Origin of the sequence: Serratia sp. CY29653 (assembly GCF_052169255.1) — a bacterium.
Taxonomy (GTDB): Bacteria; Pseudomonadota; Gammaproteobacteria; order Enterobacterales; family Enterobacteriaceae; genus Serratia; species Serratia sarumanii.
Genome location: NZ_JBJNLC010000007.1, coordinates 114,150 through 171,820 on the forward strand (window position 1 = coordinate 114,150; position 57,671 = coordinate 171,820).

Here is a 57,671-nt window from a genome sequence, read left to right on the forward strand (position 1 = left end):
CAGTTTCCCGGTGCTTCGGTCATCGCTGCGGATTAAAATGGTAGCTTCCGTCGCCAGCACGACGCGTTGATCCCCTTCCAGGGGCACGGCCTCCAGCCCGTAGCGGGCCAACACCTGGCGGTTCTCGACGTTCCAGACGACGGCATCGATGGTGCCGTTTTCGAGCCGGCTCAGGCAGTCGTGGTAAGGAATTTCCACCCGTGCGACCGCCGCCGGGTCATAAATCATATCCGTCAGCAGCTTTTGGTCCATCGAACGGCAGTCCACGCCGACTCTGCGCACCGCGCCGTGATCCCCGCGGCGGCGAATGATTTGATGCGATACCCAAGAATGCTCTCCAAGCGTCGCCGCGATCTTCACCCCGTTTTCCGGCCGGCTTACATACTCTTCGGCGGCCAGACGCGAGACGACCGCCAGGTCATAAATGCCATTGCGCAAACATTCCACGCGAATATCCGCTCCCCGCATATGTGCAAAGTAGAACGGTACGTCGGAAAACTCGCGCTTCAATCCGCTGGCGAGCCCCTCGTACTCGCGGGTATAGGGTAACGGCATGGCGCAAACAACGCGGGAAATGTTGGCGTAATCCAGCAGCGACCTATAGTCCACATGGGTTAAGAAGCTGCCGTTGCGCCCGCTGCGTTGTACGGTTATGCAGCCTGCGTTTTCCAGTGTCTTGAGTGCCGCCTGCATCAAACCGATAGACAGGCCGTTGTCGCGGGCCAGTTCGCCAATCGTTTTTAATCGCTCCCCCGGTTGGCATCCCAGCAAGTACATCGCCAGACAGCTCAGCGATAACCCTTCTTTTTTTATAAATTGACTGCGGCTCATTTAAATATTCATTTAAGTGAAGATTTATGTCAGGGATACACCAAAAGCGTGGAGAGATCCAAAAATTACGGCGAATGTGTGATGAAGTGCACGTAGCGGTTATCGGTTTCCGCTTGGCGCGGAGAATCTGTGAGTTCTGCTGGCCGTCGCATAACCGACAATATCGGCCCGCCGTTTTTTTTGCTAAAATGACTGCCCATTCACGGTTAGTCAGTTCATTGATAATGAAGAAAAAACGGCCGGTACTCCAGGATGTGGCGGACAAGGTGGGCGTGACCAAGATGACGGTGAGCCGTTATCTGCGCAATCCCGACCAGGTTTCTGCCGCCCTGCAGCAAAAAATCGCCGTCGCGCTGGATGAGCTGGGTTACATCCCCAACCGCGCGCCGGACATCCTCTCCAACGCCACCAGCCGGGCGATTGGCGTGCTGTTGCCGTCGCTGACCAACCAGGTGTTCGCCGAAGTGCTGCGCGGCATCGAAAGCGTCACCGACGCGCACAACTACCAGACCATGCTGGCGCACTATGGCTACCTGCCGGAGCGTGAAGAAGAGCGTCTGACTTCGCTGCTTTCTTACAATATCGACGGCCTGATCCTGTCTGAGCGCCATCACACGCCACGCACCCTGAAAATGATCGAGGTGGCGGGCATTCCGGTGGTGGAGCTGATGGACTGCGTCTCGCCGTGCATCGATCTGGCGGTGGGCTTCAACAACTTCGAGGCGGCGCGCCAGATGACCCAGCAGATTATCGCGCACGGCCACCGTCACGTGGTCTATTTCGGCGCCCGACAGGATGAACGTACCATCATCAAACAGCAGGGGTATGAGCAGGCGATGCGCGAATCCGGCCTGGAGCCGTACAGCATCATGACCGCACGCTCTTCCTCCTATTCCGCCGGCGGTGAGCTGCTGCGCCAGGCGCAGCGCGACTACCCGCAGATCGACAGTATCTTCTGCACCAACGACGACCTGGCGATCGGCGCGGCCTTCGAGTGCCAGCGTCAGGGGCTGTCGATCCCGCAGGACATGGCGATCGCCGGTTTCCACGGCCATGATATCGGCCAGGTGATGGTGCCGAAGTTGGCCAGCGTGCTGACGCCGCGCGAACGCATGGGGCAGATCGGCGCCGAGCGCTTGCTGGCCCGGCTGCGCGGCGAAACGGTGTGCCCGCGCATGGTGGACGTCGGTTTCACCGTGATCCCCGGCGGCAGTATCTGAGCCATTTTAACGTTCTGTTTTAACACCCTTTCTTTTTGCAGCGCGCCCTGAGGCGCGCGGGTTATCCCGCCTGTAAGCCCGCCGCTCGTTGCCGGCATAAGTTTGATCTCTGTCCCAGAACGCGAATTTTAGCCGCTTACCCGGTTCCGGCGCTCATGTTGTTACCGGTATCATGATACCGGTAACAAAGAGTGTGCGGTCATCTTGCTGCAAGACTGAACCTCTGACTCAACAACACCTACAGCTCTTCTTAAACACCGGGAAAGAGCCTAAAAATAAAACAACCGCACGCTTTACGCCTATCGTAAAGAGAGTCGCGATAAAAGGTTGGAGAAAAATTATGCCATTAGTGATTGTTGCAGGCGGCGTAGCGCTGCTGCTGCTGCTGATGATCCGCTTCAAGCTGAACGGCTTTATCTCTCTGGTGCTGGTTGCCCTGGCGGTCGGGATCGCACAGGGCATGCCGGTCGATAAAGTCATCGGCTCCATCAAGGCCGGCGTGGGCGGCACGTTGGGCAGCCTGGCGCTGATCATGGGCTTCGGCGCCATGCTCGGCAAGCTGCTGGCGGACTGTGGCGGCGCGCAGCGCATCGCCACCACGCTGATCGACAAGTTCGGCAGAAAACACATTCAATGGGCGGTGGTGCTGACCGGCTTCACCGTCGGCTTCGCGCTGTTCTACGAAGTGGGCTTCGTGCTGCTGCTGCCGCTGGTGTTCACCATCGCCGCTTCCGCGCGCATCCCGCTGCTGTACGTCGGCGTGCCGATGGCCGCCGCGCTGTCGGTGACCCACGGCTTCCTGCCGCCGCACCCGGGCCCGACCGCCATCGCCACCATCTTCCATGCCGATATGGGTAAAACCCTGCTGTACGGCACGCTGCTGGCGATCCCGACGGTGATCCTGGCCGGCCCGGTTTATGCCCGCTTCCTGAAAGGCATCGACAAGCCGGTGCCGGAAGGCCTGTACAACCCGAAAACCTTTACCGAAGCGGAGATGCCGAGCTTTGGCGTCAGCGTCGCCACGTCGCTGGTGCCGGTGATCCTGATGGCGCTGCGCGCGGTCGCTGAAATGGTGTTGCCGAAGGGCCACAGCCTGCTGCGTTTCGCCGAGTTCTTCGGCGACCCGGTGATGGCGACCCTGATCGCCGTGCTGATCGCTATCTTCACCTTCGGCCTGAACCGCGGCCGCACCATGGATGAAGTGATGGGCACCATCACCGATTCGATTAAAATCATCGCCATGATGCTGTTGATCATCGGCGGCGGCGGCGCCTTCAAGCAGGTGCTGGTGGACAGCGGCGTCGAGCAGTACATCGCCGGCCTGATGGAAGGCAGCAACGTTTCGCCGATTCTGATGGCCTGGTCGATCGCCGCCGCGCTGCGTCTGGCGCTGGGTTCCGCCACCGTAGCGGCGATCACCGCCGGCGGCATCGTCGCCCCGCTGATCGCCACCACCGGCGTCAGCCCTGAGCTGATGGTGATTGCGGTCGGTTCCGGCAGCGTTATCTTCTCGCACGTTAACGATCCGGGCTTCTGGCTGTTCAAGGAGTACTTCAACCTGAGCATCATGGAAACCATCAAATCCTGGTCGGTGCTGGAAACCATCATCTCGGTGTGCGGCCTGGTGGGCTGCCTGCTGCTGGCGACGGTCGTATAATCTTTATCCGACGCCCTGCGGGGCGTCGGCGTTCCAGAGTATCTTTATCAGTCGGGACGCATTTGGCGCGCTCGCGCCAGTTCCCATAAGGGCATGACACAATGAGTAATCCACAGAATCACGTATTTATCCTGATGGGGGTCTCCGGCAGCGGCAAATCCGCCGTGGCCAGCGCCGTCGCCCGCGAGGCCGATGCCGCCATGCTGGACGGCGATTACCTGCACCCGCGCGCCAACATCAACAAAATGGCCGCCGGGCACGCGCTGGACGACAACGATCGCGCCCCGTGGCTGGCGGCCTTGAACGACGCCATCTTCGCCATGCAACGCACCAATCCGGTGTCGCTGCTGGTGTGTTCGGCGCTGAAAAAAAGCTATCGCGACCGCCTGCGCGAAGGCAATCGCAACCTGCATTTTCTCTACCTGAAAGGGGACAAGACGGTGATTGAGGAGCGCCTGAAACAGCGCAAGGGCCACTTCTTCAAACCGCAGATGCTGGTTTCGCAGTTCGCCACGCTGGAAGAGCCGGGCGAGCAGGAGCCGGATGTGCAGGCGATCGACATCAACCAGCCGCTGGACGGCGTGGTCGCCGACACGCTCGCCTGCATCAACCGCATCACCGCCCGCTGAGCGCGGGCCGTCGTCGGCGCCGCCAGGCGCCTACAGCTTCATGTAAGCCCGTATGCCGTCCAGGAACATCTGGGTCGACAGCATCACCAGAATCAGCCCCATCAACCGTTCCAGCGCGCTGACGCCTTTGCTGCCCAGCAGGCGCAGGAACAGGTTCGACATCAGCAAAATGGCCGCAGAGAGGCCCCAGGCGATCAACAGCGCCGCCACCAGATGGGGCAGCTGATGCGGATACTGGTGCGACAGCAGCATCAGCGCCGCCAGAATCGACGGCCCGGCCACCAGCGGGATCGCCAGCGGCACCAGGAAGGGTTCTTCGCCGGCGGACAGCCCGGAGCTGTTCCCCTCCTGCGTGGGGAAAATCATCTTGATGGCGATCAGAAACAGAATGATGCCGCCGGAAATGGAGACGGTTTCGGTGCGCAGGTTGAGGAACGCCAGAATTTTCTCGCCGGCGAACAGGAAGATCAGCATCAGCAGCAGGGCGATCAGCAGCTCGCGGATCAGCACTACCCGGCGGCGGCGCGGTTCCAGATGCTTGAGCACCGACATGAAAATCGGCAGGTTGCCCAGCGGATCCATAATTAAAAACAGCAATACCGTAGCGGAAATCATCTCTGTCATGGTGACCTCGTGATCGGGAAAACGCCTCGGCCTTTCCGGCCGCGTCCTTGCCTATAAGAAGGATTGCTGAGAAATCCCCAGCCATCGAATAAATTCACTTTGCGCCCGCGCCGACATTTTGTAAGGTGAGGAGATATTGCACACAACTCGTTATCACCTACATAAGCCCTTATCCGGGCGGGACACAGATATTATGAAAAACGTTGGTTTCATCGGTTGGCGCGGAATGGTCGGCTCGGTTCTCATGCAACGCATGACGGAAGAGCGCGATTTCGACGCCATTCGCCCGGTCTTCTTCTCCACCTCGCAGCACGGTTCCGCCGCGCCGGCCTTCGGCGGCCAGCAGGGCACGCTGCAGGATGCGTATGACATCGACGCGCTGAGCGCGCTCGATATCATTATTACCTGTCAGGGCGGCGATTATACCAACGAAGTTTATCCTAAGCTGCGCGCCAGCGGTTGGCAGGGGTATTGGATCGACGCGGCCTCTTCGCTGCGCATGCAGGACGACGCCATCATCATCCTGGATCCGGTCAACCACGCGGTGATTCAGCAGGGCCTGGACAACGGCATCAAAACCTTCGTCGGCGGCAACTGCACCGTCAGCCTGATGCTGATGTCGCTCGGCGGCCTGTTCGCCAACGATCTGGTGGAGTGGGCGTCGGTCGCCACTTATCAGGCGGCCTCCGGCGGCGGCGCGCGCCACATGCGCGAACTGCTGACCCAGATGGGCATGCTGCATGCCGACGTGGCGAAAGAGCTGCAGGATCCGGCTTCCGCCATTCTGGATATCGAGCGTAAGGTGACCGAGGCCACCCGCAGCGGCAAACTGCCGACCGATAACTTCGGCGTGCCGCTGGCCGGCAGTCTGATCCCGTGGATCGACAAGCAGCTCGACAACGGCCAGAGCCGCGAAGAGTGGAAAGGCCAGGCGGAAACCAACAAGATTCTGAACACCGGCAGCGTGATCCCGGTCGATGGCCTGTGCGTGCGCGTCGGCGCGCTGCGCTGCCACAGCCAGGCGTTCACCCTGAAGCTGAAAAAAGACGTGTCGCTGCCGGAAATCGAGCAGATGCTGGCGACGCACAACGACTGGGTGCGCGTGATCCCGAACGACCGTGAGCTGACCATGCGCGAACTGACGCCGGCGGCGGTGACCGGCACGCTGAATACGCCGGTCGGCCGTCTGCGCAAGCTGAATATGGGGCCGGAGTACCTGTCGGCGTTCACCGTGGGCGACCAACTGCTGTGGGGCGCGGCCGAGCCGCTGCGCCGCATGCTGCGTATTCTGCTGTAAACCCTCACTTCCTGGGGGCTGGCTACTTTCAGCCCCCTAAAGCCTTATTTTCCACTTTTTTGTTCGCCGCGTCCGCGTCGGGCAACGTCATCGCAAGCCCTGCTTCAATGAGCTGTACCCCGCATATCTCCTCGTCGGCCGCCGCATGCCGGCGCCGCCAGGCTGGCAGTTTTCTTAATGAAGAATTTTCCTGAGCAATGCTGAGCAGTTTTTAACAGACATTGGCTATGCTTAACGCATGGGCGAACAATTTTTCACCATGACTGAAATATTTCTAAAAATAAGCATAAAGAGCGAAATTCAGGTCGGCAGAGTAAAGATTGGTCAATAACCGACCGCAATCACGCTTTGGATACCGAATGCATTGCATGATGACCAAAACGGCCAAGGAATAACCAACAAGCCGTGCTTAGATCATGCTGTTAATCTAAGGAAGAAGACTATGCCTGTACTTCCCGATCGTGACGTGATTGATCAGATCATCTCCGGCCATTACGCCGACCCCTTTGCTCTGCTTGGCATGCATGCGACCGATAACGGTCTGCAGGTGCGCGCGCTGCTGCCGGACGCCACCGAAGTTTGGCTGATTGAGCAGCAAACCGGCCGGCGGCTGGTGCAGTTGAACTGCGACGATCCGCGCGGCTTCTTCAGCGCCGTGGTGCCGCGGCGCAAAAATCCTTTCCGCTATCAGCTGCAGGTCAGCTGGCGCGATCACCAACAGACCATCGACGATCCCTATCGGTTCGGCCCGCTGCTGCAGGACATCGACAGCTGGCTATTGGCCGAGGGCACGCACCTGCGCCCCTATGAACGCCTGGGAGCTCACCTCGCCACGCTGGATAACGTCGACGGCGTCAGCTTTGCCGTTTGGGCGCCCAACGCCCAGCGCGTCTCGGTGGTGGGGGAGTTCAACTTCTGGGACGGCCGCCGCCATCCGATGCGTCTGCGGCGTGAAAACGGCATCTGGGAGCTGTTCCTGCCCGGCGTGCGGGCCGGCCAGCTGTACAAATATGAAATCGTCGATTGCTACGGCAATACCCAGTTGAAAGCCGATCCTTACGCCTTCGAGGCGCAGATGCGCCCGGACACCGCCTCGCTGGTGGCGCCGCTGCCGGAGGTGGTGCCGTCGACGCAGGCGCGCCGCCGCGCCAACGATTTTGACCAGCCGATCGCCATCTACGAGGTGCATCTCGGCTCATGGCGCCGCCACACCGACAACCATTTCTGGCTCAGCTACGGCGAGCTGGCGGTGCAGCTTATCGACTATGTGAAGGACATGGGATTCACCCATATCGAGCTGCTGCCGATCAACGAGCACCCGTTCGACGGCAGCTGGGGCTACCAGCCGCTGGGGCTGTATGCGCCGACCCGGCGCTTCGGCACGCCGGCCGATTTCCGGGCGTTCGTGGCGGCGGCGCATGAGGCGGGCATCAACGTGATCCTCGACTGGGTGCCGGGGCATTTCCCGAGCGACGCCTACGGCCTGGCGAATTTTGACGGCACCGCGCTGTATGAATACGCCGATCCGCGCGAAGGCTACCACCAGGACTGGAATACGCTGATCTACAACTACGGCCGCCACGAGGTGCGCAACTACCTGGCGGGCAACGCGCTGTATTGGCTGGAGCGTTTCGGTATCGATGCGCTGCGGGTCGATGCGGTGGCGTCGATGATCTATCGCGACTACAGCCGCGCCGACGGCGAGTGGGTGCCGAATTACTACGGCGGCAACGAGAACCTGGAGGCGATCGCCTTCCTGCGTTATACCAACCAGACTATCGGCCAGGCGCAGCCGGGCGCGGTGACATTGGCGGAGGAGTCCACCGACTATCCCGGCGTCACCCTGCCGCCGGACGCCAACGGCCTGGGATTCCACTACAAGTGGAACCTCGGCTGGATGCACGACACGCTCAATTACATGAAGTGCGATCCGGTGCACCGCAAGTATCACCACAACCAGATGACCTTCGGGATGCTGTATGCCTATACCGAGAACTTCGTGTTGCCTATCTCGCACGATGAAGTGGTGCACGGCAAAAAATCGATCCTCGACCGCATGCCGGGCGACGCCTGGCAAAAGTTCGCCAACCTGCGCGCCTACTATGGGTTTATGTGGGCGCATCCGGGCAAAAAGCTGCTGTTTATGGGCTGCGAGTTCGCGCAGGGGCGCGAGTGGAATTTCGATACCAGCCTCGATTGGCATTTGCTGGAGGGGCTGGATAACTGGCACAACGGCGTGCAGCGGCTGGTGCGCGATCTGAACCACTGCTACCGGCAGCAGGCGCCGCTGTATGAGCGCGACTACCGCCCGGACGGCTTCGAATGGCTGGTGGTCGACGATCACGACAACTCGGTATTCGCCTTCGCGCGCTACGATTCGCAGGGCAATGAGCTGATCGCCATCAGCAACTTTACCCCGGTGCCGCGCTACCGCTACCGCATCGGCCTCTCACGCGCCGGCGACTATCGCGAGATCCTCAATACCGATTCGCACCACTATCACGGCAGCAACGCCGGCAATCAGGGGCGGGTCTCTTCCGAAGCGGTCGGTAGCCACGGCCGCGACTTTTCCATCTGCGTGACGCTGCCGCCGCTGGCGACCATTTATCTGCTGCGGGAGGCGCCATGACGGAGCTGACGGCCGGCCTCGCCGCGCCGCTGGGCGCCCATTACGACGGCGAAGGCATCAACTTTACCCTGTACTCGGCGCACGCCGAGCGGGTGGAGCTGTGCCTGTTCGACGGCCAGCAGCGCGAAGTGCGCCTGCCGCTGCCGGCGCGCAGCGGCGATATCTGGCATGGCTATTTGCCGGGCGGCAGACCGGGGCAACGTTACGGTTACCGGGTCTACGGCCCGTTCGACCCGGCGAACGGGCAGCGTTTCAACCCCAACAAGCTGGCGCTCGATCCGGCCGCGCGCGCGGTGGAGGGGCCGGTGGCGGATCACCCGCACCTGCACGGCGGTTACGAACAGCCTGATCCGCACGACAGCGCCGAGCTGATGCCGAAATGCGTGGTGGTGGACGAACAGTACGACTGGCAGGACGATCGCCCGCCCGCCACGCCCTGGGGGCAGACGGTGATTTACGAAGCGCACGTGCGCGGCCTGACGCTGCTGCACCCGAAGATCCCGCCGGCGCTGCGCGGCAGCTTTGCCGCGCTGGGGCACCCGGTGATGATCGCCCACTTCAAACGCCTTGGCATCACCGCGCTGGAACTGCTGCCGGTGCAGCAACATACCTCCGAACCGCGGCTGCAGCGGCTGGGGCTGATCAACTACTGGGGCTATAACGTGCTGGCGCCCTATGCGCCGGACAACCGCTACGCCAGCCTGAGCACCGACGGCACGCCGTTGAACGAATTTCGCGATGCGGTCAAGGCGCTGCACCAAGCCGGCATCGAGGTGATCCTCGACGTGGTGTTCAACCACAGCGCCGAGCTGGACAGGGACGGGCCGATGCTGTCGCTGAGCGGCATCGACAACCAGAGCTACTACTGGCTGACGCCGGAAGGGGACTACGTTAACGACACCGGCTGCGGCAATACCCTGCGGCTCGATCAGCCGCAGGGCGTGGCCTGGGTGATGGATTGCCTGCGTTTTTGGGTGCGGGAGTGCCACGTCGACGGCTTCCGCTTCGATCTGGGCAGCGTGCTCGGCCGCACGCCGGGGTTCGATCGCGATGCGCCGCTGTTCCAGGCGATGCTGGCGGACGATGTGCTGTCGCGCTGCAAGCTGATCGCCGAACCCTGGGACGTTGGCCCCGGCGGCTATCAGGTGGGGGCGTTCCCCGGCCGCTTTGCCGAATGGAACGACCATTACCGCGACGACATGCGCCGTTTCTGGCTGCAGAGCGGCGTGTCGCTCGGCCAGTTCGCCCGGCGTTTCGCCGCCTCCAGCGATCTGTACAACCAGCGCGGGCGGGCGCCTTACGCCACCGTCAACATGCTGACCGCCCATGACGGTTTTACCTTGCAGGACGTGGTCAGCTTCAACGAGAAACACAACCAGCCGAACGGCGAAGGCAACCGTGACGGCAGCGATCGCAATTTCAGCAACAACCACGGCGTGGAAGGCCTGGTCGCCGACGACGCCATTGTGCAACGCCGCAGGGCCAGCCAGCGGGCGATGCTCGCCACGCTGTTGCTGTCCCAGGGAACGCCGATGCTGCTGGCCGGCGATGAACAGGGACACAGCCAGCAGGGGAACAACAACGCCTATTGTCAGGACAACGCTACTACCTGGCTCGATTGGGCCACGGCGGATGACGCGTTGACCGATTACGTCGCGGCGCTGATCGCGCTGCGCCGCCAGATCCCCGCGTTGCAACAGGACCGCTGGTGGCAGCAGGACGACGGCAGCGTGCAGTGGCTGAACGCGCAAGGGCAGCCGCTCGACGCGCAGCAGTGGGAGCAGGGCGATCTGCTCATGCAGATCCTGCTGTCGCAGCGCTGGCTGCTGCTGGTCAACGCCACGCCGCAAACGGTGGAGATGAGGTTGCCGGAAGGCGATTGGCAGGTTGTCGCCCCGTTCACTCAGGAAGACTCACGGGCGGTGTTACCCGCCTGGCACCAGGCCGCGCGCTCGCTTTGCGTTCTGGTACGGAAATAATAAAAGGAGTCCGCTATGGTTAGGTTTGAAAATAAAGACCCCCTGATGTTGGCGCGCCAGCTGCCGATTAAATCCGTAGCGCTGATCCTGGCCGGCGGCCGCGGCTCGCGCCTGAAAGATTTGACCTCCACCCGCGCCAAGCCCGCCGTCCACTTTGGCGGCAAGTTCCGCATCATCGATTTCGCCCTGTCGAACTGCCTGAACTCCGGCATTCGCCGCATCGGCGTGATCACCCAATACCAGTCGCACACGCTGGTGCAGCACATTCAGCGCGGCTGGTCGTTTCTCAACGAGGAGATGAACGAGTTCGTCGATCTGCTGCCGGCCCAGCAGCGCCTCAGCACCGAGCATTGGTACAAAGGCACCGCCGACGCGGTGTACCAGAACCTGGACATCATCCGCCGCTATGAGGCCGAATACGTGGTGATCCTGGCGGGCGACCATATCTACAAGATGGATTACTCGCGCATGCTGATAGACCACGTCGAGAAGGGCGCCCAGTGCACCGTGGCCTGCCTGCCGGTGCCGCGCAGCGAAGCCGGCGAATTCGGCGTGATGAAGGTGGATGAAAGCGACCGCATCATCGAGTTCCTGGAGAAACCCGCCGATCCGCCGGCGATGCCGGGCAACCCGGATATGTCGCTGGCCAGCATGGGCATCTATATTTTTAATGCCGCCTACCTGTTTCAACTGCTGGAAGAGGATATGTCGACCCCCGGCTCCAGCCACGATTTCGGCAAGGATCTGATCCCGAAAATCACCGCGCAGCAGGCGGCGTGGGCGCATCCGTTTACCTTGTCCTGCGTGACCTCCAACCCCGATCTGCCGCCGTACTGGCGCGACGTGGGCACGCTGGACGCCTACTGGCGCGCCAACCTCGATCTGGCGTCGGTGACGCCGGAGCTGGACATGTACGACCGCGCCTGGCCGATCCGCACCCACATGGAGCCGCTGCCGCCGGCCAAGTTCGTGCAGGATCGCTCCGGCAGCCACGGCATGACCATGAACTCGCTGGTGTCCGGCGGCTGTATCGTCTCGGGCTCGGTGGTGGTGCATTCGGTGCTGTTCCCGCGCGTGCGAGTGAACTCGTTCTGCACCATCGACTCTACCGTATTGTTGCCGGACGTGAACGTCGGCCGTTCCTGCCGCCTGCGGCGCTGCATCATCGACCGCGCCTGCCACATTCCGGAAGGCATGGTGATCGGGGAAAACGCCGATGAGGACAGCAAGCGTTTTTATCGCTCGGAAGGCGGCATCGTGCTGGTGACGCGCGAAATGTTGTCAAAATTGTGAGTTAACGTGGGCGGCAGAACGATAGCCTGCCGCCTGATGAACGGTTCGATGGCTTGCGCAACGCGGCACGCATAACAGCGGCAAGCCTGCTTTATTTCTTATCCAGAGGCCTTCGGCCGACTTTCAGGAGTGATAATGCAGGTCTTACACGTATGTTCTGAAATGTTCCCCCTGCTGAAAACGGGCGGACTCGCAGACGTGGTTGGCGCGCTGCCGGCGGCGCAAATCGCCGAAGGCGCCGATGTTCGGGTGCTATTGCCCGCTTTCCCTGACGTACGCAACGGCATCCCCGACACCTCGCTGGTGGCGGAAATCGACTCGTTCGCCGGCCGGGTCGGCCTGCGTTACGGCACTTACCATGGCGTGGGCATCTATCTCATCGATGCGCCCTGGCTGTATGACCGGCCGGGCAGCCCGTACCACGATCAGTCCATGTACGCCTACCCCGACAACCACCGCCGCTTTGCGCTGCTGGGCTGGATGGCCTGCGAGCTGGCCAAGGGGCTGGATCGCTACTGGCGGCCGCAGCTGGTGCATGCCCACGACTGGCACGCCGGCCTGAGCTGCGCCTATCTGGCCGCCAACGGCCACCCGGCGCGCTCGGTGTTTACGGTGCACAACCTGGCCTATCAAGGGCTGTTCTCTGCCCATCACGTGACCGAGCTGTGGCTGCCGGCGTCGTTTTACGATGTTTATGGCCTGGAGTTCTACGGCCAGATGTCGTTCCTCAAGGCCGGGCTGTTTTATGCCGACCACGTGACCGCCGTCAGCCCGACCTATGCGCGCGAGATCACCCGGCCGGAGTTCGGCTACGGCATGGAGGGGCTGCTGCAGGAGCGGCAGCGGCAGGGCAGGCTGAGCGGCATCCTCAACGGGGTGGACGACAACATTTGGGATCCGGCCCGCGACCCGCGGCTGAGCGCCCGCTACGACGCTGACGATCTGAAAAGCAAGGTCAAAAACAAGCTGCATCTGCAAAAGGCCATGGGGCTGAAGGTGGATGAATCGCTGCCGGTGTTCGCGGTGGTGAGCCGATTGACCAGCCAAAAAGGCCTGGATCTGGTGCTGCAGGCACTGCCTGAACTGCTGGCGCAGGGCGGGCAGCTGGCGCTGCTGGGCGCCGGCGATGCGGTGCTGCAACAGGCGTTTCTGGCCGCCGCTGCCGATTATCCCGAGCAGGTTGGGGTGCAGATCGGCTATCACGAATCCTTCTCCCACCGCATCATCGGCGGCGCCGACGTGATTCTGGTGCCGAGCCGCTTCGAGCCCTGCGGCCTGACGCAGCTCTACGGCCTGAAATACGGCACGCTGCCGCTGGTGCGCCGCACCGGCGGGCTGGCGGACACGGTGGTGGACTGCGCGCTGGAGAACCTGGCCGACGGCACCGCCAGCGGCTTCGTGTTCGACGATTGCGATGCCGTCGCGCTGGGCAACGCCATCCGCCGCGCCATGGTGCTGTGGAGCCGGCCGAAACACTGGCGCCACGTTCAGCGCCACGCCATGAGCGTGGACTTCGGCTGGCCGGTGGCGGCGAAAGAGTATTTATCGCTTTATCAACGTTTGTAGCCCGCGTTTCGCGTCTCGGGTTGACGCGCGGCGGGCAGCCGTTTGGGTTGATTGTCGGGGCGCGGCGTACCGCGTCCATGTTCAGCGGGGCCAGCTATTCCGCGGCGAATGGCCGGGCTCCCTAAAAGGGATCAAAAAGCCATGACTTCACCGTTTAGTTACACCTCACCTACGGTCAGTGTGGAAGCGCTGAAACACTCCATCGCCTATAAGCTGATGTTTATCGTCGGCAAAGATCCGGCTATCGCCAACCGGCACGACTGGCTGAACGCCGTGCTGTTCGCGGTGCGCGATCGCATGGTGGAGCGCTGGCTGCGCTCCAACCGCGCCCAGCTGTCGCAGGACGTGCGGCAGGTGTATTACCTGTCGATGGAGTTCCTGATCGGCCGCACCCTGTCGAACGCGCTGCTGTCGATGGGCATCTATCAGGACATCGACAACGCGCTGAACGAAATGGGGTTGAGCCTGGGTGAACTGCTGGAAGAAGAGAACGACCCCGGCCTCGGCAACGGCGGTCTGGGGCGGCTGGCTGCCTGCTTCCTCGATTCGCTGGCGACGCTGGCGCTGCCGGGGCGCGGCTACGGCATTCGCTACGAGTACGGCATGTTCAAGCAAAACATCGTCAACGGCCAGCAGATGGAATCGCCGGACTATTGGCTGGAGTACGGCAATCCGTGGGAGTTTCCGCGCCACAACACCCGCTACAAGGTGCGCTTCGGTGGCCGCGTGCAGCAGGAGGGCGCCAAGGCGCGCTGGCTGGAAACCGAAGAGGTCGTGGCCATCGCCTACGATCAGGTGATCCCCGGTTTCGACACCGATGCCACCAACACCCTGCGGCTGTGGGGCGCGCAGGCCAGTAACGAGATCAACCTCGGCAAGTTCAACCAGGGCGATTATTTCGCTGCGGTGGAGGATAAAAACCACTCGGAGAACGTGTCGCGCGTGCTGTATCCGGACGACTCGACCTCCTCCGGGCGCGAGCTGCGGCTGCGGCAGGAGTATTTCCTGGTGTCGGCGACGGTGCAGGACATCCTCAATCGCCATTGGCTGATGCACAAAACCTTCGACAACCTGGCGGACAAGATCGCCATTCACCTCAACGACACTCACCCTGTATTGTCGATTCCCGAGCTGATGCACCGGCTGATCGACGAGCACAAATTCAAGTGGCTCGACGCCTGGGAAGTGGTGGAGCAGGTGTTTTCTTACACCAACCACACGCTGATGAGCGAAGCGCTGGAGACCTGGCCGCTGGACATGATTGGCCGCATCTTGCCGCGCCATCTGCAGCTGATTTTCGAAATCAACGATCACTTCCTCAAGATGGTGCAGGAAGTGGCGCCGGGCGACAACGACCTGCTGGCGCGGGTCTCGATCATCGACGAAACCAACGGCCGCCGGGTGCGCATGGCGTGGCTGGCGGTGGTGGCCAGCCACAAGGTCAACGGCGTTTCCGCTCTGCATTCCGAGCTGATGGTGCAGTCGCTGTTCGCCGACTTCGCCCGGCTGTTCCCTAATCGTTTCTGCAACAAAACCAACGGGGTGACGCCGCGCCGTTGGCTGGCGCTGGCCAACCCGCCGCTGGCGGCGGTGTTGGACGACTGCATCGGCCAAACCTGGCGCACCGATCTCAGCCAGCTGAGCGAGATCAAAGCCAACGTCGATTACCCGAGTTTCCTGCAGGCGGTGCAGCGCGCCAAGCGGCAGAACAAGGAGCGGCTGGCGCTGTACATCGCCAAAACGCTCAACGTGGTGGTCAACCCGGATGCGCTGTTCGACGTGCAGATCAAGCGCATCCACGAGTACAAACGGCAGCTGCTCAACGTGTTGCACGTCATCACGCTGTATAACCGTCTGCTGGACGATCCGGAGATCGAGCGCGTGCCGCGGGTGGTGATCTTCGCCGGCAAGGCGGCGTCGGCCTACTATGCCGCCAAGCAGATCATCCGCTTGATCAACGACGTGGCCAAAGTGATCAACAACGATCCGCGCGTGCATACCCAGCTGAAGGTGGTGTTCATTCCAAACTACGGCGTCAGCCTGGCGCAGATCATTATCCCGGCGGCGGATCTGTCCGAACAGATCTCGCTGGCGGGCACCGAGGCCTCGGGCACCAGCAACATGAAGTTCGCGCTGAACGGCGCGCTGACCATCGGTACGCTGGACGGCGCCAACGTCGAGATGCGCGAGCACGTGGGGGAGGAGAATATCTTTATCTTCGGCAATACCGCCGAGCAGGTCGAGGAACTGCGCCGCAACGGTTACAACCCGCGCCAGTACTATGAGCAAGACCCGGAGCTGCATCAGGCGCTGACGCAGATCGCCACCGGCGTGTTCAGCCCGGAAGAGCCGAAGCGCTATGGCAATTTGTTCGACTCGCTGGTCAACCTGGGCGATCACTACCAGCTGCTGGCGGATTACCGCAGCTACGTGGACACGCAGGACAAGGTGGACGAGGTGTATCTCAATCAGGACGAGTGGACGCGGCGCGCGGTGCTGAATATCGCCAACATGGGCTACTTCTCCTCCGATCGCACCATTCAGGAATATGCGGATGAAATCTGGCACATTCAGCCGGTGAAGCTGTAAAGCGTGCGAGGAAGAGCAAAGAAAAGGGCCGGATAACCGGCCCTTTCTTCGTTACGCTGCGGCTCAGGAAGCCAGAGACAGCGTTTTCGTTTTCGCGTGTTCCGCCAGCCAGGCTTTCACTCGCGCCTGCTGCGCTTCGTCCAGCCACATGCCCAGCTTGGTGCGGCGCCAGATGGCGTCGTCCAGCTCTACGACCCACTCTTTCTCGGTCAGGTAGCGCAGTTCGGCTTCATACAGACCGTGGCCGAAATCTTCGCCCAGATCGGCGAGGCCGTTGGCGCCGGCCAGGATCAGCTCGCTCTGGCTACCGTAGGTGCGGGCATAGCGGCGCGCCAGCGCTTCCGGCAACCAGCCGTGGGCGCGGCGCAATTTGGCTGCGTAGCCGTCGCGATCGCCGCCGATGTCACCGCCCGGCAGCGTGGCGTTTTTGGTCCACGCCGGGCCGCAGCCTGGGTAGTAGTGGGCCAGTTTTTCCATCGCGTGCTCGGCCAGCTTGCGGTAGGTGGTCAGCTTGCCGCCGAAGACCGACAGCAGCGGCGCCTTGCCTTGTTCGTCGTGCACGTCCAGCGTGTAATCGCGGGTGATCGCCTGCGGCGAATCGGATTCGTCGTCGCACAGCGGACGCACGCCGGAGTAAGTCCAGACGATGTCGTCGCGGCCCAGCTGCTTCTTGAAGTGATCGTTGTACACTTTCAGCAGATAAGCGATTTCGTTCTCGTCGATCTTCACGTCCTTCGGATCGCCTTTGTACTCCACGTCGGTGGTGCCGATGATGGAGAACTCGTCATTCCACGGGATCACGAACACGATGCGGTGGTCTTCGTTCTGTAGAATGTAAGACTGCGGCTGATCGTGTACGCGCGGCACCACGATGTGGCTGCCTTTGATCAGGCGGATGCCGTAAGGCGATTTCAGCTTCAGGCCGTCGTCGAAGAAGTTTTTCACCCACGGGCCGGTGGCGTTCACCAGGCCTTTGGCGCGCCAGGTGAAGGTTTTGCCGCTGTCGATATCGACCGCTTCCACCATCCACATGCCGTTTTCACGCCATGCGCGGGTCACTTTGGTGCGGGTGCGCACTTCGCCGCCGCGTTTTTCCACTTCCTGCGCGTTCAGCACCACCAGGCGAGCATCGTCGACCCAGCAGTCGGAATATTCGAAACCGCGCTTCAATTCAGGCTTCAGCACCGACTCTGGTCCAAAGCGCAAGCCCTTGCTGCCCGGCAGGCTGGTGCGTTTGCCCAGGTGATCGTACAGGAACAGGCCGATACGGATCATCCAGGCCGGGCGCAGGTGCGGCTGGTGCGGCAGGCGGAAACGCATTGGGAACGCGATGTGCGGCGCCAGCTTCAGCAGCACTTCACGTTCGGCCAGCGCTTCGCTCACCAAACGGAATTCGTAGTGTTCCAGGTAGCGCAGGCCACCGTGGATCAGTTTGGAACTGGCGGAAGACGTAGCACAGGCCAAGTCTTGCGCTTCCAGTAGCAGTACCGACAGCCCGCGCCCGGCAGCATCCGCCGCGATGCCGGCACCGTTGATGCCGCCACCGATAACGATCAAGTCTTTGGTTTCCACGTCATCTTCCTCCAGATGTTCGAAATAGCTCTTTCATGTTCGTTTTCGCTCATGATTGTAATCAAAAACCAACAAGCAAGCCAAGACTTAACCAAACAAAAACATTTAGGCGTGATAAAGGTAACAGTTTGGTGATGATAGGCACATAAATGATAAGGATAAGGATATGGATCGGGCGGGCAAACGGCTGTCGAAAAGGGGGCGTCGGGGGGGGGGAAATGGGGCGGCGGCGCGCCCCGCGGGTTAACGGCGGATCAGCACAGCTCCAGCTGCACGTCGTACTGCTCGATGATTTTCATCACGCTCGGCGGCGGCAGCTGGTCGGTAAACAGGTAGTCGATCAGATTCATGTTGCCCAGGTTGACCATGGCGTTGCGGCCGAATTTGGAGTGGTCGGTGACCAGCATCACGCAGCGGGAATTTTCGATAATCGCGCGTTTGGTGCGCACTTCGTGATAGTCGAATTCGAGCAGCGAACCGTCCATATCGATGCCGCTGATGCCGAGAATGCCGTAATCGAGGCGGAATTGGGAGATAAAGTCCAGGGTGGCTTCGCCCATGATGCCGCCGTCGCGGGTGCGCACTTCGCCGCCGGCCAGGATCAGACGGAAGTCTTCCTTGGCGGTCAGCAGGGTGGCGACGTTGAGGTTGTTGGTGACCACGCGCAGGTTCTTGTGGTTCATCAGCGCATGGGCCACCGCTTCCGGCGTGGTGCCGATATCGATGAACAGCGTGGCGCCGTCCGGGATCTGGCTGGCGACGCGCTGCGCGATGCGGGCCTTCTCTTCCGACCACATCACCTTGCGATCGTTATAGGCAGCGTTGACCGAGCTGGAAGGCAGCGCCGCGCCGCCGTGGTGACGCTGGATCTTGTTCTGGTCGGCCAGGTCATTCAAATCGCGGCGAATCGTTTGCGGGCTGACGTCAAAATGTTCGACCAGCTCTTCCGTGCTGACGTAACCCTGCAGGCGCACCAGCTCGATAATTGCGTCATGACGCTGTGTTTGCTTCACGATAATCCCCTAAAACGCCCGCTATGCCCGCTGGGCACAGCTCCCGGCTGTTATTGTTCGTTGTGTGCGCGATGGCGCGTATCCCAAAATGCCATCAATAACCCTAACACTAAACCGGCTACGTGTGCCGCGTTGGCGATCGACATTCCTAAAATATCGAAATATCCGGCCACCAGCCACAGCACCGAGAACGCCATCAGGCCGCGCGGCAGCATCAGGCCGCGCTCCGGCGCCCGTTCGCCCGACAGCCAGACATAGCCCATCAGCGCATAAACCACGCCCGACAGCCCGCCGAACAGCGCGCCGCTGAACAGCGATTGCGCCCAGCCGCTGAAGAAGGCCGACACCACCGCCAGCACGAAAAGCTTGCCGGCGCCGAGGCGTTTTTCCATCTGGCCGCCGAGATACCACCACCACATCAGGTTAAACAGAATATGCAGCAGGGAGAAGTGCAGGAACGCATGGCTGACCCAGCGCCACAGCTGCGTGTATTGGCTGCTGTTTTGCGGCCAGGAGAGCCAGTACATCACGGTGTCGTCGCCCAGCGCCTGCATCAGAATATAGACCGCGATGCACAGCACCATCACGCCGAGCGTCAGCGGCCCGGCCTTGCTGCGCAGGGTGTGCAGATAGGATTCGCTCTGATAGTGCAGGCCGGCGTCGGTATGGCCGGTCTGCCAACTGGCGGCCTGATAACGGCGGTTGAGCGGATCGGTCAGAAACTGCTGCAGCTCGTGTTGCACCTGCTCGAGGTGAACGTCGTCGGCCAGCCAGATTTCCGCCGCCTCGCCGCTGTTGCGCAGCTCAAGCCGGATGCCCTGGGTCGCCATATAGTCGACAAAGGCCAGCGCCAGGCGCGGGTTGGATACGGCGATTACTCTAACCATTGCTCTTCCGTCGTAAGTGAATGATTTTGGCCGCGGCTTGCCCGCCGGCGACCCTGACGGCCGATTATAACGTCGAAATCCTGAGCGCTGGCAAACGGATCTGCGAAAAACCCGCGAAAACGCGCACAAAATCGAAGGGGAAGCCCGCCGATGCACGGCGGGCGGAGGGAATCAGGCAGAGGTTTCCACGTCTTGCGGATACTGGCGGGCCCAGGCCTCGAAGCCGCCGTCGATGCTGTAGACCGCGTCGAACCCCTGGTGCAGCAGGTACTGCGCCGCGCTGCGGCTGCTGTTGCCGTGGTAGCACATCACCATTACCGGCCGCTCGAAGTCGTTTTGCTGCATAAAGGCCGACAGGGTGGCGTTGGTGAGGTGAAAGGCGCCCGGCGTATGCCCGGCTTCAAAACTTTGCGGATCGCGGATGTCGACCAGGGCGGCGCTGCCCTCTTTCCAGCGGGTGTACGCCTGCTCAACGTTGATCGCTTCGAACTGTTCCATACTGCTGACTGCCTCGTAATTGGGGGACGCCGCTATTGTAACCAACTCGGCGGCGTTTAAGACCAGAGCAAGGGTGTGGTTTTGTCACACCAGCAGCACTTCAACGCCCTGTTGACGCAGTTGCTCAACGATCGCCGGATTGGCAGCGCGGCCGGTGATCACCATGGCGATTTGCTCGGTGCGGCTGAACAGCATGCCGGCGCGTTGGCCGACTTTGCTGCTGTCGACCAGCACCACCAGTTTACCGACGTAGTTGAGCATCTTTTGCTCCGCCATGGCGGTCAGCATATCCGTTTTATACAAACCCTCGGCGGTAAGGCCGATACCGCTGGTGAACATCCAGTGCCCGGCGTACAGCGTCGCGTCGCCGTCCTGAGGCGCCAGGGTAATCGACTGAGTCTTGTTGTACTGGCCACCCATGATCACCACGCTGTCATGGTCCTGTTCGATCAGGTAGTTGGCCAGCGGCAGGTAGTTGGTGATCACCTGAACCGGCTTGCCGCAAATTTCACGCCCCAGCAGAAATGCGGTGGAACCGCAGTTGATCACCACGCTTTCGCCCGGCTGACAGAGTTGCGCCGCCGCTGCCGCGATGCGCATTTTTTCATCGAGATGCTGGGTTTGATGGATGTTGAGCGGCGTCCAGGCCGGGCGCGGGGTTTGCGTGGCTTCGGCGCCGTTGCGCACTTTGCGCAATTTGCCAATTTCATTCAGTTTGTTGATGTCCCGGCGCGCGGTGGCCGGAGAGATGTCAAACGCCGCGATCACGTCCGCCACGGAGATTTGCCCCTTGTGATGCAAGAGATCGAGAATGGCATTGTGGCGTTGGGACTCTGTCATGCGGGCTCCATCAGGGTGAGAAGAACGTCGTTGCCTTCGATTATATGCGCGCCGTTTGACGATTTGAATCATTGCCGTTCAAAAGCGCGCATCAGTATGCAACACCGGTTGATTACAAGAAAGACTTGAAGGGCAGGTCGGGTTCCTGGGTGAAACAATCATCGAACCCGCGCGGATAGTGATATTCCAAATTGTCTTTGTCCTGCGGCCAGATGAACTTGCCGCCAACCTGCCAGATAAAGGGTTTGAAACCGTACTTGAGCCGATCCTTTTTCATGTCCCACAACACGCGGATCTCCTGCGGGTCTGCCTGGAAATTCGACCAAATATCGTGGTGGAAGGGGATCACGACCTTGGCGTTCAACGATTCCGCCATGCGCAAGATGTCGGCGCTGGTCATCTTGTCGGTAATGCCGCGTGGGTTCTCGCCGTAGGAGCCGAGGGCGACATCAATGTGGTGATCGTTGCCGTGCTTGGCGTAATAGTTGGAGTAGTGAGAATCGCCGCTGTGATAAAGGTTGCCGCCCGGCGTTTTGAACAGGTAGTTGACCGCACGCAGATCCATGCCGTCCGGCAGTACGCCCGCGGCCTTTTGTTCCACCGGTAATGTGATCAGCGCCGTGCGATCGAAAGCATCCAGCGCATGAATTTCGACGTCTTTGATTTTTATCACGTCGCCAGGTTTGACGGTGATGCAGCGCGCCGGCGGCACGCCCCAGCCGATCCAGATATCCACGCAGCTTTTCGGCCCGATAAACGGGACGGATTCGGGACAGTTCTGCAACACGGCCGCCGCGACGTTCACATCGATATGGTCGTTGTGATCGTGCGTGGCCAGCACGGCGTCGAGCTGGGTGATGGCGAACGGGTCGAGTACGAATGGGGTGGTGCGCAGGTTCGGCTGCAGTTTCCGCACCCCGGCCATGCGCTGCATTTGGTGGCCGGTTTTCATCAGCGGGTTGCCGTGGCTCTGCTTGCCGGTGCCGCACCAAAAATCGACGCACAGGTTGGCGCCTTCTTCAGACTTGAGCCAGATGCCGGTGCAGCCCAGCCACCACATGGCGAAGGTGCCGGGCGCGACTTTCTCCTGCTCTATCTCTTCGTTCAGCCAAGTGCCCCATTCGGGAAAGGTGTTCAATATCCAGGACTCGCGGGTGATGTCGTTGACTTTACTCATGGGTTTTCCTCATTGTCGGTGATGATAAAATCATAAATAATCACATTAAGATTTTATGTGACTTGTTTTGATTGAATCTAGCATCGTTTTTTTCAGCTGACAACGATCTTAGCTCCCGTCAACGCCGCCTTATTCGCGTGCGACACTGCCCATGACGCTTATGCTTCTCCTGGTTACTGTTATTAAATTCAATGGCTAATAAAATGAATGTTGCCTAATTCATTGAATGTTAGTGGAATTGATTTTTATCTTGCGAGGTTGTTCACAAATAATCATTTATGATCTTTTTGTGATTGTTGGTGATTGATATGGTGAAAGCGTTACCTGCACGCCAACCTTTCCGGGAGAGCCGTATGGAAACCCTTTACACCATCTTCACCGTCTTTTTTAACCAGGTGATGACCAATGCGCCGCTGCTGCTGGGGCTGGTTACACTGCTGGGTTACACGTTGCTGCGCAAAAGCGCGGCGGTCATCATCAAAGGCACCATCAAGACCATTATCGGTTTCATGTTATTGCAGGCCGGCTCCGGCATCCTGACCGGCACGTTCAAACCCGTTGTGGCGAAGTTGTCTGAGGTATACGGCATCAACGGGGCGATTTCGGACACCTATGCTTCGATGATGGCCACCATCGAACGTATGGGGGACGCCTACAGCTGGGTCGGCTACGCGGTATTGCTGGCATTGGCGCTGAACATTCTCTACGTACTGCTGCGGCGTATTACCGGGATTCGTACCATCATGCTCACCGGCCACATCATGTTTCAGCAGGTCGGGCTGATCGCGGTATTTTTCTACATTCTGGGTTACGGCATGTGGACGACGGTATTGTGCAGCGCGCTATTGGCTTCACTGTACTGGGGCATCACCTCCAACATGATGTTCAAGCCGACGCAGGCGGTAACGGAAAACAGCGGCTTCTCGATCGGGCATCAACAGCAGTTCGCTTCGTGGCTGGCATACAAGGCCGCACCGTATCTCGGTAAAAAAGAGGACAGCGTGGAAGATCTGAAGCTGCCCGGGTGGCTGAACATTTTCCATGACAACATCGTGTCCACCGCCATCGTGATGACGCTGTTTTTCGGCATCATTCTGTGCTCGTTCGGCTTGGACACTCTGCAGGCGATGGCCGGTAAAACCCACTGGAGCATCTATATCCTGCAAACCGGGCTGATGTTCGCGGTGGCGATTTTCATCATCGTGCAGGGCGTGCGCATGTTCGTCGCCGAATTGACCGAGGCCTTTAACGGCATATCCCAACGTCTGATCCCCGGCGCGGTACTGGCCATCGACTGCGCCGCCATTTATAGCTTCGCGCCCAACGCCGTGGTGTGGGGTTTTATGTGGGGCACCATCGGCCAACTGATCGCCGTCGGCATACTGTTGGCGCTCGGCTCTTCCATCATGATCATTCCCGGTTTCATTCCCATGTTCTTTTCTAACGCCACCATCGGCGTATTCGCTAACCACTTCGGCGGCTGGCGCGCGGCGATGAAGATCTGTCTGGTGATGGGAATGATAGAGATCTTCGGCTGCGTGTGGGCCATCAAACTGACCGGGCTAAGCGCCTGGATGGGCATGGCGGACTGGTCGATTCTGGCGCCGCCGCTGATGCAGGGGCTGAGTCTGGGCCTGTGGTTTATGGGGGTGGTGATCGTTATCGCCCTGCTGTACATGTTCTTCGCCGGACGCACCCTGCGTGCGGAAGAAGATGCTGAAAAACAATCGGTTGAACCAGCGTCACGTTAATAGGAGTGCAGATTATGACGGTACGAATCCTGGCGGTATGCGGTTGCGGGCAAGGCAGTTCCATGATCATGAAAATGAAAGTCGACCAATTTTTAACGCAGCAAGGTGTGAATCATTCGGTCAACAGCTGTGCGGTGGGGGAATACAAATCCGAGTTGAACGGGGCCGACATCATCATTGCTTCCACCCATGTCGCCGACGAAATCGTCGTGAGCGGCAACAAATATGTGGTTGGGGTGCGCAATATGCTCTCGGCGGCGGACTTCGGCCCGAAGCTGATGGAAGTTATCGGCACGCATTTTCCGCAAGATTTGAAGCAGTAAGGAGCGAGTGATGAAGCTGAGCGATTCGTTGGCGCAAAACAACGCCATCCAGCTGCAGGCGGAGGCTGCTGACTGGCGGCAGGCGGTGCGGTTGGGCGTCGATTTGCTGGTGGCTGCCGGGGTGGTGGAACCGCGCTATTTCGACGCCATTTTGGCCGGCGTCGAACGGCACGGCCCTTACTTCGTGCTGGCGCCGGGCCTGGCGATGCCGCACGGCCGGCCGGAGGAAGGGGTGCTGAAAACCGGCTTCGCCTTGGTCACCTTGAAAACGCCGGTGTGTTTCGGCGATGAGGACAACGATCCGATAGACATCTTGATCACCCTGGCGGCGGTGGACGCCAAAACGCATCAGGAGGTGGGGATCATGCAAGTGGTGAACCTGTTTGAAGATGAGGCGAACTTCGATCGCTTGCGGGCCTGTCGCCACGCGAGCGAGGTATTGGCGTTGATCGACAAAACGTCTACGGCGGCGAATTGATTGAAGGAGACAAACAATGAACACGCATTTACCGATGTTGCAGGTGGCGCTGGATAACCTGTCCATGGCCGCGGCTTACGACACGACTCGCCTGATCGCGGCCGAAGTCGACATCATCGAAGTCGGCACTATTTTGTGCGTGGCGGAAGGCGTGCGCGCCGTGCGCGATCTGAAAGCGCTGTATCCGGATCGCATCGTGTTGGCGGACGCAAAAATCGCCGATGCGGGTCAGATTTTGGCGCGAATGTGCTTCGAGGCGCATGCCGATTGGATCACGGTGATCTGCTGTGCCGACATCAATACGGTCAAGGGCGCCCTGCAGGTAGCGCATGAGTTCGGTGGCGACGTGCAGATCGAACTGACGGGGTTCTGGACCTGGGAACAGGCGCAGGCGTGGCGTGAAGCGGGAATGGGTCAGGTGGTGTACCACCGCAGCCGCGATGCGCAGGCCGCAGGGGTCGCATGGAGCGAAGACGATATCCGCGCGGTGCGTCGCCTGAGCGAGATGGGTTTTAAGGTGACGGTCACCGGCGGACTGGCGCTGGAGGATTTGCCTCTGTTCCAGGGCATTCCCATCCACGTCTTTATCGCCGGACGCAGCATTCGCGATGCCGCCGATCCGGTCGCGGCGGCGCGGGAATTTAAATCCGTCATTGCCCAGCTGTGGGGCTGAGGAGCGGTTATGTTGCACAAATCCGTGCCGTTGGGCATCTATGAGAAAGCGTTGCCGCCGGGCGAGGACTGGCTGACGCGCCTGCAACTGGCGGGTGAGTTGGGATTCGACTTCGTTGAAATGTCGATCGATGAAAGCGACGGCCGCCTGGCGCGATTGGACTGGAGCGCTGAACAGCGGCTCGCCTTGGTTAGCGCCGTTGCGGCGAGCGGTGTGCGCGTCCCTTCTTTATGCCTCAGCGCCCACCGGCGTTTTCCGTTGGGCAGTGCAGACGACACCACGCGCGACCGAGGACTGGAGATCGTGCGAAAAGCTATTCGGCTGGCGCAGGATACCGGCATCCGGGTGATCCAACTGGCCGGGTATGACGTTTATTACCAGCAGTCAACTGCGCAGACCCGCGCCCGGTTCCGCGCCGGATTGGCGCAGGCGGTGGAGATGGCCAGCCGTGCGCAGGTCATGCTGGCGATGGAAATCATGGACTATCCGCTGATGAACTCGATCAGCAAGGCGCTGGGCTATGCCCACTACCTGAATAACCCGTGGTTTCAGCTGTACCCGGACATCGGCAACTTGTCTGCCTGGGACAACGATGTGCCGATGGAGCTCATGGCCGGGCGCGGACATATCGTGGCGGTACACGTTAAGGATACGCGGCCGGGGGAGTTTAAGAATGTGCCGTTCGGCGAGGGCGTGGTCGATTTCGTGCGCTGTTTCGAAACGCTGTTGCAGAGCGGCTATCGCGGCCCCTATCTGCTCGAGATGTGGAGCGAGAAAGCGGACGATCCGCTGCGGGCGGTGCGGGAGGCGCAAGCCTGGGTGGTTGAACGCATGGTCGAGGCCGGGTTGGAAATAAGGGGGGAGCATGCTGGAGCAACTGAAAAGTCAGGTGTACCGAGCCAATATGGCGTTGCCTGAGCACGGGCTGGTGACCTATACCTGGGGCAATGTCAGCGGCATCGATCGGGCCAGTGGGCTGGTGGTGATCAAACCCAGCGGCGTACCTTATGAAACGATGCGGGCTGAGGATATGGTGGTGGTGAATGCGCGAGGTGAGGTTGTCGAGGGGCAACTGCGGCCTTCGTCCGATACGCCGACACATTTGGCGCTGTATCGGGCGTTCCCCCAACTCGGCGGTGTGGTGCATACGCACTCTACCCATGCCACCGCCTGGGCGCAGGCGGGTGAAGCGATACCGGCGCTCGGCACCACCCACGCCGACTATTTTTCCGGCGACATTCCTTGTACACGCGGGCTGACTGCGGAAGAGGTGGCGCGGGAATATGAGCTGAACACCGGTCGGGTGATTATCGAAACCCTGAAAGGGCGTGAACCGCTGCACATTCCCGGCATCCTGGCGTATCAGCATGGCCCGTTCAGTTGGGGAAGGACGCCGGATGAGGCGGTGCATAACGCCGTGGTGTTGGAGGAGGTGGCGAAAATGGCGTGGATCAGCCGGGATATTAACCCCGGCCTGAAACGGATCGATGACTATCTGCTGGAAAAGCATTTCAGCCGCAAACATGGCGCCGGCGCCTATTACGGCCAGCGCTGACTCTCAGGCGCCGTACCCCATCATCTTCAACAGCTGCTGCGCTTGCTGCACCGCTTCCTGGCGATGGGCCACGCCCAGTTTCTGATACAGGTTGCGGATGTGCGTCTTGATGGTGGTGGCCGCCACGTCCAACTCGCCGGCGATCTGGTCGTTGCTGTAGCCGGAATAGATCAGCCCCAGCACCTGCCATTCGCGCTGGGTGAGCGGGCTGGTGCGGATCAGCTCCGGCACCTGCGGATGGGTCAGCAGCTTATCGACGAAATTCTCGTCAAAATGCGCGAACTTGTGCCGATGATGCTGGTTGATGTCGCGCAGGATGCGCTGGGCGCGATGCTGTTCCAGCTCCGGCAGCGTGTTGAGCTGGATCAGCTGTCGCAGCTGCTGCGCCATCGCTTCGCCCTCGATGACGAAGTGGCTGATAAAGCCGGTGCGGTTGGCCAGCGACAGCGCTTCGATCAGCGCCTGCTGCGCTTCGCCCTTGCGCTCTTGCAGCCAGTAGAGCTGGTTGCTGAGCAGCAGGTTGCGGTTGAGATCGCTCACCAGCCGCAGGCGGCGGGCGTTTTCGTTCAGCTCATCCAGCACCACGCCGGCCTCTTCATACTGGCCGAGCAGGATCTGCACCCGCGCGATGTTGCGCCACTGGCCCTGCGTGAAGTGGTTGTCCGCCATGCCGGGCTTTTCGGTGTGGCGCAGCCATTGGGCGGCGGCGGCGGTGTCGCCGGTCATCTGCCAGTGGATCACCCGCGACTTGTCGGTGTTGGTCAGCCAGTCGCGATGGTAGTGGGCGCCGTGCAGCAGGGTTTCGCAGCGCTGCAGATGGGTATTGGCGTTGTCCAGATCGCCGCGCGCCAGCGAGCATTTGGCCAGCATGGCGATGCACTGCAGCTGCTGTTGCGGCTGGTAGTTCGCCAGGATTTTCAGCCCGGTGCGCGCCGCGTCTTCCGCCTCGTCCAGCCGCGACCACGACCACAGGATCTGCGCGCGAATACGCAGCAGGAACTCGTGCATCGGCAGCTGTTCCAGGTGTTGCTCGCGGATCAGTTCGAACGCCTTGTCCTGGGTTTCGTAAGCGGCCTGCAGGAAGCCCTGGGCGATGAGGATTTCGCTCTGCTGCAGCAGCGCCCAGAGCGCGTAATGGTTGGCCTGATGACGACGCGCCATCTGCTCGGTTTGCTGCATCATCGGCAGCGCGCGCGCCAGTTCGCCCTTGCAGTGGTGCACTTCGCCGGTCACCGAGGTGGCGACGATGCGGCTGTAATAGCTGGACAGCGGCAGGAATTTCAACGCTTCGGTCGCCAGCCGCTCGGCCTCTTCCGGTTTACCGGCGTTGATTGCCACCTGGGCGCGCAAGGCGTCGAACTCGGCGTGCAGCGTTTGGTCTATCTCGATTTTCTGCTCGCGCATGGTGCGCTCGGCGCGCTCCAGCAGGGTGTTGACCTCGCCGTAGCGGTGCTGGCTCTGCGCCAGCCAGGCCTGCAGCAGCGCCAGCTTGGGATTTTGGATCAGGCGCTCATAAGGCAGCGCGTTGAGGCACTCCTCCAGCAAGGCCAGTTCGCTGTGGTGGAACAGCGACCAGGCGTGTTGCAGCAGGATATCGCGCAGCATGCTGACGTCGCTGGCCGCCAGCGCATGGTGAATGGCCTCCGCCGGATACCCCAGCGCCAGCCAGCCCTCGGCGGCGGCGCGGTGCAACCCCGGCAGCTCCAGCGCCAGCTCCCACTGGCAACGCTGGCGCAGGAAAGAAGCGAACAGCGGATGGAAGTTGAACCATTCGCCGGTGTCGTCCATGCGGTGGATAAACAGCCCCTGGCGCTCCAGCTCCTCCAGCCGCTGCTGGCCGTTGTCTTCGCCGGTCAGCCGCACGATCAGCGCGTCGTTCATCGAGCGCAGCACCGAACAGCGCAGCAGGAAGGCGCGCGCCTCGGCATCGACGTGATCCAGCACTTCGTCCACCAGATAGTCGGACAGGTGGCTGGCGTTCAGCCCCGCCAGCCGCTTGGCCGACAGCTGAGCCGACGAGGCAGACTGGCGGGCCGACAGCGCGATCAGCTGCAGCGCGGTGGCCCAGCCTTCGACTTCGTCGCACAGGCGGCTGCTGTCCTGCTGTTCCATCGGCGCCGCCAGGCGGCAGTCGAAGAATTGTTTGGCTTCCTGATGGGTAAACGCCAACTGCTGCGTGCCCATTTCCAGCAGCTGATCGCGCACCCGCAGATTGGCGATGCCGAGCGGCGGCAGGGTGCGCGAGAGCAGGATCAGCGTCAGGTTTTCCGGCTGATGGCGCAGGAAGAAGCGCATGGCTTCGTGAATGGCGTCGTTGGTGATCAGATGGTAGTCGTCGATCACCAGGTACAGCGGCTGGTGCCAGTCGGCCAGCTCGATAAACAGCTGGGCGAACAGCGCCGACAGGCTGGCGTACTGGTGTTTCTGGCTCAGCGCCTCGCTCTTGACGCAGCGGCCGCCGCTGGCCTGCTGCAGCGCGGCGATCAGGTAGCTGGCGAAGCGCTCCGGTTGGTTGTCGCTCTCGTCCAGCGAATACCAGCCCAGATCGGCCTTGCCGGCCGCCCATTGGGCGATCAGCGTGGTTTTTCCGTATCCCGCCGGGCAATTGACCAGTGTCAGGCGATAGTTGCCCGCGCTGGCCAGTTTGGCCAGCAGGCGATCGCGGATCACGGTATTTTGTAGCCGTACCGGGCGGCTCAGTTTTGATGGGATCAGCATAGTATTCCAGGGTATAAATCGCGGTTCCCGCCGGGATTGGAGTGGCGCTAATTATTTTATGGTTCGTAATTAATAGCTCCCCCTAACTTCTGCCAACCCTAAACGTATTGCAACAAGCTTCCGCATCGGCTTGGAGTTAAGTTGCTATCGATCACACTTTTTTACGTTTGGCGTCGGCGCGCGGCGATGCGGTTGCAGATCGCATTTCCGGCCATGCACAAAACTTCAGCAGTGCGAATACTTGTGCTAACGTCATGGCTAACGTTCTCAGTGCTCGCCGCACGCGTTGGCGGGCTTTTTTGCATCGTCGCAAGGGAGTCAAACAGTGCCTGAGATCACAATTCCAGCTACGCCCCAATCCTCCTCCCCAGCTAATCCCCAGGCGGGATGATGCCGTCAGGCTTTCTCACCGGCACGATAGCGGCAATTTGACCCACTTACTGGATAGAGAGTTTTCCTTATGTCACAGCCTACGCTCAAGAAGGATGCTTTTCTGGCGGCGCTTGCCCGTCAGTGGCAACGGTTCGGCCTCAGTTCCGCACAGCAGATGACGCAACATCAATGGTGGGAAGCCGTCAGTGCGGCGCTGGCCGAGCAGTTGGCCGCACAGCCGGCGCCGCGCAAAAGCGCCAAACCGCTGCGCCACGTGAACTACATCTCGATGGAGTTTCTGATCGGCCGGCTGACGGCGAACAACCTGATCAACCTGGGCTGGTACGACACCGTCGAGCAGGCGCTGGCGGAGCAGAACGTCAAGCTGGCGGATCTGCTGGAGCAGGAAACCGATCCGGCGCTGGGCAACGGCGGGCTGGGGCGGCTGGCGGCCTGTTTCCTTGACTCGATGGCGACGGTGGAGCAACCGGCCACCGGGTATGGGCTGAACTATCAGTACGGGCTGTTCCGCCAGTCGTTCCTGGGGGGGCAGCAGCAAGAGGCGCCGGATAACTGGCAGCGCGAGAGCTACCCGTGGTTCCGCCACAACGCCGCGCTGGCGGTGGACGTAGGCATCGGCGGCAAGCTGGAAAAGCAGGCCGACGGCCGCGAACTATGGCGCCCGGCCTTCACCCTGCGCGGCGAAGCCTGGGATCTGCCGGTGCTGGGGTATCGCAACGGCGTGGCGCAGCCGCTGCGCCTGTGGCAGGCGACCCATCAGCATCCGTTCAACCTGAGCGATTTCAACGACGGCAAATTCCTGCAGGCGGAGAAGCAGGGCGTAGAAGCCGACAAGCTGACCAAGGTGCTCTACCCGAACGACAACCATCAGGCCGGCAAGCGCCTGCGCCTGATGCAGCAGTATTTCCAGTGCGCCTGCTCGGTGGCGGACATTTTGCGCAAGCACCATCAGGCCGGCCGCAAGATTGAAGAGCTGCCGAAGTACGAAGTGATCCAACTGAACGACACCCACCCGACCATCGCCATTCCGGAAATGCTGCGCATTCTGCTGGACGAACACCAGCTGGAGTGGGAGGCGGCCTGGGCGATCACCAGCAACACTTTCGCCTATACCAACCACACCCTGATGCCGGAAGCGCTGGAGTGCTGGGATGAAAAACTGGTGCGCAGCCTGCTGCCGCGCCATTTCTCCATCATCAAACAGATCAACGCCAGGTTCAAAAAACTGGTGGATAAGCACTGGCCGGGCGACGAGGCGGTGTGGGCCAAACTGGCGGTTCACCACAACAAGCAGGTGCGCATGGCCAACCTGTGCGTGGTCAGCGGCTTTGCGGTCAACGGCGTGGCGCAGCTGCACTCGGATCTGGTGGTGAAGGATCTGTTCCCGGAATATCACCAGCTGTGGCCGAACAAATTCCATAACGTCACCAACGGCATCACGCCGCGCCGCTGGCTGAAACAGTGCAACCCGGCGCTGTCGGGCCTGATCGACGAGACGCTGAAGGTGGAATGGGCGAACGATCTCGACGCGTTGCGCGGGCTGGAAAAATTCGCCGACGACGCGGCGTTCCGCCAGCGTTATCAGCAGATCAAACGCGACAACAAGGTGGCGCTGGCTCATTACGTGCACGGCGTGATGGGGTTGACGCTCGACCCGGACGCGATTTTCGACGTGCAGATCAAGCGTCTGCACGAGTACAAACGCCAGCACCTGAACCTGCTGCACATCCTGTCGCTGTATCGCCAGCTGCGCGACAACCCGAATCTGGACATCGTGCCGCGCGTCTTCCTGTTCGGCGCCAAGGCGGCGCCGGGCTACTACCTGGCGAAGAACATCATTTACGCGATCAACCAGGCGGCCGAGAAGATCAATAACGATCCGCTGGTGAAAGACCGCCTGAAAGTGGCGTTCATTCCCGACTACCGCGTGTCGGTGGCCGAACTGATGATCCCGGCGGCGGATATCTCCGAGCAGATCTCCACCGCCGGCAAAGAGGCCTCCGGCACCGGCAATATGAAGCTGGCGCTGAACGGCGCGCTGACGGTCGGCACGCTGGACGGCGCCAACGTCGAAATCGCCGAGCAGGTGGGCGAAGACAATATCTTTATCTTCGGCAATACCGTGGAGCAGGTGAAGGCGATACTGGCGAAGGGCTACGATCCGCTCAGCTACCGCAAGAAAGACAAGCACCTGAAGGCGATTTTGGATGAGCTGGCGAGCGGCGCGTTCAGCCACGGCGACAAGCACGCGTTCGACATGATGCTGCACAGCCTGCTGGAGGGCGGCGATCCCTATCTGGTGTTGGCGGACTTCGCCTCGTATTGCCAGGCGCAAAGCCGGGTCGATGAACTGTACCGCGATCGGGACGAATGGACGCGGCGGACTATCCTTAACACCGCGCGCGTCGGCATGTTCAGCTCGGATCGTTCGATCCGCGATTACCAGCAGCGCATCTGGCAAGCCAAACGTTAAGGAGAACGAATGGATCGCAAGCGTATCGATCAGTCGGCGGCACAGGCGGGGATCGCCGCCGATTTCATCAATGCCCACGGCAAGCGGCAGGCGATTGAACCGGAGACCAAGCGCAAGCTGCTGGCGGCCATGAATCGGGCCGAAGCCGCGCAGGAAGGGGCGGCGTCGCCGTTACCGGCGGTCAAGGTGTTCTATCAGGGCGCGCCGTTGGCGTTGACCCCGGCGGGCGAAGGCGAGTACCTGTGGGCGCTGCAGCGTGAAGACGGCGAATGCCTGCAGGGGCGCGTCGGCGCGCGCAAGACCCTGACGCTGCCGGGCGATCTGCCGGCGGGCTATCACCAATTGACGCTGAGCCAGGGCGCGCGGCAGTGGTCATGCCGAGTGATCGTCGCGCCGAGGCGCTGCTTCGAGCCGAACGCCTTGCTGACCGGCAAGAAACTGTGGGGCGCCTGCGTTCAGCTGTATACGCTGCGTTCCGATCGCAACTGGGGCATCGGCGATTTCGGCGATCTGCGCCTGATGGTGGAGCAGGTGGGGGAACGCGGCGGCGCTTTCGTCGGCCTCAATCCGATCCATGCGCTGTATCCGGCCAACCCGGAGAGCGCCAGCCCCTACAGCCCCTCGTCGCGCCGCTGGCTGAATCTGGCGTATATCGACGTCAACGCGGTGGAGGATTTCCAACGCAGCGACGCGGCTCAGCGCTGGTGGCAGAAGCCGGCGACGCAGAAGCAGCTGGCCAAGGCGCGCGCCGCGGAGTGGGTGGATTACACCGCCGTGATGCAGCTGAAGCTGGCGGGGCTGAAGCTGGCGTTCCCGCTGTTTCAGGTGCGCAAGCCGAACGACGCGCAGCGTCAGGCGTTCGAACGGTTCGTGACTGAGGGCGGCGAAAGCCTGTATCAGCAGGCGGCGTTCGATGCGCTGCATGCCCACCTAGCGGCCAAAGACGCCAGCCAGTGGGGCTGGCCGGCCTGGCCCGAGCGCTATCGGCGTGGGCAGAGCGAAGCGGTGCGGCAGTTCTGCGATGAGCATCAGGACGCGGTCCGCTTTTACCTGTGGCTGCAGTGGCTGGCGGCCACGCAGTTCGCGCAGTGTTTCGAACAGAGCCGGCAGCAGCAGATGCCGATTGGCCTGTATCGCGATCTGGCGGTCGGGGTGGCGGAAGGCGGGGCGGAAACCTGGTGTGACCGCGAACTGTACTGCCTGAAAGCGTCGGTCGGCGCGCCGCCGGACATCCTGGGGCCGCTGGGGCAAAACTGGGGCTTGCCGCCGATGGATCCGCACGTGATGGCGGCGCGCGGTTATCAGCCGTTCATCGATCTTTTGCGCGCCAACATGACCAGCTGCGGCGCGCTGCGCATCGATCACGTCATGGCGCTGCTGCGGCTGTGGTGGATCCCGTATGGCGAAACCGCCGATCGCGGCGCCTACGTCAAATACCCGGTGGACGATCTGCTGGCGGTGCTGGCGCTGGAAAGCCAGCGCCACCGCTGCATGGTGATCGGCGAGGATCTCGGTACCGTGCCGGTGGAGATCGTCGGCAAGCTGCGCGACAGCGGCGTCTATTCCTACAAAGTGCTGTATTTCGAAAGCGACGGCGAACACCATTTCCGCGCGCCGCAGGCCTATCCGGTGCAGGCGATGGCGACCATCACCACCCACGATCTGCCGACGCTGCGCGGCTACTGGCAAAGCGACGATCTCACGCTCGGCAACCGGCTGGGCCTTTACCCGGATGCGGAGATCCTGCGGGCGCTGTTCGCCGATCGGGAACGCGCCAAGCAGGGGCTGCTGGATGGGTTGCATCATTACGGCTGCGTGCCGCAGAAGGTGGGCAAGAAGGCGGCGCTGCTCGGCATGAGCCCGCTGCTCAACCGCGGCCTGCAGCGTTATGTCGCCGACAGCGCCAGCGCCCTGCTCGGCCTGCAGCCGGAAGACTGGCTGGACATGGCCGATCCGGTCAATATTCCCGGCACCAGCGATCAATACCCTAACTGGCGGCGCAAGCTGACCGAAACGCTGGAGGAGATGTTCGCCGATCCGCGGATAAACCGGTTGCTGAAGGATTTGGACAAACGGCGGCGCAAGGTGTCGGTGGGCTGAAAACGACAATGCCGGAACGGGTTTCCCCCTTCCGGCATTGTGTTATCCACCGCGGCGCGAGCGCCGGGGATCAGTAATAGGAGTGCTCGCCGCGCTGGTGCTCGGTCAAATCGCGCACGCCTTTCAGCTCTGGGAATTTCTGCAGCAGCTCTTTCTCGATGCCTTCTTTCAGCGTGACGTCGACCATCGAACAACCGTTACAGCCGCCGCCGAACTGCAGGATCGCCATGTTGTCGTCGGTGATCTCCATCAGCGTCACGCGGCCGCCGTGGCCCGCCAGCTGTGGGTTGATCTGCGACTGCAGCACGTATTCCACGCGCTCCATCAGCGGCGCGTCGTCATCGACCTTGCGCATCTTGGCGTTTGGCGCTTTCAGCGTCAGCTGAGAACCCAGCTGGTCGGTCACGAAGTCGATTTCGGCGTCTTCCAGATACGGCGCGCTCAGCTCATCGACATAGGCGGACAGTTTGTCGAACTTCAGTTCGGTATCCGTCGCTTCTACCGCGTCCGGCGGGCAATAAGAGACACCGCATTCGGCCGTCGGCGTGCCCGGGTTGATCACGAATACGCGGATTTGGGTGCCTTCTTCTTGATTTGCCAGCAGTTTGGCAAAGTGTTCCTGTGCAGCATCTGTTATACGGATCATAGCATTAGCTCAATAGTTGACTTCTATAGTCGGTTATAATACGCCCATTGCCGTGGCACTACAACGTGCGGCAAACGCACCATATCTGCACCGAGGCGGCGCCTTGCCGCCGCAACAGCGCCGCGATCTCCGCGACGGTGCTGCCGGTGGTCACCACGTCATCCACCAGGGCGATATGCCGGCCGGCGACCGGCACCGTGCAGATGAAAGCGCGCTGCAAATTGCGCCTGCGCGCTCCGGCGCTCAGCCGCTGTTGCAGGGCTGTCTTGCGCACCCGGCGCAAAGCGGCGGGCCGATAGGCACAGCCCAGCCAGCGCGCCAGCGGCCGGGCCAGCAGATCGCTCTGGTTATAACCACGGCGCCAACAGCGTGATGTATGCAAGGGTACCGCTAAAATCAGGTCGGGTCTGTTCAGATTCTGCTCTCTGCGCGCCTGCTGCCACCGCAACAGCATCAGGCGCGCCAGCGTCGGCGCCAGCTCGGGCGCGCGGTGAAACTTGAACCTCTTTACCAGTTGGCTGAGGGGCGCAACGTAGTCACCGACGAACACCAGCCGCTGCCAGGGCGGCGGCCGTTGCAGGCAGCGGCCGCAGGGGGTTTGTGTTTCCCCGGCGGGCAATCCGCAGCGCGGGCAACACGGCGGGTGGGCCGGCAGATGGCGCAGGCAGCAGCTGCAGATGCCATGACGCATCAGGCTCAACGGCTGTCGGCATAGCCAACAGCGGCTGCGGATTGATAGCATAGAGCCTCCGAGACGGATAAGCATGAAAGGACAATAACCAATGACAGCGCTGTACTGGCAAACAATAGGTGAGGGCGAACGCGATCTTGTGCTGCTGCACGGCTGGGGCTTGAACGCCGAAGTGTGGAGTTGCATTCAGGCGCGACTGGCGCCGCATTTTCGCCTGCACCTGGTCGATCTGCCGGGTTATGGCCGCAGCCAGGGGTTCGGCGCGTTGTCGCTGGCGCAGATGACGGAAATCGTGCTGGCGGCCGCCCCGCCGCAGGCCTGGTGGCTAGGCTGGTCGCTCGGCGGGCTGGTGGCCAGCCAGGCGGCGCTGATGCAGCCCGAGCGGGTCAAGGGGCTGATCACCGTAGCCTCCTCGCCGTGCTTTGCCGCCCGCGATGAGTGGCCGGGGATCCGCCCGGACGTGCTGAGCGGTTTCCAGCATCAGCTGAGTCTGGATTTCCAGCGCACCGTCGAGCGTTTTCTGGCGTTGCAGACGCTGGGCACCGAGAGCGCGCGTCAGGATGCGCGCCAGCTGAAAGCGGTGGTGCTCAGCCAACCGACCCCGAGCGTCGAGGTGTTGAACGGCGGGCTGGAGATCCTGCGTACCGCCGATCTGCGCGTGCCGCTGGCGGCGTTGAATCTGCCGCTGCTGCGGATCTACGGCTATCTGGACGGGCTGGTGCCGCGCAAGGTCGCCGAGCTGCTCGATGCCGCCTGGCCGCATTCTGCGTCGCAGATCGTGGCCAAAGCCGCCCATGCGCCGTTTATCTCTCATCCCGATGAATTTGTGACGATGATCGAAGCGTTTATTGCAGCACATTGAATCCGGTGGGAAATCGCACGATAGGGCGCTAAAAAAAACGCCGCCGGGTGGATAAAAGACAAAGCTGTTCGATACTTAGTGAGTCAATGCGTTGGCTGCAAAATGAAAAGACCGCGTGCGGCGCTTTTCATTTTGGCGTTTCGTCTCTGGGAAACAGGCCCCGTCAGGGAAAGCAACGAGGCCTGAGGATGTCGCGGCAGCCTGCGGTACTACGCATGGATTCTTGACGGCTTTCATAACAGATAAATTATCCATTGAGAGGTTAGTGTCATGAAATCATTGAAGATGATTATTGCAGCGGCAGTGCTGGGTTCGGTGTCTTTCGGCTCCATGGCGGCAACCCTGCTGACCAAGGAAGATCTGGATAAGAACCCGGGTAAATACGAGAAGATCGGCACCGTCACCACGACGGCGGAAACCACGTCACCGATGGATGCCAAGGAAGAGCTGTCCAAACTGGCGGACGAAAAGGGCGGTCAATACTACGTGATCCTGGCAGGCCGCGAACACGGTAAATTCAGCGCCATCGCCGAAGTTTACAAAGACAAGCAATAAGCCTTGAACGGCAAAGGGGCGCCCGTCATGGCGCCCCTGATCGTCAGGCCTTCAGCCGGTAGAACACCGTGCTGCACCCCTGCCCCTGCGGGCAGCTTTTGCAACTGCCGCTCAGACAGGCGCCGTCATCCTGTTCGATGCGTTCCACTTTCCCCATCGCTGTCAAACGGTCCAGCATCGCCTGCACCAGCGGCAGCGGCGTCGCCAGCGAGTGGCTGAGCTGCTGCGCCTGGGCGCTGCCGCGCAGCGCCAGCGCATCGCGCACCTGCAGCAGCCCGGCCATCAGTGACAGCTCCCTTTGGCGCTCTGGCAACAGGCCGCCGGCGTGGCGTTGCCCAGGCGCACCGTGACGCGGCTGCGCGCCCGGCGCAGGCCGAACAGCACCAGCAGATTCACCAGCACCACCGCCAGGATCGCCGTCAGGCTGTACTGCGGGTGTTGATTGAAGGTGGCCGCCTGATAGAACAGCGTCGCCAGCGAGTAGGCCACGTTCAGCCCCCACAGAATAGAGAAGGTCATCCAGCCGCGGCTCGATTCACGGGCGATGGCGCCCATCACCGAGACGCAAGGCACATACAGCAGCACGAAGATCAGATAGCTGTAGGCGGAAATGCCGGAGCCGAATTTGCTGCTCATCACGCCCATCGAGCCGACGCCCATCTCGCCGTCGCCCTTGCTGGCTTCGATCGGGTTGGAGAGCACGCTCAGGCTGAAGGTATTTTTCAGGCCTTCCCAGGTTTCGTGCAGCGCGCCGCCCAGTTCATCGAGCAGGTTGAAGTTGGCGGCGTCGAACGCTTCTTTGTTGATGCGCTCGGCGGTGTACAGCGTATTCAGCGTGCCGACCACCACTTCTTTCGCCATCGCGCCGGTCACCAGCCCGACGGTGGCCTGCCAGTTATCGCTGTGGACGCCCATCGGCTGCAGCAGCGGCGTCAGCACCTTGGAGACCGAGGCCAGCGCGGAGTCGTTGATGTTGTCGACCGTCTTGCCGCTGAACGAGAAGCTGTTCAGGCCGCCGATGAATATGCTGGCCACCACGATCACCTTGCCGGCGCGCAGTACGAAGCCTTTCAGCCGCTGCCAGGTTTGCAGCAGCAGGCTTTTCAGGTGCGGCACGTGGTAGACCGGCAGCTCCATCACGAACGGCGAGGCTTCGCCGCGCATGAGGGTGTATTTGAGCACCAGGCCGGTAAGGATCGCCACCGCAATGCCGAGCATGTACAGCGAGAACACCACCCCGGCGCCGTCCTGGCCGAAGAAGGCGGCGGCGAACACCGCGAAGATCGCCAGACGGGCGCCGCAGGACATGAACGGCGCCATCATGATGGTGATCAGGCGCTCGCGCTGGGCATCCAGCGTCCGGGCGCCCATGATGGACGGCACATTGCAGCCGAAGCCGACGATCAGCGGCACGAAGGATTTGCCCGGCAGCCCGAGCGCCTGCATCAGGCGATCCATCACGAACGCCGCGCGCGCCATGTAGCCGGAATCCTCCAGGAACGACAGAAACAGGTACATCATGCCGATCTGCGGCACCAGCGGCAGCACGGTATTGATGCCGCCGCCGACGCCCTGCGCCAGGAAAACGGTCAGCCAGTCGGGGAAGTGCAGGGTGTAGCCGAGCCACTGAATGCCCTGAATGAAGATCGCCGCCGAGCCGATATCGAAGATCGGCTGCAGCGCGCCGCCGATGTTGATCGCCAGCAGGAACATCAGGTACATCACCAGCAGGAAGATCGGCACGCCCAGCCAGCGGTTGAGGATCACTTTATCCAGCAGCTCGGTCAGACGGTTGGGCATCGCCTGCTGCGAGTTGCTGACCTCATCGCACAGGGCGGCGATGGACTGGTAGCGCGCGTCGGCGATCACCAGCGCCGGGTCTTCCTGCTGCTGCTGTTGCAACGCCTGGGCAGCCGCAGGCAACAGCGCGACGGCGGGGCCAGCCAGCCGGTGACTGTAGATGTCGCCTTCCAGCATTTGCAATGCCAGCCAGCGGCGCTGCACCGCCGGCAGCGTTTGCGGCATGGCGTCGCTCAGCGTGGCGACCGCTTTCAGCAACAGCGGTGGGTAGTTCACCAGCGCCTGCTGTTCGTTGATGTGATGATTGTCGATCATCTGTTTCAGCACGCCGATGCCGTCGGCGCGGGTGGAGATCATCGGCACTACCGGGCAGCCGAGGCGCGCCGACAGCGCGGCGACGTCGATATCGATATGCTGACTTTTGGCGATGTCGAGCATGTTCAGCGCCACGATGCAGGGAATGCCCAGCTCCAGCAGCTGCAGCGTCAGGTAGAGGTTGCGCTCCAGGTTGGAGGCGTCGACCACGTTGATCAGCAGATCGGCGTCGCCGCTCAAAATGTAGTGGCAGGCGATCTGCTCGTCGAGCGAGGTTTGCTCTGAAATGGTGGTCAGGGAGTAGGTGCCGGGCAAATCGACCAGCCGTACGTCGGACTGCGGGGTGGTGAAATGGCCTTCTTTGCGTTCGACCGTCACGCCCGCCCAGTTGCCGACCCGTTGGCGTGCGCCGGTCAGCTGGTTGAACAGCGTGGTTTTGCCGGAGTTCGGGTTACCGATTAAGCCGATGGTGAGTTTTTTCATAGTTCAGCGTGTCGTCTTCAAGGAGAACAGCGCCGGCGCAAAGGCGCGTCGGCAAACGGAGAGCGCGTCGGCTCAGGGCTGGCCGTCGAGCTGCAGCAGCGCCAAATCCTTCCTGCGCAGCACTAGGCTGACGCGGCGAGTTTTAATTTCTATCGGATCGCCCAGCGGTGCGACGCGCACTACGTCGAACGAAGAGCCGGGCAGCATGCCGAGCGATAACAGTTTCTGGCGGTAGGCCGGCGCAATTTCACCGGAAAAGCCGACAATCTTATACGTGCGTTTAGGTTGGAGCTGCATGTGATTAACCTTCCGGGTGCCGATGAGCATCGGGCTGATGATAATTGGACGTTGCCGGCGAAAATGCCACGCCGTCGGCGGTATTCATCCATAAGGTCATGCAATAAAGTGAGCGCAAATAATAGTAATTATCATTATCGCGTTCAATACAAAAAGTAAGGGTATTGTAACCAATTATTATGGCGTCGACAGTTTTTGATGGCGTTGTCTTGATTAACGACGTTTTACCACCGGTTGCGCTGGGGAACAAATGAGAATGGCGAGTTAAATCAGTTACGTATTTGTAGCCGAGTTTTCTTGTTTGCAAATATAGATGGTTTTTTCCCTTTATTTATTTCCACCGAAAGGCAATTCGATAACATTATTCCGCCGTAATGCGAGCGGTAACCATTTGTGTTTCTCTCACAATTCGCGAGATGAAAAATGCGTGTTAACGAAGTTGTTAATAAATGGCTGCAGAAGGGATTGTTGTTGCCTGAATAATGGGAGGGTGGTCACGCAGGCGTGGGAAATAAAAAGATGACGGTTTATTGAGGCGGGTCAAGAAATGCCGCAAGTTTTATTCATCAGAAAGGGGCGGAGCAGGCTCCGCCCCCTGTTGGATCTGACTTAGCGTTTCTTGCCGAATGCCGCCGCCAGCGCGTCGCCCATGGCGCTGTTGCCGGCCGGTGCCGCGTTGCGCGGTTTGGCCTTGTTGCCGCCCGCCGAACGGTTGGCGTGGTCGCGCGTCTGTGCAGGCGCGTTGCCGCCGCGGCGCGGTGAACCTTCGCCCGGCTGCTCATCCAGGCGCATGCTCAGCGCGATGCGTTTACGCTGCAGATCGACTTCCATCACCTTCACTTTGACGATGTCGCCGGCCTTCACCACGGTGTGCGGATCTTCAACGAACTTGTCCGCCAGCGAGGAGATGTGCACCAGGCCATCCTGATGCACGCCGATATCCACGAAGGCGCCGAAGTTGGTGACGTTGGTCACCGAGCCTTCCAGGATCATGCCCACCTGCAGATCGTTGAGGGTTTCCACGCCTTCGGCGAAGGTGGCGGTTTTGAACTCCGGACGTGGATCGCGGCCCGGCTTCTCCAGCTCTTTCAGGATGTCGGTGACCGTCGGCACGCCGAACTTGTCGTCGGTGAAGTCGACCGCTTTCAGGCTGCGCACCGCCGAGGCGTTGCCCATCAGGTCCTGCAGCGCCTGCTCGGTGGCGGCCAGAATGCGCTGCACCACCGGGTAGGCTTCCGGGTGAACGGTGGAAGCATCCAGCGGGTTGTCGCCGTGGTTGATGCGCAGGAAGCCGGCGCACTGTTCGAAGGCCTTCGGCCCCAGGCGGCTGACTTTCAGCAGCTGTTCACGGTTGCTGAAGCGGCCGTTCTCGTCGCGCCAGTTGACGATGTTCTGCGCCATCATGCGCGTCAGGCCGGCCACGCGGGTCAGCAACGGCACCGACGCGGTGTTCAGATCGACGCCGACGGCGTTCACGCAGTCTTCCACCACCGAGTCCAGCTTCTTCGCCAGCTGGCTCTGGCTGACGTCGTGCTGATACTGGCCGACGCCGATGGATTTCGGGTCGATTTTCACCAGCTCCGCCAGCGGATCCTGCAGACGACGGGCGATGGACACCGCGCCGCGCAGCGACACGTCGAGATCCGGGAACTCCTGCGCCGCCAGTTCTGACGCGGAATACACCGACGCGCCCGCTTCGCTGACGATCACTTTCTGCGCCCGGACCTCGCCGAATTGCTTTTGCAGGTCGAGATAGAAACGCTCGGTTTCACGCGAAGCGGTGCCGTTGCCGATGGCCACCAGCTCCACGTTATGTTTGATGCACAGCGCCGCGACGATGGCGGCGGCTTTGGCCGCTTGCCCGGTGTGCGGGTAGACGGTGTCGGTGGCGACCAGCTTGCCAGTCGCGTCGACCACGGCGACTTTCACCCCGGTGCGCAGGCCCGGATCGAGGCCCATGGTGGCGCGCATGCCGGCCGGCGCGGCCATCAGCAGATCGTGCATGTTGCGGGCGAAAACGTTGATCGCTTCATCTTCCGCGCGCTCGCGCACCGTGCCCATCAGCTCGGTTTCCAGGTGCAGCAACACCTTGATGCGCCAGGTCCAGTTGACCACCGCCTTGCGCCAGGCGTCGGCCGGGGCGTTGTTCAGGCGCAGGTTGAGGTGATTGATGATGATCAGCTCCGCCTGGCTTTCGCGCGGCGCTTCCTCAAACTGCGGATCGGCGTTCAGCGCCAGCTGCAGCACGCCTTCGTTGCGGCCGCGGAACATCGCCAGCGCGCGGTGCGAAGGCACCTGAGAAATCGGTTCGTGGTGATCGAAATAGTCGCGGAACTTGGCGCCTTCTTCTTCCTTGCCCTCGACCACTTTGGACACCAGATGGGCGTTTTTCCACAGGTAGTCGCGCACCTTGGCCAGCAGCGAGGCATCTTCGGCGAAGCGTTCCATCAGGATATAGCGCGCGCCGTCGAGGGCGGCTTTGACGTCCGCCACGCCCTTGTCGGCGTCGACGTAGCGTTCAGCCAGCTGTTCCGGCTGCTGTTGCGGATCCTGCCACAGCGCGTCCGCCAGCGGTTCCAGACCGGCCTCGATGGCGATCTGGCCGCGGGTGCGGCGCTTCGGTTTGTACGGCAGGTAGAGGTCTTCGAGTTCGGTCTTGCTCAGCGTGGCGTTGATCGCCCCCGCCAGTTGTTCGGTCAGTTTGCCCTGTTCATCGATCGACTTCAGGATGGTCTGACGACGATCTTCCAGTTCACGCAGATAACCCAGGCGGGTTTCCAGCTGGCGCAGTTGGGTGTCGTCCAGGCCCCCGGTGACTTCCTTACGATAGCGTGCAATAAAGGGCACGGTATTACCTTCATCCAGCAGACGGATGGCGGAGTCGACTTGCTCCGGCCGGGCCTGCAGTTCTGTTGCAATAATGCGGCTCAGTGGGTCATTCATAGGTCTGGTATCTGTATTGAGAACGGTGAATAAACAGGGGACAGTTATACGGATTGATCGGGGAAAATGCCAGTGGAGCGGGCCGCCGCCGCGCGGCCGCCACGTGGAGAACTGCGCAGGCGGCGGCGTTGGCGGCGGTTCGGAAAAAGCTGAAAGCTTACTTCAGGTAGTCTATCTCGTTAACGTACCACTGCGCCTCGCCCAGCGGCGTATTGACGGTGGCGACGTCGCCGACCTCTTTTTTCAGCAGGGCGCGCGCCATCGGCGCGTCGATGGAGATGTAATCCTTGCGGCCGAAGATCTCGTCGTAACCGACGATGCGAAAGCGTTTGGTCTCGCCGTCGGCGTTCTCCACCTCCACCCAGGCGCCGAAGAACACCTTGCCTTCCTGCTGCGGGGAGTAATCGACGATCTTCAATTGCTCCAGGCATTTGGTCAGATAGCGGACGCGGCGGTCGATCTCGCGCAGCCGCTTCTTGTTGTACTGGTAGTCGGCGTTTTCGCTTCTGTCGCCCAGGCTGGCGGCCCAGGTCACTTTCTTGGTCACCTCGGGGCGTTCTTCGCGCCAGAGGTAATCCAGCTCTTGCTTGAGCTTGTCATACCCTTCACGGGTTATCAGTTGAGTTCTCATGGTGATTTATCTTTATGGGGCCACCGCCACAGTGTACGTGAATGCGGGGGGCTTTAGAAATGGCGCGCGGGCCTGCGTATTGCCGCACGGTTGTTATTCAGTTTGCGCAGCTTTTAACAATCGGGAGTATGCTTAGCGATAGCGGAAAAGGAATGTGACGAAAGGAGGATATCTGGCGAGAGAGACAAGGAATTTTGGCGCACAACCCAACACATTGAAGGTATTACCGCATGGAATTTAAAGATTACTACGCAACGATGGGCGTTGAGCCCAACGCCGATCTGAAAACCATCAAAACGGCCTACCGCCGGCTGGCGCGTAAATATCACCCTGACGTGAGCACCGAAGAAGACGCCGAGAGCAAATTCAAGGAGCTGGCCGAAGCCTATGAGGTGCTGAAGGACGAAGAGCGCCGCGCTGAGTACGATCAGATCCGGCTGCACCGCAACGATCCGAACTTTGGCCGCCAGGCGCGCGGCGATCGCGGCGGCTATCAGCAGAGCGCTTCATGGCACGGCGGCGGTGCCGACGCGCAAGACTTCTCCGATTTCTTCGAAAACATGTTCGGCTGGCGTGCGGCGGGCGGGCACCGCTCCGCTTCGCACTCGCACGGCGGGCATGGCTTCCGCGGCCAGGATCTGGAGATGGAGGTGCCGCTGTTCCTCGAGGAAACGCTGCATGGCCAAAGCCGCGAGATCTCCTACAAGCTGCCGGTGTACGACGAGCTGGGGCGGCAGGTGAGCGAAGCCAGCAAAACGCTGAACGTGAAAATCCCGGCCGGGGTGGGCGACGGCGAGCGCATTCGCCTCAAGGGGCAGGGCGTTGCCGGCGTGGGCGGCGGCCAGAACGGCGATCTGTATCTGGTCATCCGCCTCGCGCCGCATCCGCTGTTCGAGATCGACGGCCACAACCTGAGCATCGTGGCACCTCTCGCCCCTTGGGAGGCGGCGCTCGGCGCCAGCATTGAGGTGCCGACGCTGACCGGCAAAATCGCGTTGACCGTGCCGGCCGGCAGCCAGAGCGGCAAACGGCTGCGGGTCAAGGGCAAGGGGCTGGCGGGCAAGAAAGAGCCCGGTGACCTGTATGTCATTCTCAAGGTGGTGATGCCGCCGAAGCCGAACGAGAAGGCCAGCGCCCTGTGGCGAGAACTGGCTGAACAGGCGGCGTTCAACCCGCGCGCGGAATGGGAGTAAAGCACATGATGAAGAAAGAGATCACTTTCACCGTGGTGGAACTGTGCCAACGGGTGGAGATTTCAGAGGATGAGCTGGTCGAGATCGTTGGCCTGGGCGTGATCGTGCCGCTGGAGCCGGCGCAGCCGAGCTGGGAGTTCGACTACCCGGCGCTGAGCCATCTGCAGCGTGCGCGCAGGCTGCGGGCCGAGCTGGATCTGGATTGGCCGGGGATCGCCATGGCGCTGACGTTGCTCGATCGGGTTGAGGCGCTGCAGCAAGAGAACCGGCAGCTGCGCCGGCAGCTGGCGCGTTTCCTGCAGACTTCCTGACTCGCCGTCAAAACGCCACCGTGCGGTTTGCCGGTGGCGAAATTGCGTAAAATTGGGCCGCGACCCCACATTGCGCTGATAAAGGGCGATATTTTGACGAACCCCCGTCGACATTCACTGAAAATTGTTGATAAATGGGGAAAAGAATAAGCTTTGTAACAATTTCGTCTAGAATACATACCATTAAACGCTGTCTCAAATGGCAAGGTTTTCTAACAATATTCGAGTCAGGCAATAAAGCCTTTGGGAGTAATACCATGCAAGAGAATCATAAGATCCTGGTTGTCGATGATGACATGCGCCTGCGCGCACTTTTGGAACGTTATTTAACCGAGCAGGGCTTCCAGGTTCGCAGCGTTGCCAACGCTGAGCAAATGGATCGCTTGCTGACCCGTGAATCCTTCCATTTGATGGTGCTCGATCTGATGTTGCCGGGCGAAGACGGCCTGTCCATCTGCCGCCGCCTGCGCAGCCAGAGCAACCCGATGCCGATCATTATGGTCACCGCCAAAGGTGAAGAGGTCGATCGCATCGTCGGGCTGGAAATCGGCGCCGACGACTACATTCCTAAACCGTTTAACCCGCGTGAGCTGTTGGCTCGCATTCGTGCAGTGCTGCGCCGCCAGGCTAACGAGCTGCCGGGCGCGCCTTCGCAGGAAGAAGCGGTGATCGCGTTCGGCAAATTCAAACTGAACCTCGGCACCCGCGAGATGTTCCGCGAAGACGAACCGATGCCGTTGACCAGCGGCGAGTTCGCGGTACTGAAGGCGCTGGTTAGCCACCCGCGTGAACCGCTGTCGCGCGATAAGCTGATGAACCTGGCGCGTGGCCGCGAATACAGCGCCATGGAGCGCTCCATCGACGTGCAGATCTCTCGCCTGCGCCGCATGGTGGAAGAAGATCCGGCGCATCCGCGTTATATCCAGACCGTTTGGGGTCTCGGCTACGTGTTCGTCCCGGACGGCAGCAAGGCATGAGGCGATTGCGCTTTTCACCGCGTAGCTCGTTTGCCCGAACCCTGTTGTTGATCGTCACCCTGCTGTTCGTCAGCCTGGTGACGACCTATCTGGTGGTGCTGAACTTCGCCATCCTGCCCAGCCTGCAGCAGTTCAACAAGGTATTGGCCTACGAAGTGCGTATGCTGATGACCGATCGGCTGCAGCTGGAGGACGGCACGCTGCTGGAAGTGCCGCCGGCGTTCCGCCGCGAGATCTACCGCGAACTGGGCATCTCTCTCTACACCAACTCGGCGGCGGAGGAGAGCGGCCTGCGCTGGGCGCAGCACTACCAGTTCCTCAGCCAGCAGATGGCGCAGCAGCTCGGCGGGCCGACCGATGTGCGGGTGGAGGTGAACAAGAACTCCCCGGTGGTGTGGCTGAAAACCTGGCTGCAGCCCGATATCTGGGTGCGCGTGCCGCTGACGGAAATCCACCAGGGCGACTTCTCTCCGCTGTTCCGCTATACGCTGGCGATCATGTTGCTGGCGATCGGCGGCGCCTGGCTGTTTATCCGCATTCAAAACCGCCCGCTGGTGGAGCTGGAACATGCGGCGCTGCAGGTGGGCAAGGGGATTATTCCGCCGCCGCTGCGCGAGTATGGCGCTTCCGAAGTGCGGTCGGTGACTCGCGCATTCAATCAGATGGCGTCGGGCGTCAAGCAGCTGGCGGATGACCGCACCTTGCTGATGGCCGGGGTTAGCCACGATCTGCGCACGCCGTTGACGCGCATCCGGCTGGCGACGGAGATGATGAGCGCCGAAGACGGCTATCTGGCCGAGTCGATCAATAAAGACATCGAAGAGTGCAACGCCATCATCGAGCAGTTCATCGATTATCTGCGCACCGGGCAGGAGATGCCGACCGAAAGCAGCGATCTGAACGCCATTTTGGGCGAGGTGGTCGCGGCGGAAAGCGGCTATGAGCGGGTGATTGAAACCGCGCTGTCGCCGGGTGAGCTGATGATGAACGTGCACCCGCTGTCGATTAAGAGGGCGGCGGTGAACATGGTGGTGAACGCGGCGCGTTACGGCAACGGCTGGATCAAGGTCAGCAGCGGCCGCGAGCTGCAGCGCGGCTGGTTCCAGGTGGAAGACGACGGCCCGGGCATCAAGCCGGAAGAGTTGAAGCACCTGCTGCAGCCGTTCGTCCGCGGTGACAGCGCGCGCAGCACCAGCGGCACCGGTCTGGGGCTGGCGATCGTGCAGCGTATTATCGATGCGCACGACGGTGAGTTGGAAATCGGCACCAGCGAACGCGGCGGGCTCTTGATCCGCGCGTATATTCCGTTGCCGATGGAGAAAAAAGAGTCGGCCAACGGCCATCAAACCGCCAGGGAAAACGCCTGACGCGCTTGGCGCGGGCCGCGTCGTTGCGGCCCCGTCAGGACTTCCTGCTCATCACGTAGTATTCCGCCGCATCCTCATGCAACCGACGGCCGGTCGGCGCCTGCCACGGATCGATTAACTCGATGCCGCAGTGGAGGAAGTCTTTGGTGTTGCGGGTAGCCAGGGCGGCGCCGTAATGCAGGCAGGTGGCGGCGATTTGGGCATCCGGCACGCTCATCGCTTTACCCAGCAGCCGATTCCTTGCCGTCAATTCCGCGTATTGCATCGCGCACAGCCCATCAAACGGCAATATCTGCCCCTCGAACTTCAATTCAAGAGCGTCCGCCAATTTGAGCTTGAGATCCCGCTGGCGCTTGCCGTCAGGCATGCAGGCGACGCCGCTGAACAGTTCGGCCAGGACAATGGCGCTCAGATAGAGATCGTCATTGTCCTTTTCATTTAGCCAGTTAATGACGTTGTAGTACGGGCTGGGGCGCAGCGTTTCTGAAATGACGTTGGTGTCGAGAATGATCATGCGTTGTCATCTTCATCATCAAAGGTGACGATGCGTGGTGGCACGGCGTCACGCGGTGGGATCTCCAGTTCAACGCCGCCGAATTCGGCGAAGTGCTGATGCATCCAGGTACCCAATCCATAGCGCGGCGGCTTTTTCACCAGCGCCTGTTTCAGGATCATGCGCGCTTCCTCTTCCATGGAATGGCCGTTTTTCGCCGCTGAAATACGCAGCAGCTCTTTGATTTCGTCGTCCAGATTTCTGACGGTGATAGTAGCCATTGAAACCTCCTTTGCTATCAATGATTGCATTGACTTATTTTCTCGCCTTGCTGGTTAAAAAGCAATCGCTGAAAATAAAAAAAGGCGCGGGATCCGCGCCTTAGCTGAAGAGGTAACGCTACCGAATTACAGCTTAGGGCCGGCGCTGACCAGCGCGGCGCCCGCAGGCGTGTCGGTGTATTTGTCGAAGTTGGTGATGAAGCGCTCGGCCAGATCCTGCGCTTTTTCCTGCCACTGCTCGAGGCTGGCGTAGGTATTGCGCGGATCGAGGATCTCCGGGTTCACGCCCGGCAGCGCGGTCGGCATCGCCAGATCGAAGATCGGCAGGGTGACGGTTTCCGCCTTGTCGATTTCACCGCTCAGGATGGCGTCGATGATGCCGCGCGTATCTTTGATCGAGATGCGCTTGCCGGTACCGTTCCAGCCGGTGTTGACCAGGTAAGCCTGGGCGCCGGCGGCCTGCATGCGTTTCACCAGCACTTCGGCGTACTGCGTCGGGTGCAGCGACAGGAACGCGGCGCCGAAGCAGGCGGAGAAGGTTGGCGTCGGTTCGGTGACGCCGCGCTCGGTGCCGGCCAGTTTGGCGGTGAAGCCGGACAGGAAGTGGTACTGAGTCTGGTTGGCGGTCAGGCGCGATACTGGCGGCAGCACGCCGAAAGCGTCGGCGGTCAGGAAGATCACCTTGGTGGCGTGACCCGCCTTGGACACCGGCTTGACGATGTTCTGGATATGGTAGATCGGGTAAGAAACGCGGGTGTTCTCGGTTTTCGAACCGTCGTTGAAGTCGATGCTGCCGTCGGCCAGCACGGTGACGTTTTCCAGCAGCGCGTCGCGTTTGATGGCGTGGTAGATGTCCGGCTCGGCTTCTTCAGACAGCTTGATGGTCTTGGCGTAGCAGCCGCCTTCGAAGTTGAACACGCCGTCGTCGTCCCAGCCGTGCTCGTCATCGCCGATCAGCTGACGCTTAGGATCGGTGGAGAGGGTGGTTTTGCCGGTGCCGGACAGGCCGAAGAACACCGCCACGTCGCCTTTCTCGCCCACGTTGGCCGAGCAGTGCATTGAGGCGATGCCTTTCAGCGGCAGCAGGTAGTTCATCATCGAGAACATGCCTTTCTTCATTTCGCCGCCGTACCAGGTGCCGCCGATCAGCTGCATGCGCTCGGTCAGGTTGAAGGCGACGAAGTTCTCCGAGTTCAAGCCTTGCTGCTGCCAGTTCGGGTTGGTGCATTTGGCGCCGTTCATCACCACGAAGTCCGGCTCGAAGTCAGCCAGCTCTTCGTCGCTCGGGCGGATGAACATGTTTTTCACGAAGTGCGCCTGCCAGGCCACCTCGGTGATGAAGCGCACTTTCAGGCGCGAGTCGGCGTTGGCGCCGCAGAAGGTATCCACCACGAACAGGCGCTTGCCGGAAAGCTGTTCGGTGACCAGGTGTTTCAGATCGGCCCACACTTCCGGGCTGAGGGGTTTGTTGTCGTTTTTGCCTTTGCCCTGATCGGCCCACCACACGGTATCGCGGGTGATGTCGTCGCGGACGATGTATTTGTCTTTCGGCGAGCGGCCGGTGAAGATGCCGGTATCGACGGAGACGGCACCCAGCTTGGTGACTACCCCACGCTCAAAACCTTCCAGAGATGGGTCTGTTTCTTCCTTAAACAGCAGTTCATAGCTCGGGTTGTGAACGATTTCGCTAACGTCGTGAATGCCGTAAGCGGCCAGATCCTGAGGGGTTATACCTTTAACGCGCATGTTACTACTCCTTGGTCACAGAATTTCTGGCGGCAATTGTAGGGATCTAACGGTGCGTAACAGCGATGGGTATCAAATATTTAACGTTTTAGGCGGTATTTCGTTACGATCTGAGAGATAGCACACGGAAAAAAGCAAACGTGCAAACGGCGGGCGTTGGCGGGCGCCGGGCGCGCCCGCCGAAGGGGGTATAACTTAGTGCAACCTGTCGCTTTCGCCGGTATTACCCGCATACAAGGCGGCAACATCAACCGGGTCAAAGACATAGTGGCTGCCACAGTAGTCGCAGTGCATGTCGATATTGCCGTCCTGCTCCAGCATGTCCGCCACTTCATCGGTCGGCAGGGTCAGCAGTGCGTCGGCACAACGCTGGCGTGAACAGGTGCAACGGAACTGCACGTCCTGCGGTTCGTACAGGGTGACTTCTTCCTGGTGATACAGGCGGTACAGCACTTCGTTGGCCGGCAGGCCGAACAGCTCTTCGCTTTTTACCGTGTTGGTCAGTTGCACCAGATGATCGAAATCATCGAGGTTGCCGTCCTGCGCCGGCAGCACCTGCAGCAGCATACCGGCCGCCGCGGCGTGGCCTTCCGCTTCGCCGGTGCGGATGAACAGGCGGGTTGGCAGCTGTTCGGACTGGCGGAAGTAGGCTTCCAGGCACTCGGCCAGGGTTTCACCTTCCAGGCCGACCACGCCCTGATAGCGCTCGCCTTCCGTCGGGGAAATGGTGATGACCATGACGCCGTTGCCGATCATCTGATGCAGGGTGCTGTCGTCGGCGATAGGCGCCTGGGTGCGCGCAACGCCGCGCATCTCCTGGCGGTTGTTGCCGTTGATCACCGCCAGCTTCAGCGGGCCGTCGCCCTGCAGCTGCACGGTGATGTCGCCGTCGAACTTCAGGGTCGCGGTCAGCAGACTGGTGGCGACCAGCAGCTCGCCCAGCAGCTTTTGCACCGGCGCCGGGTAGTCGTGATTATTCAGGATCTGCTGATAGGTTTCGCTGACGGTAACCAGCTCGCCGCGCACCGCGTAGTTTTCAAACAGGTAACGGTGCAATTGGTCATGGTTGGACATAATCTTCTCTCATTGCGGTGAGGGGTTATTCCGGCTCACCAAATTTAAATTTCATCAGGTCGCGCCGCTCCTTTTTGTCCGGACGGCGGTCCGGATGCGGCATGGTCAACGCGTTCATCTTGCGCGCCAGCGCCATTTTTTCGCGGTTGGCGATGCTGGCTTCGGTTTCCTGATACATTTGCTGCGCCTCGCCGGCGCCGCGGCGTTGGCTGCTCAGCGCCAGCACGATCACGGTTCGTTCTTCGTTGCCCTGCCGCAGCTTGAGCTCGGCGTTGAGTTCGACAATCTTGCTCGGCTTGCCGCGCTGGCCGTTGTAATGCACCTTGCCGCCGTCGATCATTTCGCGCGCCAGCGCGCGGGTCTTGTAGAAGCGTGCGGCCCACAGCCACTTGTCCAACCGGACCGCGTCGTCGCGCGTCGCTTTTTCCTTCATGCTTCCCCCTTGGCCAGCGCCGGTATCAGCAGGCGATAGTCGCGCATCGACGGATGGCGCTGGAAGCTTTTTTCCGCCGTGCTGGAGTCCGGGTTTTGCACGCCCAGGCAGTAACGAATGCCGAAAGCGCGCGCCGCGTCGAGGATCGGCTCGCCGTCGTCGACGAACAGCGTGCGCTGCGGATTGAATCCGGTGTGCTGCTGCACCGCCTGCCACAGACGCTGATCTTCTTTCGGATAACCAAATGTGTGGGTGGAAAACAATAAATCAAGGTGCCGATCGAGGCCGGTATGCTCGATTTTCACCGCCAGACTGTGCGGATGCGCATTGGTCAGCAAAATGGTTTGCAGGCCGGCGTCGCGCAGCGCCTGTAAAAACGGCTCGGTGTCTTCGCGCAGCCGGGCGCGGCTGCCCACTTCGCTGGTCATGCGGTAGATATCCAGATCCAACCGCTCGCTCCAGTAATCGAAGCAATACCAGTTCATGGTGTGCTGCACCGCCTGATATTCCCGCTCAATGATATTGCGGGCTTCGTCGAACGGAATGGCGCGCCTTTCGCTCAGCGCCTGCGGCACCAGGCTGAGCCAAAAGTGGCTGTCGAACTCCAGATCCAGCAAGGTGCCGTCCATATCCAGCAGCACGGTATCGATCTGCGGCCAATCAAACTCGGGAACCATAAAAACTCCACGGGCGGACCGACGGGCGGTCCGCAGATGAGAATAATAGCGTTAGCGTAGCATAAGCAGATGACAGGGCGGAGGCCCCGACGCCAGGTTCAGGCCATCGGCCGCATCGACATCGGATTGAGCTGCGGATTGAAGCAGCTGTCGTAGTAACGCTGGATATCGGCGACGCGGTGCTGATTGATGCGCCGACGCTGCACCAGCCGCCAGGCGTTATAGCCCAGGCTGATGACCACCGCCAGCAACAGCAGGCTGGTACCGAGGTAGCGCCACAGGGTGATCATGTCCGGTTCGCTGTGCAGCGCCACGTGGCGGGTGCCGTTGGCGTCGACGCTGAGGCTGGTGATCACCCCCTGCGCCTGGAACGGGGTATGCAGCAGCAGAGTGGAAAGGCGCTGCAGCTCATTCCACTGGTCGAGGGCGTTGTATTCGCTCTGCGGCGCCGAAGATTGCGGGTGGCTGACCAGTTGGCGGCCTTCGTCGCTGCGGATCAGGAAACCGCCCGGCGGCGGGCTGTTGAGCGCCGCGGCGGCCAGACGCGTTTCATTGAAGATGAACGACGACGTGGCCACTTTGGTCAGGCTGTCCAGCGATTCGGCACTCACCGGGCGCAGCAGCACGTTGACGCCTTGCAGCGCGCCGGATCTGGCGCGTTTCACCAAACCGCTCCAGTTTTTGGCGTTACCCAGGTTGACCAGGGCGTTTTTCAACCGCACGCAGTCGTTTTCTGCCTGACACAAATCCTGTGTTTTCAGAACGATATCAGAGAAGTCATCCAACAGGATCATGCCGGATTTCTCAATGGCGCTGGCCAACTGCGGGTTGACCTTTTGATCGGCGCCGCTCGGATGCAGCTGGCTGTTGACCGTAGCCAGCAGGGCCGTCGCTTTGTCTATGACTTCCGATTCCGGCTGCGGCAGCGGGGCGGCGTTGTTCCAATAAATGCCGGAGCAGTCGAACGGCGCGAAATTGGCGGCGCCGCCACCGTTGGCCGGCGGCGGCACATAGCACATGCCGCTGCCGCGCACTTTCAGCGTGTCGCCGATGCGCAGCGGCGTGGCCTCCAGCGCCTGTACGCTGGTCACTTCCACTTTTTGCGCGCCCTGCAGCCAGGCCATGCTGAGGGTCAGCGGCAGGTTGAGCGGGATATAGATCAGCAGCAACAGCAGCACCAGCGCCGAGCTGGCGACCAGCACCGCGTTGCGGCCCCACTGCTGCAGCGGGAAGTTCTTCACTTCGTCATGCAGCGAGAGGAAGCGCCCCTGGCGCACCACCTGCCGATTGAGGTAGACGTCCACGTCGGTGGTCTTGCCCAGGTCCTGCGTCAGGTAAGGCTGCCAATGCGGCGGGTAGATAAGATCGATGATGCCGAGCGAAATGTTGCTGATCTGCCCCTGGCCGGATTCGCCGAACAGGCCCCAGCGCTTCGGCGTACCGCGCAGACAGTGGATCTCCTTCAGCTCGCGTGAGGCCGGGCGACGGAACAGATTCCAGCATCCCCAGGCGATCATCAGCACCGCCACGAAAATCATCCAGGGGATCACCAGCACCGGGCTTATCAGGCTGAAGAACAGCAGCAGCAGCGCAACGGAGATGATAACGGCTTCACGGATGCCGTTCGGCCGGTTCAGCGCATGCTCTTCCGGCGTTTCCTTGCGAATATTGACCAGCTCGACATGCTCGCTCTCCTCCTTGCGGATGGACGCGTTTTTGGTCGGCGCGGCGGTTACCACCGGCGGCTGCGGCCGGTCGTGAATATGATCTTTCAGCGAATGCCCGTTGAGCGAAATCACCAGCGGCAGCGTCTGGGTTCTGATCACTTCCACATGGTTGTCGGCGGTGATATAGGGCTCCCAGAACGGCGGCAGATGCACCTCTTCAGCGTCGAGGTAATAGCGCCATTTATTGGGATCGTCGCTGGCCAGCCCGTAGCGGGTGATGGCGTGCGTGACGGGATAAACGTTATCGCTTTGCGGGGTGAGCGCCAGCTTGGCCGCGGGCAGCGTAGCGCCGCCGCCGGGCAACAGTTTGTTGCTCAGCTTGTTTTGCTGATTGAGGTAGAATTCGACCGCGGCGCGCTCTTCGTCGGTCAGCTTGCGGTGGGCTGGTTTGATAAACGGCAGCGCGTGCGCCAGCGCCGACGGGTTGCGAGCCTTGAACCACAGGTACAGACCAGCGGCAATCAGACAGACAAGCACTAAGGCCAATATCAACACTATTGTGCTCATGCAATCCCCATCTCACACCGTGAATTTCGCCAACCTGATGAAAAGCTGAATATTATACGGAGTAAACCGCCAGGAGGCACCCAGAACTAATGAGGGAACAAACAGATTCTCGCTCTGGATCTCATTCCTTCATGACGCAAGGCCATTTTATCACTGATTCTTGCCTGCGTGATACTAGCAACCTGCCTCTGCCGTCGATATCGGCATTATCCTATTTTCTTGCACGCTGTTTGCTGAATCAGTACGGAAAATCGCCGGCCGCTGGCTACGCTTGTTAAAAGAAAGTAAATTACTGCTCATGCGCGTTGCAGCGGAGCTTGCCCTTAACGCACAATGTGATCAGGATCGAATTTGGTCAGCGTTTGAGCGCCTACGAGCCGTGCGTTACGCCAATCATTATTTCGGTTGCCCCGTCCACGTCTGGGTAACCTTTTTGAGGCAATCATGGATAAACACCTGCAAAAACCTAAAATTCTGAAAGTGGAAACCGTCGCGCGTTCGCGTTTGTTCAACGTCGAGTCGGTCGATTTGGAATTCAGCAACGGGGTTCGGCGGGTGTATGAGCGCATGCGGCCTTCGGATCGCGAAGCGGTGATGATCGTGCCGGTGATTGGCGATGATCTGCTGCTGATCCGCGAATATGCGGTGGGCACCGAATCCTATGAGCTGGGGTTCCCGAAAGGGCTGATTGATCCCGGTGAGGGCGTGCTGGAGGCGGCCAACCGCGAGCTGATGGAAGAGGTGGGATTCGGCGCGAAGCGCTTTGATTTTCTCAGCAAGCTGACGATGGCACCATCCTACTTTTCCAGCAAAATGAATATCGTGCTGGCGCACGATCTCTATCCGCAGAGCCTGGAAGGGGATGAACCAGAGCCCCTGCCGCAGGTGCGCTGGCCGATCGCCAACATGATGGCGCTGCTGGCGGAACCGGATTTCCGTGAGGCGCGCAACGTCAGCGCGCTGTTCCTCTCCGAGGCGTTTTTGCGCGCATCGCGCTGATACGCTTCGCGCCGAACAAAAAAAGGGCCAGATTTCTCTGGCCCTTTTCGATCAGAACAGCTCGTGGCTTTCACCGCCCGGATCGGTCAACGTGGTGCCGGTATCGCGCGATGGGTAGTCCGTCGGCTGAGTTCCTTCGATGAAGTACTCGGAACGGCTGCCGCCGCCACCGCCAGAGAGCTTACCGCTGCTCTTGTCGATGGTGACGCTGATGATGCCCGGCGGCGGCGTGACTTTCTGCTCCGGGATGCCTTCCAGCGCGGTCTTCATGAAGTCGTCCCACGCTGGCTGGGCGCTCTTGGCACCGCCTTCACCGCCGGAAATTTGATCCGGGATGGCGCCGGATACCGTCGACCGGCCCAGATCGCGGCGGTGATCGTCGAAACCGATCCACACCGAGGTCACGGTATCCGGGCCATAGCCGGAGAACCAGGCGTCCTTGGAACTGTTGGTGGTACCGGTTTTGCCTCCGATATCATGACGCTTCAGATCGCGCCCGGCGCGCCAGGCGGTACCCATCCAACCCGGTTCGCCGAAGATGTTGCTGTTCAGCGCGTCGTGGATCAAGAAGGCCAGCTGTGTGCTGATGACGTGCGGCGCATACTGTTGGTCGCCGTCCTGCTGTACCTGAGCCGGGGTAACCTGCTCCAGCTGCGGCATCGGCACCGTGCTGTTGTTGCCTTCCTGCGAGGTGGCGACGTTTTCGATGTTGTCGTCGGACAGCACCGCCGAGCGGTGGGTGTCGCCGTAGATCACCGGCAGGTTGCAACTGCTGCACACCACTTTCGGTTTGGCTTCGAACACCGTATTGCCGTTGTCATCTTCAATTTTGGTGATGAAGTACGGATCGACCAGGTAACCGCCGTTCGCCAGCACCGCGTAGCCGCGCACCAGCTGCATCGGGGTGAAGGAGGCGGAACCCAGCGCCAGCGATTCGGTATGCACGATATTCTGCGCCGGGAAGCCGAAGCGCTGCAGATATTCCGCCGCGTAGTCGACGCCCATCGCGCGCATCGCGCGCACCATCACTACGTTCTTCGATTGCCCCAGCCCCTGCCGCAGACGAATCGGGCCGTCGTAGGTCGGCGGCGAGTTCTTCGGCCGCCAGTCGGTGCCGGCGCCGGCATCCCAACGGGTGATCGGCAAGTCGTTCAGGATGGTGGCCAGCGTCAGGCCTTTATCCATCGCGGCGGTGTACAGGAACGGTTTGATGTTCGAACCTACCTGGCGCAGTGCCTGCGTGACGCGGTTGAATTTGCTCTGGTTGAAATCGAAACCGCCGACCAGCGCTTTCACCGCGCCGTCGTTCGGGTTGATCGAGACCAGCGCCGAGTTGACATCCGGCACCTGCGACAGCCACCAGGCGTCGTTCACTTTGCGCACCCACACCTGCTGGCCGGCCTGCACCACGTCGGTGACGCGTTTCGGCGTTGGGCCTTGCTGAGTGTCTGAGCGATATGGCCGCGCCCAGCGCATGGTCGCCATCGGCAGGGCAATGCTGCTGCCGTCGGCCAGCATCGCCGTCGCTTCCTGCGGGTTGGCGGCGGTAATCACCGCCGGCGCCAGCGGGCCGTAGTTCGGCAGGTTTTTCAGCGAATCGACAATCTGTTTGCGATCCCAGGCCGCTTCGCCGACTTTCCACAACACGTTGGACGGCCCGCGATAGCCGTGGCGCATGTCATAGGCCAGCACGTTGTTGCGCACCGATTCCTGCGCCGCCAGCTGCAGCCGTTTGGTGACGGTGGTGTAAACCTTGTAACCGTCGGTATAGGCGTTTTCACCGTAGCGCTTGATCATCTCCTGACGCACCATCTCGGAGAGATACGGCGCGGAGAAGCTGATTTCCGGCGCATGGTAATTGGCGACCAGATCTTCGGAACGCGCCTGATCGTACTGCG

Annotated in this window: 48 protein-coding genes (2 of these 48 cut by a window edge); 24 read left to right on the forward strand and 24 right to left on the reverse strand. The window is 61.0% G+C overall.

The features are described from left to right. Positions 1-831, reverse strand: partial view of a GntR family transcriptional regulator YhfZ gene (gene yhfZ / locus ACJ8HN_RS22650; protein WP_049235332.1) — the 5' portion only. The gene continues 81 nt to the left of window position 1, outside the view; the window shows 831 of its 912 coding nt (coding positions 1-831); its start codon is at positions 829-831; its stop codon lies off the left edge, out of view. 224 nt (positions 832-1,055) lie between these two features. Between yhfZ and gntR the strand changes: the two genes are divergently transcribed. From gntR to gntK, 3 genes are all read left to right on the forward strand, one after another. Further along, positions 1,056-2,051 carry a gluconate operon transcriptional repressor GntR gene (gntR, locus tag ACJ8HN_RS22655; protein ID WP_004930833.1) on the forward strand — a complete coding sequence of 332 codons (996 nt, stop codon included), beginning with the start codon at positions 1,056-1,058 and terminating at the stop codon, positions 2,049-2,051. 340 nt (positions 2,052-2,391) lie between these two features. After that, a complete protein-coding gene (gntT, locus tag ACJ8HN_RS22660; RefSeq protein ID WP_033636339.1) occupies positions 2,392-3,708 on the forward strand; it encodes a gluconate transporter in 1,317 nt (438 codons plus the stop codon). Positions 3,709-3,809: 101 nt separating this feature from the next. Further along, positions 3,810-4,337: a gluconokinase gene (gntK, locus tag ACJ8HN_RS22665; protein WP_033649350.1), complete on the forward strand. Its 528-nt coding sequence runs from the start codon at positions 3,810-3,812 to the stop codon at positions 4,335-4,337. Between the two features lie 30 nt (positions 4,338-4,367). Here gntK and ACJ8HN_RS22670 read toward each other — a convergent pair whose 3' ends face one another. Further along, entirely contained in the window at positions 4,368-4,961 is a 594-nt protein-coding gene (locus ACJ8HN_RS22670; RefSeq protein ID WP_033654449.1) for a YhgN family NAAT transporter, read from the reverse strand. Positions 4,962-5,154: 193 nt separating this feature from the next. Here ACJ8HN_RS22670 and asd point away from each other — a divergent pair, with 193 nt between their 5' ends. The 6 genes from asd (at position 5,155) to glgP (ending at position 16,314) form a co-directional block, all read left to right on the forward strand. Beyond that, entirely contained in the window at positions 5,155-6,258 is a 1,104-nt protein-coding gene (asd, locus tag ACJ8HN_RS22675) for an aspartate-semialdehyde dehydrogenase (RefSeq protein ID WP_033636337.1), read from the forward strand. A 442-nt stretch (positions 6,259-6,700) separates the two neighbouring features. Then, positions 6,701-8,887, forward strand: a complete 2,187-nt coding sequence (gene glgB, locus ACJ8HN_RS22680) for a 1,4-alpha-glucan branching protein GlgB (protein ID WP_442523996.1) — start codon at positions 6,701-6,703, stop codon at positions 8,885-8,887. Further along, complete coding sequence (gene glgX / locus ACJ8HN_RS22685) at positions 8,884-10,866, forward strand: glycogen debranching protein GlgX (RefSeq protein WP_033649348.1); 1,983 nt, start codon at positions 8,884-8,886, stop codon at positions 10,864-10,866. Before glgB ends, glgX begins: the two co-directional genes overlap by 4 nt. Before the next feature lie 15 nt (positions 10,867-10,881). Further along, on the forward strand, positions 10,882-12,159 hold the full coding sequence (glgC, locus tag ACJ8HN_RS22690; protein WP_004930810.1) for a glucose-1-phosphate adenylyltransferase: 1,278 nt from the start codon (positions 10,882-10,884) through the stop codon (positions 12,157-12,159). A gap of 135 nt (positions 12,160-12,294) precedes the next feature. Beyond that, entirely contained in the window at positions 12,295-13,725 is a 1,431-nt protein-coding gene (glgA, locus tag ACJ8HN_RS22695) for a glycogen synthase GlgA (RefSeq protein WP_033636333.1), read from the forward strand. A 141-nt stretch (positions 13,726-13,866) separates the two neighbouring features. Beyond that, entirely contained in the window at positions 13,867-16,314 is a 2,448-nt protein-coding gene (glgP, locus tag ACJ8HN_RS22700) for a glycogen phosphorylase (protein WP_033636332.1), read from the forward strand. A 63-nt stretch (positions 16,315-16,377) separates the two neighbouring features. On the opposite strand, the gene glpD is transcribed toward glgP, so the two are convergent. From glpD to ulaG, 6 genes are all read right to left on the reverse strand, one after another. Then, positions 16,378-17,886, reverse strand: a complete 1,509-nt coding sequence (gene glpD, locus ACJ8HN_RS22705) for a glycerol-3-phosphate dehydrogenase (RefSeq protein WP_033654445.1) — start codon at positions 17,884-17,886, stop codon at positions 16,378-16,380. Between the two features lie 254 nt (positions 17,887-18,140). After that, complete coding sequence (locus ACJ8HN_RS22710; RefSeq protein WP_004930797.1) at positions 18,141-18,899, reverse strand: DeoR/GlpR family transcriptional regulator; 759 nt, start codon at positions 18,897-18,899, stop codon at positions 18,141-18,143. Between the two features lie 50 nt (positions 18,900-18,949). Continuing rightward, positions 18,950-19,786, reverse strand: a complete 837-nt coding sequence (gene glpG / locus ACJ8HN_RS22715; protein WP_041037039.1) for a rhomboid family intramembrane serine protease GlpG — start codon at positions 19,784-19,786, stop codon at positions 18,950-18,952. A 171-nt stretch (positions 19,787-19,957) separates the two neighbouring features. After that, a complete protein-coding gene (gene glpE, locus ACJ8HN_RS22720) occupies positions 19,958-20,284 on the reverse strand; it encodes a thiosulfate sulfurtransferase GlpE (RefSeq protein WP_004930790.1) in 327 nt (108 codons plus the stop codon). An 84-nt stretch (positions 20,285-20,368) separates the two neighbouring features. Continuing rightward, complete coding sequence (gene ulaR, locus ACJ8HN_RS22725) at positions 20,369-21,124, reverse strand: HTH-type transcriptional regulator UlaR (RefSeq protein WP_442523999.1); 756 nt, start codon at positions 21,122-21,124, stop codon at positions 20,369-20,371. Between the two features lie 112 nt (positions 21,125-21,236). Further along, positions 21,237-22,301 (reverse strand): L-ascorbate 6-phosphate lactonase, encoded by a 1,065-nt coding sequence (gene ulaG / locus ACJ8HN_RS22730; protein ID WP_049195640.1) that lies wholly within the window; start codon positions 22,299-22,301, stop codon positions 21,237-21,239. Positions 22,302-22,654: 353 nt separating this feature from the next. Here ulaG and ulaA point away from each other — a divergent pair, with 353 nt between their 5' ends. The 6 genes from ulaA to ACJ8HN_RS22760 are packed head-to-tail and all read left to right on the forward strand — an operon-like array spanning position 22,655 to position 27,081. Then, positions 22,655-24,052 (forward strand): PTS ascorbate transporter subunit IIC, encoded by a 1,398-nt coding sequence (gene ulaA / locus ACJ8HN_RS22735; RefSeq protein WP_033636328.1) that lies wholly within the window; start codon positions 22,655-22,657, stop codon positions 24,050-24,052. 14 nt (positions 24,053-24,066) lie between these two features. After that, positions 24,067-24,375: a PTS ascorbate transporter subunit IIB gene (gene ulaB / locus ACJ8HN_RS22740; RefSeq protein ID WP_033636327.1), complete on the forward strand. Its 309-nt coding sequence runs from the start codon at positions 24,067-24,069 to the stop codon at positions 24,373-24,375. A 10-nt stretch (positions 24,376-24,385) separates the two neighbouring features. Then, positions 24,386-24,853 carry a PTS ascorbate transporter subunit IIA gene (gene ulaC, locus ACJ8HN_RS22745; protein WP_033636326.1) on the forward strand — a complete coding sequence of 156 codons (468 nt, stop codon included), beginning with the start codon at positions 24,386-24,388 and terminating at the stop codon, positions 24,851-24,853. A 16-nt stretch (positions 24,854-24,869) separates the two neighbouring features. After that, positions 24,870-25,526: a 3-keto-L-gulonate-6-phosphate decarboxylase UlaD gene (locus ACJ8HN_RS22750; RefSeq protein WP_033636325.1), complete on the forward strand. Its 657-nt coding sequence runs from the start codon at positions 24,870-24,872 to the stop codon at positions 25,524-25,526. Between the two features lie 9 nt (positions 25,527-25,535). Further along, positions 25,536-26,444, forward strand: a complete 909-nt coding sequence (locus tag ACJ8HN_RS22755; protein WP_442524000.1) for an L-ribulose-5-phosphate 3-epimerase — start codon at positions 25,536-25,538, stop codon at positions 26,442-26,444. Beyond that, a complete protein-coding gene (locus ACJ8HN_RS22760; protein ID WP_033638611.1) occupies positions 26,395-27,081 on the forward strand; it encodes an L-ribulose-5-phosphate 4-epimerase in 687 nt (228 codons plus the stop codon). The genes ACJ8HN_RS22755 and ACJ8HN_RS22760 overlap by 50 nt, the downstream gene beginning before the upstream one ends. 3 nt (positions 27,082-27,084) lie before the next feature. Here the strand turns inward: ACJ8HN_RS22760 and malT are convergent, their stop codons facing one another. Continuing rightward, positions 27,085-29,799, reverse strand: a complete 2,715-nt coding sequence (gene malT, locus ACJ8HN_RS22765; RefSeq protein WP_033649340.1) for an HTH-type transcriptional regulator MalT — start codon at positions 29,797-29,799, stop codon at positions 27,085-27,087. 460 nt (positions 29,800-30,259) lie between these two features. On the opposite strand from malT, the gene malP reads away from it, so the two are divergent. Continuing rightward, the gene (gene malP / locus ACJ8HN_RS22770; protein ID WP_041037034.1) at positions 30,260-32,665 is read left to right on the forward strand and encodes a maltodextrin phosphorylase; all 2,406 of its coding nucleotides are present in this window, start codon (positions 30,260-30,262) and stop codon (positions 32,663-32,665) included. A 9-nt stretch (positions 32,666-32,674) separates the two neighbouring features. Continuing rightward, positions 32,675-34,765 (forward strand): 4-alpha-glucanotransferase, encoded by a 2,091-nt coding sequence (gene malQ, locus ACJ8HN_RS22775; protein WP_442524002.1) that lies wholly within the window; start codon positions 32,675-32,677, stop codon positions 34,763-34,765. A gap of 70 nt (positions 34,766-34,835) precedes the next feature. Here malQ and nfuA read toward each other — a convergent pair whose 3' ends face one another. Both nfuA and gntX read right to left on the reverse strand, forming a co-directional pair. Beyond that, complete coding sequence (gene nfuA / locus ACJ8HN_RS22780; protein WP_004930777.1) at positions 34,836-35,411, reverse strand: Fe-S biogenesis protein NfuA; 576 nt, start codon at positions 35,409-35,411, stop codon at positions 34,836-34,838. Positions 35,412-35,469: 58 nt separating this feature from the next. After that, complete coding sequence (gntX, locus tag ACJ8HN_RS22785; RefSeq protein ID WP_033636320.1) at positions 35,470-36,153, reverse strand: DNA utilization protein GntX; 684 nt, start codon at positions 36,151-36,153, stop codon at positions 35,470-35,472. Positions 36,154-36,193: 40 nt separating this feature from the next. Here gntX and bioH point away from each other — a divergent pair, with 40 nt between their 5' ends. Together bioH and ACJ8HN_RS22795 are read left to right on the forward strand one after the other, a co-directional pair. Continuing rightward, the gene (gene bioH / locus ACJ8HN_RS22790) at positions 36,194-36,964 is read left to right on the forward strand and encodes a pimeloyl-ACP methyl ester esterase BioH (protein WP_033655249.1); all 771 of its coding nucleotides are present in this window, start codon (positions 36,194-36,196) and stop codon (positions 36,962-36,964) included. Positions 36,965-37,234: 270 nt separating this feature from the next. After that, positions 37,235-37,519, forward strand: coding sequence for a YdgH/BhsA/McbA-like domain containing protein (locus ACJ8HN_RS22795; protein ID WP_004930765.1), 285 nt, complete (start codon positions 37,235-37,237; stop codon positions 37,517-37,519). Positions 37,520-37,562: 43 nt separating this feature from the next. Here ACJ8HN_RS22795 and ACJ8HN_RS22800 read toward each other — a convergent pair whose 3' ends face one another. The 5 genes from ACJ8HN_RS22800 to greB all read right to left on the reverse strand — a co-directional run bounded on the left by ACJ8HN_RS22800 (position 37,563) and on the right by greB (position 43,988). Then, complete coding sequence (locus tag ACJ8HN_RS22800) at positions 37,563-37,802, reverse strand: FeoC-like transcriptional regulator (protein WP_033636318.1); 240 nt, start codon at positions 37,800-37,802, stop codon at positions 37,563-37,565. Then, positions 37,802-40,117: a Fe(2+) transporter permease subunit FeoB gene (feoB, locus tag ACJ8HN_RS22805; RefSeq protein ID WP_041037026.1), complete on the reverse strand. Its 2,316-nt coding sequence runs from the start codon at positions 40,115-40,117 to the stop codon at positions 37,802-37,804. The genes ACJ8HN_RS22800 and feoB overlap by 1 nt, the downstream gene beginning before the upstream one ends. A 72-nt stretch (positions 40,118-40,189) precedes the next feature. Continuing rightward, positions 40,190-40,414 carry a ferrous iron transporter A gene (gene feoA / locus ACJ8HN_RS22810; RefSeq protein WP_025304553.1) on the reverse strand — a complete coding sequence of 75 codons (225 nt, stop codon included), beginning with the start codon at positions 40,412-40,414 and terminating at the stop codon, positions 40,190-40,192. 609 nt (positions 40,415-41,023) lie between these two features. Next, a complete protein-coding gene (locus tag ACJ8HN_RS22815) occupies positions 41,024-43,357 on the reverse strand; it encodes a Tex family protein (protein WP_033649332.1) in 2,334 nt (777 codons plus the stop codon). A 157-nt stretch (positions 43,358-43,514) separates the two neighbouring features. Beyond that, the gene (greB, locus tag ACJ8HN_RS22820) at positions 43,515-43,988 is read right to left on the reverse strand and encodes a transcription elongation factor GreB (RefSeq protein WP_442524003.1); all 474 of its coding nucleotides are present in this window, start codon (positions 43,986-43,988) and stop codon (positions 43,515-43,517) included. Between the two features lie 230 nt (positions 43,989-44,218). Here greB and cbpA point away from each other — a divergent pair, with 230 nt between their 5' ends. The 4 genes from cbpA to envZ all read left to right on the forward strand — a co-directional run bounded on the left by cbpA (position 44,219) and on the right by envZ (position 47,836). Then, positions 44,219-45,181, forward strand: coding sequence for a curved DNA-binding protein (gene cbpA / locus ACJ8HN_RS22825; protein WP_442524004.1), 963 nt, complete (start codon positions 44,219-44,221; stop codon positions 45,179-45,181). A gap of 5 nt (positions 45,182-45,186) precedes the next feature. Next, positions 45,187-45,492, forward strand: coding sequence for a chaperone modulator CbpM (locus tag ACJ8HN_RS22830; protein ID WP_033636313.1), 306 nt, complete (start codon positions 45,187-45,189; stop codon positions 45,490-45,492). A 257-nt stretch (positions 45,493-45,749) separates the two neighbouring features. After that, positions 45,750-46,469, forward strand: coding sequence for an osmolarity response regulator transcription factor OmpR (gene ompR, locus ACJ8HN_RS22835; protein ID WP_004709363.1), 720 nt, complete (start codon positions 45,750-45,752; stop codon positions 46,467-46,469). Further along, positions 46,466-47,836 (forward strand): two-component system sensor histidine kinase EnvZ, encoded by a 1,371-nt coding sequence (gene envZ / locus ACJ8HN_RS22840; protein ID WP_033636312.1) that lies wholly within the window; start codon positions 46,466-46,468, stop codon positions 47,834-47,836. Before ompR ends, envZ begins: the two co-directional genes overlap by 4 nt. A 34-nt stretch (positions 47,837-47,870) precedes the next feature. Here the strand turns inward: envZ and ACJ8HN_RS22845 are convergent, their stop codons facing one another. The 7 genes from ACJ8HN_RS22845 to ACJ8HN_RS22875 all read right to left on the reverse strand — a co-directional run bounded on the left by ACJ8HN_RS22845 (position 47,871) and on the right by ACJ8HN_RS22875 (position 54,774). Continuing rightward, positions 47,871-48,350 (reverse strand): type II toxin-antitoxin system VapC family toxin, encoded by a 480-nt coding sequence (locus ACJ8HN_RS22845; protein ID WP_033636311.1) that lies wholly within the window; start codon positions 48,348-48,350, stop codon positions 47,871-47,873. After that, the gene (locus ACJ8HN_RS22850) at positions 48,347-48,610 is read right to left on the reverse strand and encodes a FitA-like ribbon-helix-helix domain-containing protein (protein ID WP_004930730.1); all 264 of its coding nucleotides are present in this window, start codon (positions 48,608-48,610) and stop codon (positions 48,347-48,349) included. Before ACJ8HN_RS22850 ends, ACJ8HN_RS22845 begins: the two co-directional genes overlap by 4 nt. Positions 48,611-48,736: 126 nt before the next feature. Next, entirely contained in the window at positions 48,737-50,356 is a 1,620-nt protein-coding gene (gene pckA / locus ACJ8HN_RS22855) for a phosphoenolpyruvate carboxykinase (ATP) (protein ID WP_015379308.1), read from the reverse strand. A 195-nt stretch (positions 50,357-50,551) separates the two neighbouring features. Continuing rightward, entirely contained in the window at positions 50,552-51,430 is an 879-nt protein-coding gene (gene hslO / locus ACJ8HN_RS22860; RefSeq protein WP_033636310.1) for an Hsp33 family molecular chaperone HslO, read from the reverse strand. Between the two features lie 25 nt (positions 51,431-51,455). Then, complete coding sequence (gene hslR / locus ACJ8HN_RS22865; protein WP_033636309.1) at positions 51,456-51,863, reverse strand: ribosome-associated heat shock protein Hsp15; 408 nt, start codon at positions 51,861-51,863, stop codon at positions 51,456-51,458. Next, complete coding sequence (gene yrfG / locus ACJ8HN_RS22870) at positions 51,860-52,540, reverse strand: GMP/IMP nucleotidase (RefSeq protein WP_033636308.1); 681 nt, start codon at positions 52,538-52,540, stop codon at positions 51,860-51,862. Before yrfG ends, hslR begins: the two co-directional genes overlap by 4 nt. Positions 52,541-52,638: 98 nt before the next feature. Continuing rightward, positions 52,639-54,774 (reverse strand): intracellular growth attenuator family protein, encoded by a 2,136-nt coding sequence (locus tag ACJ8HN_RS22875; RefSeq protein ID WP_033649328.1) that lies wholly within the window; start codon positions 54,772-54,774, stop codon positions 52,639-52,641. A 444-nt stretch (positions 54,775-55,218) separates the two neighbouring features. Here ACJ8HN_RS22875 and nudE point away from each other — a divergent pair, with 444 nt between their 5' ends. Further along, a complete protein-coding gene (gene nudE / locus ACJ8HN_RS22880) occupies positions 55,219-55,773 on the forward strand; it encodes an ADP compounds hydrolase NudE (RefSeq protein ID WP_033636306.1) in 555 nt (184 codons plus the stop codon). A gap of 51 nt (positions 55,774-55,824) precedes the next feature. On the opposite strand, the gene mrcA is transcribed toward nudE, so the two are convergent. After that, a protein-coding gene (gene mrcA, locus ACJ8HN_RS22885) for a peptidoglycan glycosyltransferase/peptidoglycan DD-transpeptidase MrcA (RefSeq protein ID WP_033654851.1) crosses the window boundary here: on the reverse strand, positions 55,825-57,671 show its 3' portion. 712 nt of this gene lie beyond the right edge of the window; only the last 1,847 of its 2,559 coding nucleotides appear in the window; its start codon lies beyond the right edge, outside the window — the gene reads right to left on this strand; its stop codon occupies positions 55,825-55,827.

What these genes read in the sequence shown, in the direction of transcription:
- cbpA (WP_442524004.1), top strand. Translation starts at nt 44,219, where the DNA reads ATGGAATTTAAAGATTACTACGCAACGATGGGCGTTGAGCCCAACGCC.
- hslR (WP_033636309.1), bottom strand. Translation starts at nt 51,863, where the DNA reads ATGAAGGAAAAAGCGACGCGCGACGACGCGGTCCGGTTGGACAAGTGG.
- ACJ8HN_RS22850 (WP_004930730.1), bottom strand. Translation starts at nt 48,610, where the DNA reads ATGGCTACTATCACCGTCAGAAATCTGGACGACGAAATCAAAGAGCTG.
- glgP (WP_033636332.1), top strand. Translation starts at nt 13,867, where the DNA reads ATGACTTCACCGTTTAGTTACACCTCACCTACGGTCAGTGTGGAAGCG.
- glgC (WP_004930810.1), top strand. Translation starts at nt 10,882, where the DNA reads ATGGTTAGGTTTGAAAATAAAGACCCCCTGATGTTGGCGCGCCAGCTG.
- ACJ8HN_RS22845 (WP_033636311.1), bottom strand. Translation starts at nt 48,350, where the DNA reads ATGATCATTCTCGACACCAACGTCATTTCAGAAACGCTGCGCCCCAGC.
- nfuA (WP_004930777.1), bottom strand. Translation starts at nt 35,411, where the DNA reads ATGATCCGTATAACAGATGCTGCACAGGAACACTTTGCCAAACTGCTG.
- gntT (WP_033636339.1), top strand. Translation starts at nt 2,392, where the DNA reads ATGCCATTAGTGATTGTTGCAGGCGGCGTAGCGCTGCTGCTGCTGCTG.
- hslO (WP_033636310.1), bottom strand. Translation starts at nt 51,430, where the DNA reads ATGTCCAACCATGACCAATTGCACCGTTACCTGTTTGAAAACTACGCG.
- glgB (WP_442523996.1), top strand. Translation starts at nt 6,701, where the DNA reads ATGCCTGTACTTCCCGATCGTGACGTGATTGATCAGATCATCTCCGGC.
- gntK (WP_033649350.1), top strand. Translation starts at nt 3,810, where the DNA reads ATGAGTAATCCACAGAATCACGTATTTATCCTGATGGGGGTCTCCGGC.
- asd (WP_033636337.1), top strand. Translation starts at nt 5,155, where the DNA reads ATGAAAAACGTTGGTTTCATCGGTTGGCGCGGAATGGTCGGCTCGGTT.
- nudE (WP_033636306.1), top strand. Translation starts at nt 55,219, where the DNA reads ATGGATAAACACCTGCAAAAACCTAAAATTCTGAAAGTGGAAACCGTC.
- ACJ8HN_RS22830 (WP_033636313.1), top strand. Translation starts at nt 45,187, where the DNA reads ATGATGAAGAAAGAGATCACTTTCACCGTGGTGGAACTGTGCCAACGG.
- ompR (WP_004709363.1), top strand. Translation starts at nt 45,750, where the DNA reads ATGCAAGAGAATCATAAGATCCTGGTTGTCGATGATGACATGCGCCTG.
- ACJ8HN_RS22875 (WP_033649328.1), bottom strand. Translation starts at nt 54,774, where the DNA reads ATGAGCACAATAGTGTTGATATTGGCCTTAGTGCTTGTCTGTCTGATT.
- greB (WP_442524003.1), bottom strand. Translation starts at nt 43,988, where the DNA reads ATGAGAACTCAACTGATAACCCGTGAAGGGTATGACAAGCTCAAGCAA.
- glgA (WP_033636333.1), top strand. Translation starts at nt 12,295, where the DNA reads ATGCAGGTCTTACACGTATGTTCTGAAATGTTCCCCCTGCTGAAAACG.
- glgX (WP_033649348.1), top strand. Translation starts at nt 8,884, where the DNA reads ATGACGGAGCTGACGGCCGGCCTCGCCGCGCCGCTGGGCGCCCATTAC.
- malQ (WP_442524002.1), top strand. Translation starts at nt 32,675, where the DNA reads ATGGATCGCAAGCGTATCGATCAGTCGGCGGCACAGGCGGGGATCGCC.
- ACJ8HN_RS22670 (WP_033654449.1), bottom strand. Translation starts at nt 4,961, where the DNA reads ATGACAGAGATGATTTCCGCTACGGTATTGCTGTTTTTAATTATGGAT.
- glpE (WP_004930790.1), bottom strand. Translation starts at nt 20,284, where the DNA reads ATGGAACAGTTCGAAGCGATCAACGTTGAGCAGGCGTACACCCGCTGG.
- gntX (WP_033636320.1), bottom strand. Translation starts at nt 36,153, where the DNA reads ATGCTATCAATCCGCAGCCGCTGTTGGCTATGCCGACAGCCGTTGAGC.
- ACJ8HN_RS22755 (WP_442524000.1), top strand. Translation starts at nt 25,536, where the DNA reads ATGTTGCACAAATCCGTGCCGTTGGGCATCTATGAGAAAGCGTTGCCG.
- ulaR (WP_442523999.1), bottom strand. Translation starts at nt 21,124, where the DNA reads ATGACAGAGTCCCAACGCCACAATGCCATTCTCGATCTCTTGCATCAC.
- pckA (WP_015379308.1), bottom strand. Translation starts at nt 50,356, where the DNA reads ATGCGCGTTAAAGGTATAACCCCTCAGGATCTGGCCGCTTACGGCATT.
- gntR (WP_004930833.1), top strand. Translation starts at nt 1,056, where the DNA reads ATGAAGAAAAAACGGCCGGTACTCCAGGATGTGGCGGACAAGGTGGGC.
- feoA (WP_025304553.1), bottom strand. Translation starts at nt 40,414, where the DNA reads ATGCAGCTCCAACCTAAACGCACGTATAAGATTGTCGGCTTTTCCGGT.
- ulaG (WP_049195640.1), bottom strand. Translation starts at nt 22,301, where the DNA reads ATGAGTAAAGTCAACGACATCACCCGCGAGTCCTGGATATTGAACACC.
- ACJ8HN_RS22800 (WP_033636318.1), bottom strand. Translation starts at nt 37,802, where the DNA reads ATGGCCGGGCTGCTGCAGGTGCGCGATGCGCTGGCGCTGCGCGGCAGC.
- malT (WP_033649340.1), bottom strand. Translation starts at nt 29,799, where the DNA reads ATGCTGATCCCATCAAAACTGAGCCGCCCGGTACGGCTACAAAATACC.
- feoB (WP_041037026.1), bottom strand. Translation starts at nt 40,117, where the DNA reads ATGAAAAAACTCACCATCGGCTTAATCGGTAACCCGAACTCCGGCAAA.
- yrfG (WP_033636308.1), bottom strand. Translation starts at nt 52,540, where the DNA reads ATGGTTCCCGAGTTTGATTGGCCGCAGATCGATACCGTGCTGCTGGAT.
- glpG (WP_041037039.1), bottom strand. Translation starts at nt 19,786, where the DNA reads ATGGTTAGAGTAATCGCCGTATCCAACCCGCGCCTGGCGCTGGCCTTT.
- envZ (WP_033636312.1), top strand. Translation starts at nt 46,466, where the DNA reads ATGAGGCGATTGCGCTTTTCACCGCGTAGCTCGTTTGCCCGAACCCTG.
- ulaC (WP_033636326.1), top strand. Translation starts at nt 24,386, where the DNA reads ATGAAGCTGAGCGATTCGTTGGCGCAAAACAACGCCATCCAGCTGCAG.
- ACJ8HN_RS22750 (WP_033636325.1), top strand. Translation starts at nt 24,870, where the DNA reads ATGAACACGCATTTACCGATGTTGCAGGTGGCGCTGGATAACCTGTCC.
- bioH (WP_033655249.1), top strand. Translation starts at nt 36,194, where the DNA reads ATGACAGCGCTGTACTGGCAAACAATAGGTGAGGGCGAACGCGATCTT.
- ulaA (WP_033636328.1), top strand. Translation starts at nt 22,655, where the DNA reads ATGGAAACCCTTTACACCATCTTCACCGTCTTTTTTAACCAGGTGATG.
- ACJ8HN_RS22795 (WP_004930765.1), top strand. Translation starts at nt 37,235, where the DNA reads ATGAAATCATTGAAGATGATTATTGCAGCGGCAGTGCTGGGTTCGGTG.
- ACJ8HN_RS22815 (WP_033649332.1), bottom strand. Translation starts at nt 43,357, where the DNA reads ATGAATGACCCACTGAGCCGCATTATTGCAACAGAACTGCAGGCCCGG.
- ulaB (WP_033636327.1), top strand. Translation starts at nt 24,067, where the DNA reads ATGACGGTACGAATCCTGGCGGTATGCGGTTGCGGGCAAGGCAGTTCC.
- malP (WP_041037034.1), top strand. Translation starts at nt 30,260, where the DNA reads ATGTCACAGCCTACGCTCAAGAAGGATGCTTTTCTGGCGGCGCTTGCC.